This window comes from Streptomyces scopuliridis RB72 (assembly GCF_000718095.1).
In the GTDB taxonomy this organism is placed as follows: Bacteria; Actinomycetota; Actinomycetes; order Streptomycetales; family Streptomycetaceae; genus Streptomyces; species Streptomyces scopuliridis.
On record NZ_JOEI01000012.1, the window covers coordinates 57672 to 115342 of the forward strand.

43 protein-coding genes, 2 tRNA genes and 1 pseudogene (1 of these 46 only partly in view) are annotated in these 57671 nt (G+C 70.1%); 18 read left to right on the plus strand and 28 right to left on the minus strand.

Annotated features, from left to right (window positions below; all coding sequences use genetic code 11):
* The 11 genes from IF11_RS0116530 to IF11_RS0116580 all read right to left on the minus strand — a co-directional run.
* Positions 1 to 1582, minus strand: the 5' portion of a protein-coding gene (locus tag IF11_RS0116530; protein ID WP_030352369.1) for a TIGR03960 family B12-binding radical SAM protein. 344 nt of this gene lie to the left of the window's left edge; the window shows 1582 of its 1926 coding nt (coding positions 1-1582); the start codon lies at positions 1580 to 1582; its stop codon lies beyond the left edge, outside the window.
* 53 nt (positions 1583 to 1635) lie between these two features.
* Positions 1636 to 3195 (minus strand): CYTH and CHAD domain-containing protein, encoded by a 1560-nt coding sequence (locus IF11_RS0116535; RefSeq protein WP_030352370.1) that lies wholly within the window; start codon positions 3193 to 3195, stop codon positions 1636 to 1638.
* Positions 3196 to 3260: 65 nt separating this feature from the next.
* Positions 3261 to 4460, minus strand: a complete 1200-nt coding sequence (rodA, locus tag IF11_RS0116540; protein ID WP_030352371.1) for a rod shape-determining protein RodA — start codon at positions 4458 to 4460, stop codon at positions 3261 to 3263.
* Between the two features lie 3 nt (positions 4461 to 4463).
* Entirely contained in the window at positions 4464 to 6632 is a 2169-nt protein-coding gene (mrdA, locus tag IF11_RS0116545; RefSeq protein WP_030352372.1) for a penicillin-binding protein 2, read from the minus strand.
* A gap of 88 nt (positions 6633 to 6720) precedes the next feature.
* Positions 6721 to 7389 (minus strand): rod shape-determining protein MreD, encoded by a 669-nt coding sequence (gene mreD, locus IF11_RS0116550; protein ID WP_030352373.1) that lies wholly within the window; start codon positions 7387 to 7389, stop codon positions 6721 to 6723.
* Between the two features lie 11 nt (positions 7390 to 7400).
* Positions 7401 to 8447: a rod shape-determining protein MreC gene (mreC, locus tag IF11_RS0116555; RefSeq protein WP_030352374.1), complete on the minus strand. Its 1047-nt coding sequence runs from the start codon at positions 8445 to 8447 to the stop codon at positions 7401 to 7403.
* Positions 8448 to 8575: 128 nt separating this feature from the next.
* The gene (locus IF11_RS0116560) at positions 8576 to 9595 is read right to left on the minus strand and encodes a rod shape-determining protein (RefSeq protein ID WP_030352375.1); all 1020 of its coding nucleotides are present in this window, start codon (positions 9593 to 9595) and stop codon (positions 8576 to 8578) included.
* 248 nt (positions 9596 to 9843) lie between these two features.
* Complete coding sequence (ndk, locus tag IF11_RS0116565) at positions 9844 to 10257, minus strand: nucleoside-diphosphate kinase (RefSeq protein WP_030352376.1); 414 nt, start codon at positions 10255 to 10257, stop codon at positions 9844 to 9846.
* 65 nt (positions 10258 to 10322) lie between these two features.
* Positions 10323 to 10676, minus strand: a complete 354-nt coding sequence (locus IF11_RS0116570; RefSeq protein WP_030352377.1) for a DUF4233 domain-containing protein — start codon at positions 10674 to 10676, stop codon at positions 10323 to 10325.
* 5 nt (positions 10677 to 10681) lie between these two features.
* Positions 10682 to 12196 (minus strand): bifunctional tetrahydrofolate synthase/dihydrofolate synthase, encoded by a 1515-nt coding sequence (gene folC, locus IF11_RS0116575; RefSeq protein WP_030352378.1) that lies wholly within the window; start codon positions 12194 to 12196, stop codon positions 10682 to 10684.
* Between the two features lie 124 nt (positions 12197 to 12320).
* Positions 12321 to 14942 (minus strand): valine--tRNA ligase, encoded by a 2622-nt coding sequence (locus IF11_RS0116580; RefSeq protein ID WP_030352379.1) that lies wholly within the window; start codon positions 14940 to 14942, stop codon positions 12321 to 12323.
* 136 nt (positions 14943 to 15078) lie between these two features.
* Here IF11_RS0116580 and IF11_RS0116585 point away from each other — a divergent pair, with 136 nt between their 5' ends.
* Positions 15079 to 16041 (plus strand): hypothetical protein, encoded by a 963-nt coding sequence (locus IF11_RS0116585; protein WP_030352380.1) that lies wholly within the window; start codon positions 15079 to 15081, stop codon positions 16039 to 16041.
* 97 nt (positions 16042 to 16138) lie between these two features.
* Here IF11_RS0116585 and IF11_RS0116590 read toward each other — a convergent pair whose 3' ends face one another.
* The 5 genes from IF11_RS0116590 to IF11_RS0116615 form a co-directional block, all read right to left on the minus strand.
* Positions 16139 to 17113, minus strand: coding sequence for an ATP-dependent Clp protease ATP-binding subunit ClpX (locus IF11_RS0116590; protein ID WP_030352381.1), 975 nt, complete (start codon positions 17111 to 17113; stop codon positions 16139 to 16141).
* A 144-nt stretch (positions 17114 to 17257) separates the two neighbouring features.
* Positions 17258 to 17932, minus strand: coding sequence for an ATP-dependent Clp protease proteolytic subunit (locus IF11_RS0116595; protein ID WP_030352382.1), 675 nt, complete (start codon positions 17930 to 17932; stop codon positions 17258 to 17260).
* Between the two features lie 46 nt (positions 17933 to 17978).
* Positions 17979 to 18584, minus strand: coding sequence for an ATP-dependent Clp protease proteolytic subunit (locus tag IF11_RS0116600; protein WP_030352383.1), 606 nt, complete (start codon positions 18582 to 18584; stop codon positions 17979 to 17981).
* A 343-nt stretch (positions 18585 to 18927) separates the two neighbouring features.
* Positions 18928 to 20352, minus strand: coding sequence for a trigger factor (tig, locus tag IF11_RS0116610; protein ID WP_030352384.1), 1425 nt, complete (start codon positions 20350 to 20352; stop codon positions 18928 to 18930).
* A 179-nt stretch (positions 20353 to 20531) separates the two neighbouring features.
* Positions 20532 to 20608 (minus strand) — tRNA-Pro (locus IF11_RS0116615).
* Between the two features lie 151 nt (positions 20609 to 20759).
* On the opposite strand from IF11_RS0116615, the gene IF11_RS0116620 reads away from it, so the two are divergent.
* Positions 20760 to 20830, plus strand: a tRNA-Gly gene (locus IF11_RS0116620).
* A gap of 92 nt (positions 20831 to 20922) precedes the next feature.
* Here the strand turns inward: IF11_RS0116620 and IF11_RS0116625 are convergent.
* Complete coding sequence (locus IF11_RS0116625; RefSeq protein ID WP_030352385.1) at positions 20923 to 21117, minus strand: hypothetical protein; 195 nt, start codon at positions 21115 to 21117, stop codon at positions 20923 to 20925.
* Between the two features lie 456 nt (positions 21118 to 21573).
* Between IF11_RS0116625 and IF11_RS0116630 the strand changes: the two genes are divergently transcribed.
* Both IF11_RS0116630 and IF11_RS0116635 read left to right on the plus strand, forming a co-directional pair.
* On the plus strand, positions 21574 to 22746 hold the full coding sequence (locus IF11_RS0116630) for an acyltransferase family protein (protein ID WP_030352386.1): 1173 nt from the start codon (positions 21574 to 21576) through the stop codon (positions 22744 to 22746).
* Between the two features lie 186 nt (positions 22747 to 22932).
* Positions 22933 to 24156 (plus strand): cation:proton antiporter, encoded by a 1224-nt coding sequence (locus IF11_RS0116635; RefSeq protein WP_037727916.1) that lies wholly within the window; start codon positions 22933 to 22935, stop codon positions 24154 to 24156.
* 128 nt (positions 24157 to 24284) lie between these two features.
* On the opposite strand, the gene IF11_RS0116640 is transcribed toward IF11_RS0116635, so the two are convergent.
* A complete protein-coding gene (locus IF11_RS0116640) occupies positions 24285 to 25430 on the minus strand; it encodes a PP2C family protein-serine/threonine phosphatase (protein WP_030352388.1) in 1146 nt (381 codons plus the stop codon).
* A 105-nt stretch (positions 25431 to 25535) separates the two neighbouring features.
* Here IF11_RS0116640 and IF11_RS0116645 point away from each other — a divergent pair, with 105 nt between their 5' ends.
* Positions 25536 to 26771 (plus strand): GNAT family N-acetyltransferase, encoded by a 1236-nt coding sequence (locus IF11_RS0116645; RefSeq protein ID WP_030352389.1) that lies wholly within the window; start codon positions 25536 to 25538, stop codon positions 26769 to 26771.
* A 17-nt stretch (positions 26772 to 26788) separates the two neighbouring features.
* Here IF11_RS0116645 and IF11_RS0116650 read toward each other — a convergent pair whose 3' ends face one another.
* Both IF11_RS0116650 and IF11_RS0116655 read right to left on the minus strand, forming a co-directional pair.
* The gene (locus IF11_RS0116650; RefSeq protein WP_030352390.1) at positions 26789 to 27598 is read right to left on the minus strand and encodes an Fpg/Nei family DNA glycosylase; all 810 of its coding nucleotides are present in this window, start codon (positions 27596 to 27598) and stop codon (positions 26789 to 26791) included.
* Between the two features lie 106 nt (positions 27599 to 27704).
* The gene (locus tag IF11_RS0116655) at positions 27705 to 28193 is read right to left on the minus strand and encodes a ribose-5-phosphate isomerase (RefSeq protein WP_030352391.1); all 489 of its coding nucleotides are present in this window, start codon (positions 28191 to 28193) and stop codon (positions 27705 to 27707) included.
* Positions 28194 to 28382: 189 nt separating this feature from the next.
* Between IF11_RS0116655 and IF11_RS0116660 the strand changes: the two genes are divergently transcribed.
* Complete coding sequence (locus tag IF11_RS0116660) at positions 28383 to 29831, plus strand: amino acid permease (protein WP_030352392.1); 1449 nt, start codon at positions 28383 to 28385, stop codon at positions 29829 to 29831.
* On the opposite strand, the gene IF11_RS0116665 is transcribed toward IF11_RS0116660, so the two are convergent.
* Positions 29779 to 31314, minus strand: coding sequence for a serine hydrolase domain-containing protein (locus IF11_RS0116665; protein ID WP_106979188.1), 1536 nt, complete (start codon positions 31312 to 31314; stop codon positions 29779 to 29781). The two genes, IF11_RS0116660 and IF11_RS0116665, sit on opposite strands and share 53 nt — an antisense overlap.
* Before the next feature lie 109 nt (positions 31315 to 31423).
* Between IF11_RS0116665 and IF11_RS0116670 the strand changes: the two genes are divergently transcribed.
* Both IF11_RS0116670 and IF11_RS36710 read left to right on the plus strand, forming a co-directional pair.
* The gene (locus IF11_RS0116670; protein WP_078490729.1) at positions 31424 to 32470 is read left to right on the plus strand and encodes a sensor histidine kinase; all 1047 of its coding nucleotides are present in this window, start codon (positions 31424 to 31426) and stop codon (positions 32468 to 32470) included.
* A pseudogene (locus IF11_RS36710) lies at positions 32458 to 32691 on the plus strand (response regulator transcription factor); the annotation flags it as partial. The gene IF11_RS0116670 and the pseudogene IF11_RS36710, both read left to right, overlap by 13 nt.
* Before the next feature lie 25 nt (positions 32692 to 32716).
* On the opposite strand, the gene IF11_RS0116680 reads toward IF11_RS36710, so the two are convergent.
* Complete coding sequence (locus IF11_RS0116680; RefSeq protein WP_030352395.1) at positions 32717 to 33301, minus strand: biotin transporter BioY; 585 nt, start codon at positions 33299 to 33301, stop codon at positions 32717 to 32719.
* 293 nt (positions 33302 to 33594) lie between these two features.
* Between IF11_RS0116680 and IF11_RS0116685 the strand changes: the two genes are divergently transcribed.
* Positions 33595 to 34236 (plus strand): superoxide dismutase, encoded by a 642-nt coding sequence (locus IF11_RS0116685; RefSeq protein ID WP_030352396.1) that lies wholly within the window; start codon positions 33595 to 33597, stop codon positions 34234 to 34236.
* A gap of 154 nt (positions 34237 to 34390) precedes the next feature.
* Here the strand turns inward: IF11_RS0116685 and IF11_RS0116690 are convergent, their stop codons facing one another.
* On the minus strand, positions 34391 to 35014 hold the full coding sequence (locus IF11_RS0116690; protein ID WP_030352397.1) for a mycothiol-dependent nitroreductase Rv2466c family protein: 624 nt from the start codon (positions 35012 to 35014) through the stop codon (positions 34391 to 34393).
* 149 nt (positions 35015 to 35163) lie between these two features.
* On the opposite strand from IF11_RS0116690, the gene pepN (IF11_RS0116695) reads away from it, so the two are divergent.
* The 4 genes from pepN (IF11_RS0116695) (at position 35164) to IF11_RS0116710 (ending at position 43811) form a co-directional block, all read left to right on the plus strand.
* The gene (gene pepN / locus IF11_RS0116695; RefSeq protein WP_030352398.1) at positions 35164 to 37764 is read left to right on the plus strand and encodes an aminopeptidase N; all 2601 of its coding nucleotides are present in this window, start codon (positions 35164 to 35166) and stop codon (positions 37762 to 37764) included.
* A 133-nt stretch (positions 37765 to 37897) separates the two neighbouring features.
* Entirely contained in the window at positions 37898 to 39031 is a 1134-nt protein-coding gene (locus IF11_RS0116700) for a hypothetical protein (RefSeq protein ID WP_030352399.1), read from the plus strand.
* A 272-nt stretch (positions 39032 to 39303) separates the two neighbouring features.
* On the plus strand, positions 39304 to 42615 hold the full coding sequence (locus tag IF11_RS0116705) for a S8 family serine peptidase (RefSeq protein WP_030352400.1): 3312 nt from the start codon (positions 39304 to 39306) through the stop codon (positions 42613 to 42615).
* Positions 42616 to 42782: 167 nt separating this feature from the next.
* The gene (locus IF11_RS0116710) at positions 42783 to 43811 is read left to right on the plus strand and encodes an aspartate-semialdehyde dehydrogenase (protein ID WP_030352401.1); all 1029 of its coding nucleotides are present in this window, start codon (positions 42783 to 42785) and stop codon (positions 43809 to 43811) included.
* A gap of 24 nt (positions 43812 to 43835) precedes the next feature.
* Here the strand turns inward: IF11_RS0116710 and IF11_RS0116715 are convergent, their stop codons facing one another.
* Positions 43836 to 45053, minus strand: a complete 1218-nt coding sequence (locus IF11_RS0116715; RefSeq protein ID WP_051745987.1) for an MFS transporter — start codon at positions 45051 to 45053, stop codon at positions 43836 to 43838.
* A gap of 57 nt (positions 45054 to 45110) precedes the next feature.
* Between IF11_RS0116715 and IF11_RS42715 the strand changes: the two genes are divergently transcribed.
* Positions 45111 to 45233, plus strand: a complete 123-nt coding sequence (locus IF11_RS42715; RefSeq protein ID WP_276311254.1) for a hypothetical protein — start codon at positions 45111 to 45113, stop codon at positions 45231 to 45233.
* A gap of 157 nt (positions 45234 to 45390) precedes the next feature.
* Complete coding sequence (gene pepN, locus IF11_RS0116725; protein ID WP_030352403.1) at positions 45391 to 47967, plus strand: aminopeptidase N; 2577 nt, start codon at positions 45391 to 45393, stop codon at positions 47965 to 47967.
* Positions 47968 to 48154: 187 nt separating this feature from the next.
* Here the strand turns inward: pepN (IF11_RS0116725) and IF11_RS0116730 are convergent, their stop codons facing one another.
* From IF11_RS0116730 to IF11_RS0116740, 3 genes are read right to left on the minus strand one after another with little or no spacing between them, the layout of a single operon-like run.
* Positions 48155 to 48385 carry a hypothetical protein gene (locus IF11_RS0116730; RefSeq protein ID WP_030352404.1) on the minus strand — a complete coding sequence of 77 codons (231 nt, stop codon included), beginning with the start codon at positions 48383 to 48385 and terminating at the stop codon, positions 48155 to 48157.
* Between the two features lie 57 nt (positions 48386 to 48442).
* On the minus strand, positions 48443 to 50587 hold the full coding sequence (gene malQ / locus IF11_RS36715) for a 4-alpha-glucanotransferase (RefSeq protein ID WP_078490730.1): 2145 nt from the start codon (positions 50585 to 50587) through the stop codon (positions 48443 to 48445).
* A gap of 19 nt (positions 50588 to 50606) precedes the next feature.
* The gene (locus IF11_RS0116740) at positions 50607 to 50840 is read right to left on the minus strand and encodes a hypothetical protein (RefSeq protein WP_030352405.1); all 234 of its coding nucleotides are present in this window, start codon (positions 50838 to 50840) and stop codon (positions 50607 to 50609) included.
* Positions 50841 to 51128: 288 nt separating this feature from the next.
* On the opposite strand from IF11_RS0116740, the gene IF11_RS0116745 reads away from it, so the two are divergent.
* Positions 51129 to 54185, plus strand: coding sequence for a glycoside hydrolase family 84 protein (locus tag IF11_RS0116745; protein ID WP_037727919.1), 3057 nt, complete (start codon positions 51129 to 51131; stop codon positions 54183 to 54185).
* A gap of 120 nt (positions 54186 to 54305) precedes the next feature.
* On the opposite strand, the gene IF11_RS0116750 is transcribed toward IF11_RS0116745, so the two are convergent.
* Positions 54306 to 54845: an HNH endonuclease gene (locus IF11_RS0116750; RefSeq protein ID WP_030352407.1), complete on the minus strand. Its 540-nt coding sequence runs from the start codon at positions 54843 to 54845 to the stop codon at positions 54306 to 54308.
* A 283-nt stretch (positions 54846 to 55128) separates the two neighbouring features.
* Between IF11_RS0116750 and IF11_RS0116755 the strand changes: the two genes are divergently transcribed.
* Both IF11_RS0116755 and IF11_RS0116760 read left to right on the plus strand, forming a co-directional pair.
* Positions 55129 to 56193: a mechanosensitive ion channel family protein gene (locus tag IF11_RS0116755; protein ID WP_030352408.1), complete on the plus strand. Its 1065-nt coding sequence runs from the start codon at positions 55129 to 55131 to the stop codon at positions 56191 to 56193.
* A gap of 275 nt (positions 56194 to 56468) precedes the next feature.
* Positions 56469 to 57632, plus strand: coding sequence for an ROK family transcriptional regulator (locus IF11_RS0116760; RefSeq protein ID WP_106979189.1), 1164 nt, complete (start codon positions 56469 to 56471; stop codon positions 57630 to 57632).
* The last annotated feature ends 39 nt before the right edge of the window (positions 57633 to 57671 follow it).

Consider the following 57671-nt stretch of genomic DNA (forward strand, 5'->3'; position numbering starts at 1 on the left):
CGCGGATGACCGCGCCGACGCGCCGGTCGCCGCGCGAGAGCAGGCCCTCGACGATGCCGGGCTTGCCGTCGTGGTAGCGGAAGCCGATGGAGCGGCCGTACTTCTTGTCGCCCCGGATCTTGTCGCGGAGCTTCTCCAGCCGGGCGTCGGTCTCCTCTGCGCCGAGCTGCGGCGCCCACTGGAACGGGGTGTGCGGCTTGGGTACGAACCCGCCGATCGAGACCGTGCAGCGGATGTCGTTCTGGCCCGACACCTTGCGGCCCTCGGCGATGACCTTGACCGCCATGTCGCCGATCTGGAGGACGTCCTCGTCGGTCTCGGTGGGCAGACCGCACATGAAGTACAGCTTCACCTGCCGCCAGCCGTTGCCGTACGCGGTGGAGACCGTACGGATCAGGTCCTCCTCCGAGACCATCTTGTTGATGACCTTGCGCAGCCGCTCGGAGCCGCCCTCGGGGGCGAAGGTCAGACCGGACCTGCGGCCGTTCCTGGTCAGCTCGTTGGCCAGATCGACATTGAACGCGTCGACGCGGGTGGACGGGAGGGACAGGCCGACCTTGTCCTCCTCGTAGCGGTCCGCGAGCCCCTTGGCGATGTCGCCGATCTCGCTGTGGTCGGCGGAGGAGAGCGAGAGCAGACCGACCTCCTCGAAGCCGGTCGCCTTCAGCCCCTTCTCGACCATCTCGCCGATGCCGGTGATGCTGCGCTCGCGCACCGGGCGGGTGATCATGCCCGCCTGGCAGAACCGGCAGCCGCGCGTGCAGCCGCGGAAGATCTCCACGGACATCCGCTCGTGGACGGTCTCGGCGAGCGGGACGAGCGGCTGCTTCGGGTACGGCCACTCGTCGAGGTCCATCACGGTGTGCTTGGACACCCGCCACGGGACGCCGGACTTGTTCGGTACGACGCGCGCGATACGGCCGTCCGGGAGGTACTCGACGTCGTAGAAGCCGGGGACGTACACCCCGCCGGTCTTCGCGAGCCGGAAGAGGACCTCCTCGCGCCCTCCGGGGCGGCCCTCCGCCTTCCAGGCCCGGATGATCTCGGTGATCTCCAGCACGGCCTGCTCGCCGTCGCCGATGACCGCGCAGTCGATGAACTCCGCGATCGGCTCGGGGTTGAAGGCGGCGTGGCCGCCGGCGAGCACGATGGGGTGGTCGACGGTACGGTCCCGGGCCGCGAGCGGGATGCCCGCGAGGTCCAGGGCGGTGAGCATGTTGGTGTAGCCCAGCTCGGTGGAGAAGCTCAGCCCGAAGACGTCGAAGGCACCGACCGGCCGGTGGCTGTCCACGGTGAACTGCGGGACGTTGTGCTCGCGCATCAGCTCTTCGAGATCCGGCCAGACGCTGTACGTACGCTCGGCGAGCACGCCCTCGCGCTCGTTCAGTACCTCGTAGAGGATCATGACGCCCTGGTTGGGCAGCCCGACCTCGTAAGCGTCCGGGTACATCAGCGCCCAGCGGACATCGGTGGAGTCCCACGGCTTGACCGTGGAGTTGAGTTCACCACCGACGTACTGGATCGGCTTCTGCACATGCGGGAGCAGGGCTTCGAGCTGCGGGAAGACCGATTCGGCAGGCATCACGGCGATCTTTCGTGGACTGACAGAGGTGACCATTCAGCCTACCCCGGTGGTCACCCGGTCAGATCCGCCCGCAAGCGGGGGTCGGACGCCTCCTCCCACAGGCCCGGCAGCTCCCGCTCACGGCGCTCGCCCTGGGCCTCCTCCTCGCCGTACAGCAGGCCCCAGGTGAACGCGGACTCGCCCGCCGCGTGGGCCTGGACCGCGAGATCGCGGAGGGCTTCGCGGGCCACCACGCTGTCCTGGTGGTCGCCGAGCGCGGTCTGGAGGGCCTTCATGCGGTTGGCGAAGCGCTTGGCCGCCTTGCCCAGGGCGGGGCGGGCCGCCTCGGCGGCGTAGCGGGCGCGCTTGGCGGCCTTGCGGGCGTTGTGCATCGCGAGGTCGCGTTCCTCGCCCGGCGCGAGCGCCAGCGCCTGGCCGACCCGGCCGGCCAGGCGCTCGTAGTTCTTGAGGATCGCCCTGGGGAGCACCTTCGCGGCGGGCCGCGCCGCGTCCGGCCGCAGCGGGGGCGCGGTGAGCAGGCCGTCGAGCGTGTCCAGCAGGGTCAGATACCGCTCGCTGTCGAGTACGGCGACGGTCCTGCTGCGGGACCCGGCCCGCTGGGCGGCGTCCCAGGCCTGGAGCCGGCCGCGCACCGGCCCCAGGAGCAGCGTCACGGGCAGCGCGTCGATGCGGGAGCTCAGGCGCTCGTCGAGGACTTCGTGGTCGCGGTCGACGCCGAGCTCCGTCGCGACCCACTGGAGCTCCTCGGCGACCGGGTCGGTGACGGACCGGTCGAGGATCCCGCGGTACGTACGGAAGGCGGAGCGCATCCGGCGGGTGGCGACCCGCAGCTGGTGCACGGAGTCCGGCAGATCGCGGCGTACGGCGGGGTCCTGGGCGATGATCGCGTCGGCCTGGTCGCGCAGATAGGCCAGGATGTGGTCCCCGGCGCCGCGCGGCCCGCCCTTCGCCGGTGCGGCGGCCGGACCGGGCCCGCCGGGCGCCGTCTCCGCCAGTGCCCTGGCGAGCTTCGACGCGGCGGACGCCGGGCGCAGACCTGCCTTGCGGAGCTTCTTCTCCACCGCGTCGAGGATCGCGGGATCGGCGTCGTCGCCCAGCTCCACCTCGACCTCGGTCCAGGAGGCGGTCCCCGCGTCCTCGCCGCCGGTGTCCCCGGTGAGGCGCCGCGCGCGTACGGCGTCCACGCTCACCTCGGCGAGCAGCGTGCCCTTCGCGTCGAGCAGATGAAAAACATCGCGCGAGGTCATCAGCCGTACGACGGGGACCAGCCCGGCGCTCCGTACCCGCGAGCGGACCAGCGCGGCGAGTTCGTCCGGAAGGGTGTCGGCCAGCGGCGCCCTGATCTCGTCACGGATGCCGGTGGAGACCGGGAACTTCAGATGCCAGCCCTCGTCGCCGCCGCCCGTGCGGCGCCGCAGCGTGACATGGCCCGCGGTGAGGCGCAGATCCGCGGTGTCGTAGTAGACGGCGTCCAGCTCGACGACGCCCCGGGCGCGGACGGACGCGACCCCCTTCACCCCGGTGAGTTCCGGCAGTCCGGACGGTTCATGGGCGTCGGAGGGCGCGGGAAGTTCGTATTTGCGCTCGATCTCTCGCTTTGTGTCCGCCATGTACCGAATTTAGTCCCAGAGGCTGCCCTTGGGCAGCCCCTGGGAGCTAGGGCCGCTCGTTTGGATCATGCCGTTATCGGCCGCTGCACCCGGATCGACTGGAGCAGTCCGACGGCGATCCACGCGGCGAACATGGCGGTGCCGCCGTACGAGACGAACGGCAGCGGCAGACCCGCCACCGGCATGATCCCGAGCGTCATCCCGATGTTCTCGAAGGACTGGAACGCGAACCAGGCGATGATCCCCGCGGCGACGATCGTGCCGTACAGCTCGGTCGTCTCCCGGGCGATCCGGCAGGCGCGCCACAGGACCACGCCGAGCAGCAGCAGTATCAGCCCCGCGCCGACGAAGCCCAGCTCCTCGCCCGCGACCGTGAAGACGAAGTCGGTCTGCTGCTCGGGCACGAACTGGCCGGTGGTCTGGGAGCCGTGGAAGAGCCCCGTGCCGGTGAGTCCGCCGGAGCCGATGGCGATCCGCGCCTGGTTGGTGTTGTAGCCGACGCCCGCCGGGTCCAGCTCCGGGTTGGCGAAGGCGGCGAAGCGGTTGATCTGGTACTCGTCGAGCACGCCGAGCGCCGCGACCGCGACGGCGCCCGCCGCTCCCGCGCCGATCAGGCCGATGATCCAGCGGTTGGAGGCGCCGGAGGCGAGCAGTACGCCGAGCACGATGACGGCCATGACCATCACCGAGCCGAGGTCCGGCATCAGCATGACGATGGCCATCGGGACGACCGCGAGGCCGAGGGATTTCGCGACCGTCCGATGGTCCGGATGGATCAGGTCCCCGGCGTCCACCCGGGCCGCCAGCATGACCGCCATGCCCAGAATGATCGTGACCTTCACGAACTCGGAGGGCTGGAGGGTGAAGCCGCCGCCGATCACGATCCAGGCGTGGGCGCCGTTGATGGTCGCGCCGAGCGGGGTGAGGACCAGCAGGACCAGGACGACGGAGAGCCCGTACAGCGCCGGGACCGCGCCGCGCAGGGTGCGGTGCCCGAGCCAGATCGTGCCGATCATCAGGGCGAACCCGATACCGGTGTTGAGCAGATGGCGCAGGAGGAAGTAGTACGGATCGCCCTGGTTCAGCTGGGTGCGGTTACGGGTCGCCGACCAGACCAGCAGCGAGCCGATCAGCGACAGGGCCAGCGCCGAGAAGAGCAGCGGCCAGTCGAGTCTGCGCGCCATCGAGTCACGGGCCACGAGCCTGGCCCAGGTCCCGCGCTCCGGACCGTATCCGGAGACCGAGAAGCCACTTGTGCCGGCCATCGCTCAGTCCCTCCGCGTGGACGTGGCGGGCGGGCCCGCCAGCGTCTGCTCGTCCGGGGTTTCCTTCACCGGCTCGTACGGCCTGATCTTCGGCGCGTCGATCGAACCGTCCGACTGGATCTCGGGCAGTTCCTTGCGCGGCTCGGGCATCAGCGCCTTGCTGAGGTCCTGGTCGCCCTTGGCGTTCAGCCCGTACATCGCCTCGTAGATCTTTCGCACGGCGGGCCCCGAGGCCCCGGAGCCGGTACCACCCTGCGAGATCGTCATGACGATCGTGTAGTCCTCGGTGTACGAGGCGAACCACGAGGTCGTCTGCTTGCCGTAGACCTCGGCCGTACCCGTCTTGGCGTGCATCGGGATCTTGTCCTGCGGCCAGCCGCCGAAGCGCCAGGCGGCGGAGCCGGTGGTCGTGACCGCCGCGAGGGCCTCGTTGATCTGCTCCAGTGTCCTGCCCTGCGTCGGCAGCTTGCCGTGCGACTTGGGCGCGATCTCCTCGACCCGCTTGCCGTCGGCGCTGACGATCGCCTTGCCGACCACGGGGTTGTAGAGGGTGCCGCCGTTGGCGATGGCCGAGTAGATGGTGGCCATCTGGATCGGGGTGACGAGCGTGTCGCCCTGGCCGATCGAGTAGTTGACGGAGTCACCGGCGCGCATCCGGTTGCCTTCGAGACAGCCCTCGTAGGCGATCTTCTCGACGTAGGTGCCGCCCTTCTTGCCCTGCTGGCACCAGCTGACCTTGTTGGCCTCCCAGAAGCTCTGCTTCCACTGCCGGTCCGGGATACGTCCGGTGACCTCGTTGGGGAGGTCGATGCCGGTCTCCTTGCCGAGGCCGAACTGATGGGCGGTCTTGTAGAACCAGTCGTTGGGGTGCTTCGGCTTCATGCCGCCGTCTTTCTGCCACTCCTTGTGCGCGATGCCGTAGAAGACGGTGTCGCAGGAGACTTCGAGGGCCTTGCCGAGGGTGATGCTGCCGTAGCCCCTGGACTCGAAGTTCTGGAAGACCTGGCCGCCGACGCTGTACGAACTGGGGCAGGGGTAGTTGCCGTTGAACTTGTATCCGGCGTTGACCGCGGCGGTCGACGAGACGACCTTGAAGATCGAGCCGGGCGCGGCCTGGCCCTGGATGGCTCGGTTCAGCAGCGGGAAGTTGGACTTCTTGCCGGTGAGCCTGGCGTATTCCTTGGCGGAGATGCCGCCGACCCAGGCGTTGGGGTCGTACGTCGGCAGGGAGGCCATCGCGACGACCCGGCCGGTCTTCGCCTCCATGACCACCGCGGCGCCGGAGTCCGCCTTGTAGTGCTCGCTGGTGTTGCGGTCCATCTCCTTGCGGGCGGCCTTCATCGCCTCGTTCAGCTCGTACTCCGTGACGGCCTGCACGCGCGCGTCTATCGACGTGACGACATTGGCGCCGGGCTCGGCCTCGTCGTTGCGGGCCTGGCCGATGACGCGGCCGAGGTTGTCGACCTCGTACCGGGTGACTCCGGCCTTGCCGCGCAGCTGCTTGTCGTAGGTGCGCTCCAGTCCGGAGCGGCCGACCTGGTCGGAGCGGAGGTACGGCGAGTCGCTGTTCTGGGCCTTGGTGATCTCCTCGTCCGTGACGGGCGAGAGATAGCCGAGTACCTGAGCGGTGTTGGCGAGTCCCGGCGCGGTGTAGCGGCGTACGGCGGTGGGCTCGGCGGTGACGCCGGGGAAGTCCTCGGCGCGCTCACGGATCTGGAGGGCCTGCTGGGTGGTGGCCTCGTCCGTGACCGGGATCGGCTGATAGGGCGAACCGTTCCAGCAGGGCTTGGGGGTCTTCGAGTCGCAGAGCCTGACCTTGTCCATGACGTCCTTGGGCTTCATGTCGAGGACGTCGGCGAGCCGGGTCAGGACGGCCACGCCCTTGTCCTTCATCTTCATCAGCTCGGTACGGCTGGTGGAGACGACGAGCCGGGTCTCGTTGTCGGCGAGCGGGATCCCGCGGGAGTCGAGGATCGAGCCGCGGACAGCCGGCTGGACGACCTGCTGTACGTGGTTGTTCTTGGCCTCGTCCGTGTACTCCTGGCCGTTGCGGACCTGGAGGTACCAGAGCCGGCCGCCGAGGGTGAGGAGCAGCGAGAAGACGAGGACTTGAATGATGACGAGCCGGATCTGGACCCGCGGTGTCCGCCCGGTCTCCGGAATATTGCTCACTGCGATCCCCCACGGACGGTACGGCCGGACGGTGCGTGGCCGGCCGGACGCGCGGGCCTCCGCGCGACGGCCGGCGGGTGATGCGGAGTCACAGTCGCTTGACCCCCTTGATACGTCCGGCCCGCGCCGCGCGGTTACGGGCGGCCCTGAGCCGCATTCCGCCACGCTGGCCGCCGATCCGCAGGCCGGTGCCGGTGGTGGTCCAGCCGGAGGCGACATCGGCGCCGCCGCTGCTCTGGGTCTCGGCGAGCGGATCGTTCTCGGCGCGTCTGGCCAGGAACATGATCAGCGGGACGGTGAACGGCGCCAGCAGCAGATCGTAGACCGCGGCGGTGAACAGCAGTCCGGCCAGACCGACATGGCGGGCGGAGGTGTCACCGACGAGCGCGCCGACCGCCGCGTACAGCAGGGTCGAGCCGAGCGCCGCGCCGACGACCACGGCCATCGGCACGAACGCCGATCTCATCTGGCCCTTCTCGGGACGGGCCAGCCCGGCCAGATAGCCGATCACGCACAGCACCAGCGCGTAGCGGCCGGCGGCGTGGTCGGCGGGCGGCGCCAGATCGGCCAGCAGTCCGGCGCCGAAGCCGATGAGCGCGCCGCCCACATGGCCGTACACGAAGGCCAGGGCGAGGACGACGAGGAGCATCAGATCGGGGACGGCGCCGGGGAGCTGGAGTCTGGCGAGTACGGACACCTGGATGACGAGGGCGACCACGACCAGCGTGGCCGAGAGCAGAATCCGGTTGAAGCGCATGGGGATCAGCCCTACTCCTGGTCGTCTGCTTGGCCGTTGGCGTTGGGATCCGGATTGGCGTTCGGGTCCGGATTGGCGTTGGCGTTCGGACGGGCGTTGGGGTCCGGATTGCCGGTGTCGGCCTCGCCGTTCACCTCGGTGTTGGCGTTGGGCGACGGGGCGACCGTGACAGTGACGGTGGGCGTCGGGGTGGGCCGCGACTTGGGCGGCAGGACCGTGTCGCGCGGGTCCTGCCGGGGAGCCTCCACGACGACGCCGACGAGGTCGAGCTTGGTGAAGCCGACGAAGGGGCGCACGTACACGGTCCGGGTCAGATCACCGCCGGACGGGTCGACCTGGACCACCTCGCCGACCGGGACGCCCGGCACGAACGGCCGGTCCTTGCTGGACCCGAAGGTGACCAGCCGGTCGCCCTTCTTGATCTTGGCCTTGCCGTTGAGGAGCTGGACGGAGAGCGGACGGTCGCCCTGGCCGGTGGCGAAGCCCAGTTCGTCGCTGCTCTCCATCCGGGTGCCGACGGTGAAGTCCGGGTCATTGGCGAGCAGTACGGTCGCGGTGCTCGGGCCGACGGTCGTGACACGACCGACAAGTCCGTCACCATTGAGCACGGTCATATCGCGCGTGATGCCGTCGTTGGCACCGATATCGATCGTCACCGTCCAGGAGAATCCCTGGGCCGCTCCTATGGCGATGACCTCGGCGCCCTTGATTCCGTACTGACCGGCGCCGGCCTTCGCGAGCATCTTGTCCAGTTCGCGTACCCGGCTGCGATTGCGGTCGTCACTGCCGAGCCGCTGTTTCAGCTCGGTGTTCTCCTTCTGGAGCACGGCGATGCGATTGTGCCGCGCACCGGAATCCCGTACCGCTCCTATGGCATTGCCCACCGGATTGACCGCGGACGCGACACCGTTCTCCACCGGACCGAAGACTGTCGCCGCGGCGTGCCGCGCGCCCTCGACCGGGGAATCCTGACCACCGCGGATATCCACCGTGATCAGTGCGAACGCGATGGCGATCAGCAGCACCAGGAGCAAACGGCTCTCTCGTGTGTCCCTCACGTGCGGCGGCCGTGCCTTCCTCGTAGGAATGATTCTGCGGGTATATCAACGATCCGCCGCGCGAGAGGTCGAGGCCCCTGCCGGAGGTCCCCCCGGGCCGGAGCGCCAGGGGGACGGGGACTCTTCCGTCACCGGCGGGGCTGTGCGTCCAGCACCTGCTGGAGCGCCTCGAACTCCTCGACACACTTGCCGGATCCGAGCGCCACGGAATCCAGCGGATCCTCGGCGATATGGATCGGCATGCCGGTCTCACGACGCAGCCGCTCGTCGAGACCGCGCAGCAGGGCGCCGCCGCCGGTGAGCACGATCCCACGGTCCATCACATCGCCGGACAGCTCGGGCGGGCACTTGTCGAGCGTGGTCTTGACCGCGTCGACGATCGCGTTGACCGGCTCCTCGATGGCCTTGCGTACCTCGGCGGCGGAGATGACCACGGTCTTCGGCAGCCCGGAGACCAGGTCACGCCCGCGGATCTCGGTGTGCTCGTCCTTGTCGAGGTCGTATGCGGAACCGATGGTGATCTTGATGCTCTCGGCGGTCCGCTCGCCGAGCAGGAGCGAGTACTCCTTCTTGATGTGCTGGATGATCGCGTTGTCCAGCTCGTCGCCGGCGACCCGGATGGACTGTGCTGTGACGATTCCGCCGAGCGAGATCACGGCGACCTCGGTCGTACCGCCGCCGATGTCCACGACCATGTTGCCGGTGGCCTCGTGGACGGGGAGTCCGGAGCCGATGGCCGCGGCCATGGGCTCCTCGATGATGTGCACCTGGCGCGCGCCGGCCTGGGTGGACGCCTCGATCACGGCGCGGCGCTCAACGCCCGTGATACCGGAGGGCACACAGACGACGACCCGCGGACGCGCCAGATAGCGTCGTTTGTGGATCTTCAGGATGAAGTAGCGCAGCATGCGCTCGGTGATTTCGAAGTCGGCGATAACGCCGTCCTTCAGCGGCCGGACGGCAACGATGTTGCCCGGCGTCCGGCCGATCATCTTCTTTGCCTCGGCGCCGACCGCGAGAATACCGCCGGTGTTGGTGTTGATGGCGACGACGGACGGCTCGTTGAGTACGATCCCCCGGCCTCTGACGTACACCAGCGTGTTGGCGGTCCCGAGGTCGACAGCCATGTCACGGCCGATGAACGACATGTTGTTCCCCATGAGGATGCGTCTGGCCTTCCCAAGCGTTGATGGCTTTTCAGGATGGCGAGGTGGGTGCTGTGGCTTGGAGGTTTCCATCGTAGTGCCGTCGCAAGGACGACGGCGCGGTGGCCCACCTCAGTAAGGGTGACGAAGTGTCGGTCCGATGCGTTCCCGAAAGTGGCTTAGATATGCCCAAAGGCGACCGAATTCCTTCGGTCGCCCCAGGCCATCAGCTCCGTTTGGCTGACACGCGGTCAGGAAAGTCCCGGGAAGAAGATTTTAAGTTCCCGAATGGCGGACTCCTCGGAGTCCGAAGCGTGGATCAGGTTCTCCCGGACGATGGTCCCGAAGTCCCCCCGGATGGACCCCGGCGCTGCGGCGATCGGGTCAGTCGGACCGGCGAGCGCGCGAACGCCCTCGATGACCCGCTCGCCGTCGACGACCAGCGCGACGACCGGACCGGAGGCCATGAACTCGACCAGCGGCTCGTAGAAGGGCTTCCCCTTGTGCTCGCCGTAGTGCTGCTCCAGCGTGTCCTGGTCGAGCGTGCGCAGCTCCATGGCGCTGATGGTCCAGCCGGCCTTGCGCTCGATACGGCCGACGATCTCGCCGACCAGGCCGCGGCGTACGGCATCGGGCTTGAGCAGGACAAGCGTGCGCTGGCTCACTGTGCGGGCTCCTTCTACTACGGGATGCGGGCCCTCAGAGGCTACAGGGCATACCACACCGTCGATCACGCAGCGTCAGCCTCTGCCGATGACTGTTCGGCCCAGCGCGCCTTCGCCTCGTCGATCTGCCGTCCGAAGTGGACCGAGGCGCCCCACAGGGCCGCGAAGATCAGGCCGAGGACGAACATCGCGGGCACCACGAAACCGCTGGCGACCAGCGCGATCTGAAGCGCCCAGCCCAGCTGGACACCGCCCGGACGGGTGATCAGCCCGCAGAGCAGAACGGACAGCAGCATCGCGATACCGCAGACCGTCCAGATCGTCCCGACCGACAGATCGTCCGACTTCATGGCGACGAGACCGGCGAAGCCGATCACGAAGAACTCACCGATCAGTGTGGACGCACAGAGCGTACGCATGGGATTCAGCGCCTCCTCAGCAGCAGCCGGGCCTCGCCGACCGTGATCACCGAGCCGGTGACCAGGACCCCGGCGCCCGCGAACTCGGACTCCTCCTCGGCGAGCGTGATCGCCGCCTCCAGCGCGTCATCGAGGCGCAGCTCGACCTGGACGCGGTCATCCCCGAAGACCTCGACGGCGACGGCCGCCAGCTCGTCCGCGCCCATCGCGCGGAAGCTGGAGTTCTGCGTGACGACGATCTCCGTACAGATCGGCTCCAGGGCCTCCAGCACCCCGCGGACGTCCTTGCCGTCGCTGGAACCCACCACCCCGATCAGCCGGCTGAAGCCGAACGACTCGGTGAGGGCATCGGCCGCGGCACGGGCCCCGGCCGGGTTGTGCGCCGCGTCCAGCACCACCGTCGGCGAGCGCCGTACGACCTCAAGGCGGCCGGGCGAGGAGACCGAGGCGAACGCCTTGCGGACCGTGTCCATGTCGAGCCGGCGGGCGTGCTGCGCGCCGATCCCGAAGAACGCCTCCACGGCGGCGAGCGCCACCGACGCGTTCTGCGCCTGATGCGCGCCGTACAGCGGGAGGAAGATCTGCTCGTACTCACCGCCGAGACCGCGCAGCGTCAGCAGCTGGCCGCCGACCGCGATCTCGCGGGCGACCACACCGAACTCCATGCCCCCGCGCGCGACCGTCGCGTCCACGTCGACGGCCTTCTTCAGCATCACCTGCGCGGCGTCCACCGGCTGCTGCGCCAGGATGACCGTCGAACCCGGCTTGATGATCCCTGACTTCTCCACGGCGATCTCGCCAGGAGTCGAGCCGAGCCGGTCCGTGTGGTCCAGATCGATCGGCATGACGACGGCGACGGTGGCGTCGATGACATTCGTCGCGTCCCAGGTGCCGCCCATGCCGACCTCGACCACGGCGGCGTCCACCGGCGCGTCCGCGAAGGCGGCGTACGCCATGCCGGTCAGCACCTCGAAGAAGGAGAGCCGGTACTCCTGCGAGCCGTCGACCATCTCCACGTACGGCTTGATGTCCTGGTACGTCTCGATGAACCGCTCGGCGGAGATCGGGGCGCCGTCCAGGCTGATCCGCTCGGTGATGGACTGGACATGCGGGCTCGTATACCGGCCGGTCCGCAGATCGAACGCGCCGAGCAGCGCCTCGATCATGCGGGCCGTGGAGGTCTTGCCGTTGGTGCCGGTGATGTGGATCGACGGATAGGCGCGCTGGGGATCGCCCAGCACATCCATCAGACCCTGGATCCTGACGACCGACGGGTCGAGTTTCGTCTCGCCCCAGCGGCCCGCCAGCTCCTGCTCGACGGCGCGCAGCGCCTTGTCCACCTCCGGGTCCTCGGGGCGTGCCGGGACGCCGTCGTCCTGCGCGGGCCCGGACTGGGCGCGCAGCGTACGGCTGCCGGCCTCGATCACCGCGAGGTCGGGGTCTCGGTCGGTCGCGGCGTCGACGATCTCATCGAATTCGTCGTACTCGCCGGGCTGGTCGGAAGGACGGTGCTCGCTCACGCGACCAGTCTACGGAGCGCCACCGACACCGGTCGCCCCGCGCCCCCGGCTCGGTCCTGTCCAGGTACGACAGCGGGGCCCCGGCCGGGTGGCAGGGGCCCCGCTGTCGTGTGCTCGTAGAGGGTCAGCCCTGGGGCAGGCCCGCCAGCTGCGCGGTCAGCCGCTCGATGTCCGCCTCGGACTTGGCGAGCCGGCCACGGATCTTCTCGACCACATTGTCGGGGGCCTTGGCGAGGAACGCCTCGTTGCCGAGCTTCGCCGTCGCCTGCGCCTTCTCCTTCTCCGCCGCGCCGAGGTCCTTCGTCAGGCGCTTGCGCTCCGCCTCGACGTCGATCGTGCCCGACAGGTCGAGCGCGACCGTCGCCCCCTCGACCGGCAGCGTCGCGGTGGCGTGGAAGCCCTCACCCTCCGGCTGGAGGCGCAGCAGCTGCCGGATGGCCGCCTCGTGCGCGGCCAGCGGCGTACCTGTGAGGTCCAGCCGCGCCGGGACCTTCTGGCCGGGCTGGAGCCCCTGGTCGGAACGGAACCGGCGGACCTCGGTGATCACCTGCTGGAGATGCTCGATCTCCCGCTCGGCCGCCGCGTCACGGAACCCGCTGTCGGCCGGCCAGTCGGCGACGACGACCGACTCCTTGCCGGTGAGCGTGGTCCAGAGCGTCTCGGTGACGAAGGGGACGACCGGGTGCAGCAGGCGCAGGGTGACATCGAGGACCTCGCCGAGGACCCGTCCGGAGACCTTCGCCGCCTCGCCGCCCTCGATGAACGTGGTCTTGGAGAGCTCCACGTACCAGTCGAAGACCTCGTCCCAGGCGAAGTGGAAGAGCGAGTCCGACAACTTCGCGAACTGGTAGTCCTCGTAGTACGCGTCGACCTCCGCGACCACGGCGTTCAGCCGCGACAGGATCCACCGGTCGGTGGCGGACAGCTCGGCCGCGTCGGGCAGCGGGCCCTCGACGGTCGCGCCGTTCATCATCGCGAAGCGCGTGGCGTTCCAGATCTTGTTGGCGAAGTTCCGGGAGCCCTGGACCCAGTCCTCGCCGATCGGCACGTCGATGCCCGGGTTGGCACCGCGGGCCAGGGTGAACCGGACCGCGTCGGAGCCGTACTTGTCCATCCAGTCCAGCGGGTTGACCGCGTTGCCGAAGGACTTCGACATCTTCTTGCCGAGCTGGTCACGGACCATGCCGTGCAGCACGATCGTGCTGAACGGCGGCGTGCCGTCCATCGCGTACAGACCGAACATCATCATCCGGGCGACCCAGAAGAAGAGGATGTCGTAGCCGGTGATCAGGATCGAGTTCGGATAGAACTTCTCGACGCTGGGGGTCTGTTCGGGCCAGCCCAGCGTGGAGAACGGCCACAGTCCCGACGAGAACCAGGTGTCCAGGACATCCGTGTCCTGCGTCCAGCCCTCGCCGGCCGGCGCCTCGTCGTCGGGACCGACGCACACCATCTCGCCGTTGGGGCCGTACCAGACGGGGATGCGGTGGCCCCACCACAGCTGCCGCGAGATGCACCAGTCACGGAGGTTGTCGACCCACGCGAAGTAGCGCGGCTCCATCTCCTTCGGGTGGATCGCGACCTTCTCGTCACGGACCGCGTCCCCGGCGGCCTTCGCCAGCGGCTCGACCTTGACCCACCACTGCATGGACAGCCGCGGCTCGATGGTCGTCTTGCAGCGTGAGCAGTGCCCGACGGAGTGGGTGTACGGGCGCTTCTCGGCGACGATCCGGCTGTCGGCCCGCAGCGCGGCGACGATGGCGCTGCGCGCCTCCATCCGGTCGAGCCCCTCGAACGGGCCCGGGACGGTGATCACGGCGCGCTCGTCCATGACCGTGATGTTCGGCAGGTCGTGGCGGCGGCCGATCTCGAAGTCGTTCGGGTCGTGCGCCGGGGTCACCTTGACGGCGCCCGTGCCGAACTCGGGGTCGACGTGCTCGTCCGCGACGACCGGGATCGTACGGTCGGTGAGCGGCAGCTTGATCCGCTTGCCGACGAGGTGCGCGTACCGCGCGTCGTCGGGGTGGACGGCGACGGCCGTGTCACCGAGCATCGTCTCGGCGCGGGTGGTCGCGACGACGACGGAGTCCTCGCCCTCGCCGTACTTCAGCGAGACCAGCTCGCCGTCGTCGTCCTGGTACTCCACCTCGATGTCGGAGATCGCGGTGAGACAGCGCGGACACCAGTTGATGATGCGCTCGGCGCGGTAGATCAGCTCGTCGTCGTAGAGCTTCTTGAAGATCGTCTGGACGGCCTTGGACAGCCCCTCGTCCATGGTGAACCGCTCACGCGACCAGGCGACCCCGTCCCCGAGCCGGCGCATCTGCCCGGAGATCTGCCCGCCGGACTCGCCCTTCCACTTCCAGACACGCTCGACGAACGCCTCGCGCCCCAGGTCCTGCCGGGACTTGCCCTCCTTGGCGAGCTCGCGCTCGACGACGTTCTGGGTGGCGATGCCCGCGTGGTCCATGCCGGGCTGCCACAGCGTCTCGTAACCCTGCATGCGCTTGCGGCGGGTGACGGCGTCGATGAGCGTGTGCTCGAAGGCATGCCCGAGGTGGAGGCTGCCGGTGACGTTCGGCGGCGGGATGACGACGGTGAACGGCGGCTTCCCGCTCTTCTCGTCGGCCTCGAAGTAACCGCGGTCTACCCAGCGCTCGTACAGCTTCCCCTCTACCTCGGCCGGAACGTACTGGGTCGGCAGTTCGGGGTTGCTGGCTGGCTGCTGCTGAGTGTTCTCGGTCACGGGGCACAGTTTAGAGGTGTCACGGCCCCGTACTGAAACGGGATAGTTCGGTAACGGTGCGGCCCCGGGTGACCGCGGTCACTGGCTCTTCCGCCAGGATGTTCGGAACGCATAAACATCTAACAGGGGACAGCACATGAGTTACAACCAGCCGGGCCCGTACGGCGGGCAGCCTCAGCAGCCCGGACCGTACGGCCAGCCAGGTCCTTACGGCCAGCAGCCGCCGCAGGGGCCGCCGCAGCCCGGCTACGGTTACCCACAGCAGCCCCCGCAGGGCGTCCCCCCGCAGCCGCCGCAGGGGTACGGCTACCCGCAGCAGCCGGGCCCGTACGGCCAGCAGCCCCAGCAGCCCCCGTACGGCCAGCAGCCCCCTTACGGCGGCGGCCAGTACCCGCCCCCTCCGGGCCCGGCCCCCAAGAAGAACACGGGCCTGATAGTCGGCGCGTCCGTGCTGGCGCTGGCGGTGATCGCGGGCGGCGCCTACTTCCTGGTGGGCGGCGGCAGCGGCTCGGTCGCGGACGACGGCAAGAAGTACAAGCTGACGACGCCGGAGTCGGTGCTCGACGGCGCGTACGAGAAGTCCGGGGAGTCGGACGGCAACACCATGACCAAGAGCGACGCCGAGGAGGCCAAGAAGTGGGGAGTCAACGACCCTACGGCCGTCGGCTCCGCCTACAACGCCGGGAAGGGCGCCACGCAGAAGTCCCTCCAGTTCAACGGTGTCTACGGTCAGATCGACGACCCGGAGAAGGTCATCGACGCGATGTTCGCCGAGTCGAAGAAGAACTCCACCTCGTCCGACGGCAGCGACGAGAGCATCGAACTCGTCGGCGAGCCGAAGGAGTTCACGCCGGACGGCTTCGACAACGGCGTCATGAAGTGCCAGGAAATGAAGTTCAAGATGACCGAGGCCGCCGGCAGCAGCGCGGGTCCCGGCTCCTTCACGATGCCGATGTGCATCTGGGGCGACCACAGCACCGTGGTCTACGTCGTGTCGAGCGACGCCGCGGCGATCCTCACCGGCAAGAGCATGACGCTGGACGAGGCCGCCGCGCAGGCCGCGAAGCTGCGCAACGAGGTTCGCGTCGAGATCAAGTAGTCGAGATCAAGTAATGGACGTCACGCGTACGGCAGAGGGGCGCCCGGCCGGTTGGACCGGCCGGGCGCCCCTCTGTCTGTTTCGCGTACGCGGACCGCTACGCGGACTTCTCGTGGCGGCCGTCGCTCTTCACGATGCGCGGCTCGCGCGGGACCAGCGTCGGGTTCACGTTGTCGCGGACGACCTCCGCCGTGATGACGACCCGGGCGACGTCCTTGCGGGACGGCACCTCGTACATCACCGACTGGAGCACCTCTTCGAGGATGGCGCGCAGACCGCGCGCGCCCGTGCCGCGCAGGATCGCCTGGTCGGCGATGGCCTCCAGGGACGGGCGGTCGAAGTCCAGCTCCACACCGTCGAGTTCGAAGAGCCGCTGGTACTGCTTCACCAGCGCGTTGCGCGGCTCGACGAGGATCTGGAGAAGGGCCTCGCGGTCCAGGTTGTGGACGGAGGTGAGGACCGGCAGCCGGCCGATGAACTCCGGGATCATCCCGAACTTCACCAGGTCCTCCGGCATGACCTCCTGGAACTGGTCGCTCGCCTCGATCTCGCGCTTCGAACGGATCGTCGCGCCGAAGCCGATGCCCTTCGCTCCCGCGCGCGACTCGATGATCTTCTCCAGGCCGGCGAAGGCGCCGCCCACGATGAAGAGCACGTTCGTCGTGTCGATCTGGATGAACTCCTGGTGCGGGTGTTTCCGGCCGCCCTGCGGCGGTACGGAGGCGGTGGTGCCTTCCAGGATCTTCAGCAGGGCCTGCTGGACGCCCTCGCCGGAGACATCGCGGGTGATCGACGGGTTCTCGCTCTTGCGGGCGACCTTGTCGATCTCGTCGGGCTCCTGCCCGACGACGTACCCCTCAAGGAACTCGTAGATCTCGCGCGGCTTGGGCAGTTCCTCCCACCGCACCTCGGAGGTCTCCGCGAGCTCCTCCTCGATGATCTCGTTGCAGAGGTCGATGCACTCGTCGCAGATGTACACACCGGGACCTGCGATGAGCTTCTTCACCTGCTTCTGGCTCTTCCCGCAGAACGAGCACTTGAGCAGATCGCCGCCATCACCGATGCGTGCCACGAGGTGCTTCCCCTTCGCCTGGGAGCAGCCTGGTTCAGCGGCTCCTGTGCCTCATATCCGACGGTACCTTGCCCGGGCCCCCGTTCGGGCCCCCCTTGGCGCGGTTCACGTGGTCGTGGGACCGCGCCAAGGGCGCCGGGTGTGTCAGGCGGCCGCAGCGGCCGTGGTCTTGCGGGTCGACACGATCTGGTCGACCAGGCCGTACGCGAGCGCGTCCTCGGCGGTCAGGATCTTGTCACGCTCGATGTCGTCGCGGACCTTCTCGATCGGCGTCGTCGAGTGCTTCGCCAGCATCTCTTCGAGCTGGGCGCGCATCCGCAGGATCTCGTTGGCCGCGATCTCCAGGTCGGAGAGCTGCTCCCGGCCGGTCTGGCTCGACGGCTGGTGGATGAGCACGCGTGCGTTCGGCAGCGCCAGTCGCTTGCCGGCGGTGCCGGCGGCGAGCAGGACGGCGGCGGCGGAGGCGGCCTGGCCCATGCACACGGTCTGGATGTCCGGCTTCACGAACTGCATCGTGTCGTAGATGGCGGTGAGCGCCGTCATCGAGCCGCCGGGGCTGTTGATGTAGATCGAGATGTCGCGGTCCGGGTCCATCGACTCCAGGCAGAGCAGCTGCGCCATGACGTCGTTGGCGGAGGCGTCGTCGATCTGCACCCCGAGGAAGATCACGCGCTCCTCGAAGAGCTTCGCGTACGGGTCGTACTCACGCACGCCCTGCGAGGTGCGCTCCACGAAGCGCGGGACGACGTAACGGTTGTCCACCTGCGGGCCGGTGTAGAGGCCGCTCGCGGAGTAGTTGTTCATGTGGGTGTTCACCATCCTGTGGCGTTCGGTGGGCTGGGCCGGCTGGTCGGGGCTGGTGATCTCAGGCCCCGGTACCGCCGCCGCCCGGAACACCCGAAGCAGCGGAGATGATCTCGTCGATGATGCCGTAGGCCTTGGCCTCCTCGGCGGTGAACCAGCGGTCGCGGTCACCGTCGCGGATGATCGCCTCTTCCGTCTGGCCGGTGTGGCGCGCGGTGATCTCGGCCATGCGCTTCTTCGTACGGAGCAGCTGCTCGGCCTGGATCTTGATGTCGGAGGCGGTGCCGCCGAGGCCCGCGGAGCCCTGGTGCATGAGGATGTCGGTGTGCGGCAGCGCGAAGCGCTTGCCGGCGGTGCCGCCCGTCAGCAGGAACTGGCCCATCGAAGCGGCGAGGCCCATACCGATGGTGACCACGTCGTTCGGGATGTACTGCATGGTGTCGTAGACGGCCATACCGGCGGTCACCGAGCCACCGGGGCTGTTGATGTAGAGGTAGATGTCCTTCTCGGGTTCGGCCGCGAGGAGGAGGAGCTGCGCCGTGATCTTGTTGGCGATGTCGTCGTCGACCTGCTGGCCGAGGAAGATGATCCGCTCTCCGAGCAGCCGGCTGTAGACCTGGTCGCCGAGGCCACCACCGAGGGACGGCTCACCGGCGGCGTAAGGCATCAGATTCGTCACGTATACACCTGCTCGTCTCTGACGGCTGCGGCCGTCTCAGCGTCTTCGTACCGGGGACGGGAGACTCCCCTGCCCTCGTATTCATGGACCCTAACGCGCTGGTCGGCGCGGGCCATCCCGCTTCCGTGGCTGTTCGCTGGGAGCGCAAGGCAGTTGGGGCTCCGTACGGCCCTGAGCGGGCCTGTTGGCCCTCTCCCGGCCCCCGGTGCCACCCCTGGCGCCGTCGGCGCGCTGCGCGGCTCCGGGGGGCCTTACGGCTCCGGGGCGGACAGGACGGGCCCCGGTCGCGTGGTGCGTCCGGGGCCCGTCCTGGCGTTCAGAGCGAGACGGCTCAGGCCTCGTTCTTGTCGGCCTTCTCCTCGGCCTTGTCCTCAGCCTTGGTGTCGGCCTCGACGGCCTCGGTGGAGTCGGCGGCCTCGACGGTCTCGGCGGCCTCGTCGTCGTCCTCGTCGTCCAGGTCGACGATCTCACCGTTCGTGTCGGTCACCTTGGCGGCCTCGACGACCACCGCGAGCGCCTTGCCGCGGGCGACCTCGCCGACCAGCATCGGCACCTGGCCACCCTCGACGACCGCCTGGGCGAACTGGTCGGGGGACATGCCGGAGGACTGCGCGCGCCGCATGAGGTGCTCGGTGAGCTCCTCCTGGTTGACGTTCAGCTTCTCCTTGTTCACCAGCTCATCCAGGATGAACTGGGTCTTGATGCCCTTCTCCGCCTGCTCCTTGGTCTCGGCGTCGAACTCTTCCTCGGTCTTGCCCTGGATCTCCAGGTACTTCGCGAGGTCGAGGCCCATCTGACCGAGCTGGTGGTGCTCCAGGTTGTGCTTGCGGGTGTTGATCTCCTCCGCGAGCAGCTTCTCGGGGATCGGCACCTCGGCCAGCTTCAGCAGCTCGTCGAGGACGCGCTCCTGGGCCTGGGTGGCCTGGTCGTACTGCTTGCTGCTCTCCAGGCGCTTGCGGCTGTCCGCCTTCAGCTCGTCGAGCGTGTCGAACTCGCTCGCCATCTGCGCGAACTCGTCGTCCAGCTCGGGCAGCTCACGGGCGGCGACCTGGGTGACCTTGACGGTGACCTCGGCGGCCTTGCCCTCGGCGGCGCCGCCCTTCAGCTCGGAGGTGAAGGTGGCCTCGCCGCCGGCCTCCAGGCCGGTGACGGCCTCGTCGATGCCGTCGAGCAGCTCGCCGGAGCCGATGGTGTACTGCACGCCGGTGGCGACACCGTCGGGCAGCACCTCGCCGTCGGCCTTGGCCTCCAGGTCGATCGTCACGACATCGCCCTCGGCGGCGGCGCGCTCGACCGGGTTGGTGGACGCGAAGCGGTCGCGCAGCTGCTCGACCGACTTGTCGACGTCCTCGTCGCTGACCTCGATGGAGTCGACGGTGACCTCGATACCGGAGTAGTCCGGGATCTCGATGACCGGGCGGATGTCCACCTCGGCGGTGAAGGCCAGCAGCTCGCCGTCCTTGAGCTCGGTGATGTCGACCTCGGGCTGGCCGAGGACATTGAGCTCACCCTCATTGACAGCGTCGGTGTAGAACTTCGGGAGGGCGTCGTTGACGGCCTCCTCCAGCACGGCACCACGCCCGAACCGCTGGTCGATGACGCGGGCCGGGATCTTGCCCTTGCGGAAGCCCTTCACCGTGACCTGCTGGTTGATCTTCTTGTACGCCGCGTCGAGGCTGTCCTTGAGCTCCTCGAAGGGCACCTCGACAGTGAGCCGAACCCGGGTCGGGTTCAGGGTCTCCACGGCGCTCTTCACGGTTCGGTCTCCTTGGTGGCTGATTCTTGGGTTCTGCCGGTCCGCCGCGGTACGGCGCGATCCAGCGGATCGGCCCGGTTCCTCAGAGACTCTTCAGACACACGGGCACTCAGCTTGCATAGTAACCGCAAGCGGGAAGCGCCCCACAATGTGATCTTGTGGATGCGATCTTGAAAAGATGGTCGGGGTGGCCGGATTCGAACCGACGACCTTCCGCTCCCAAAGCGGACGCGCTACCAAGCTGCGCCACACCCCGTCGGTGCGACACGTAGGGTACATGCCCGCGAGGGTGCGGCCGACCGCTTTGACCGGTGCTTTGACCGCCGCTTTACCGGTGTGCGGCGAGCGCCCGGGACCCGCTACGATGTGGTCCGTACCGAGGCCGCATGACCTGCGGCACGACACGTGCGGGCGTAGCTCAATGGTAGAGCCCTAGTCTTCCAAACTAGCTACGCGGGTTCGATTCCCGTCGCCCGCTCTTGGCAGGAACGCCCGGTAGGAACATACGGGTCGGAGCCGGTTTCCGTACGACACGGAGACCGGCTCTCCTTGTTTCCGCCGCCGGCAGCGCTAGAAGCGGATCTGGTTGATCGTGTCGGCCAGGGAGTTGAGGAACCTGTTCACCGACGGAGCGATGTTGGTGGAGGCGAGGAAGAAGCCGAACAGGATCGCGACTATCGCGGGGCCGGCCTTGATCGAGCCGCCGCGAATGAGCACCACGAGGATGACCGCCAACAGAACCACCACAGACAGCGAAATGGCCACACTGATCACACCCTCGGTCGGTCGCCTGGCCCAGCCCCGGGGAGCGCGCACGCCACACCCCCGCTCCGACCATCGTGCCATCAACCTCCGTGCGGATGTTGGCCGGTGACGAATCAATGTGATCGCGATCGCGCCAACCGCGCCCCCCGCGCGCCGGGTTCCGCGCGACCGCGGCGCGCGCGGACCGCCCACGCGCGAAGAGCGCCTGGACGCGAATTCGAATCGATCGTTTCCCTATGCACACAGCTCATTCACAACCCATTCTCCTTATTTCGAATGACCGGCCGACGGACACATTGACCGGGGTCGACGGCGCGCGATCAATCCCGCAGATATGCCCCCTTTAACACTGATTAACCAGGGCATATCGCCCGGTTGTCGGCGGTTTCAGATTCGAATCGGTTACCTGCCGAGGAGGTTTTACGAATTGGTTTGAGCGCCGCTAGGGTGCCTCAAATGTTTCCGGCGCCACATACCTATGAGACGTCCCCGATCCCTCGCTCCTCCCCGGCCGCGGAGGTGGAATCCGCCGCCGGAACCAGACCGTCGGCGGTGGCCGACACGCCGGTGCCGACCGGGCAGCGGCCCGCCGGTCCGGCCATGGATCCGCACGCGACGTCCACCAAGCGGGACGCGTTCTTCGACAACGCCAAGTACCTGGCGATCGTTCTGGTGGCGGTGGCGCACTTCTGGGAACCCGTCATGGACGGCAGCCGGACGACGCGCGCGCTCTATCTGGCCGTCTACGCCTTCCACATGCCGGCCTTCATCCTCATCTCCGGCTACTTCTCCCGGAGTTTCGCCGCCCGCCCGCACCAGATCAGGCGCCTGGTGACCGGGGTCGCCGTGCCGTACGTGGTCTTCGAGGTGGCGTACTCGCTCTTCAAGCGGTACGCGGACGACAGCCCGGACCAGCCCATCAGCCTGCTCGACCCCTGGTATCTCACCTGGTTCCTGGCCGCGTTGTTCATCTGGCGGCTGACCACCCCGCTCTGGCGCACGCTGCGGTACCCGCTGACGGTGGCGCTCGCCGTCGCCTCGCTGGCGTCGCTCACACCGGGCATCGGCGAGGACCTCAACCTCCAGCGCGTGCTCCAGTTCGCGCCGTACTTCGTCCTGGGGCTGCTGCTCAAGCCCGAGCACTTCCAGCTGGTGCGGCGGCGCGAGGTCCGGATGCTCGCCGTGCCGCTGTTCGCGGGCGCGCTGGTCTTCGCGTACTGGGCGGCCCCCCGGATGCCGGCCGGCTGGCTCTACCACAGCGCCAGTGCCCAGCAGTTGGACGCCCCCTGGTGGGCCGGGCCCGTGATGACGTTCGCGCTCTTCGGCTGCTCACTGCTGCTGACGGCCGGATTCCTGGCATGGGTGCCCCGCCGCCGGACGTGGTTCACGGCGCTGGGCGCGGGCACGATCTGCGGCTATCTGCTGCACGGATTCCTGGTCAAGGGCGCGGTGTACGGCGGTCTCTTCGACGCGTACCCCTGGCTGTCCGGTCCCGCCGGGAAGGTCGCGCTGACCGTCGCGGCCGCCGCCGCGGTGACGCTGCTGTGCACGCCTCCGGTCCGGCGGCTGCTGCGCTGCGTCACCGAGCCCGAGATGCGGTGGGCGTTCAAGCGGGAGGCTTCTCGGTAAGCCGCGCGCGCCGGCCCTTCCGGCCCCGGCCCGACCAGCCCCGTCCAGCCCCGGCCCGTCCGGTCCGTTCCCATGTCCACAGTTGCTCAGTAAACCGTTTGGTAAACTAATTACTGACGATTCCTTGACGCATCTTTGACTTGACGGAGGAACGATCCCATCGGACACGCAGAGACCCTCATAGCCATGGGCGGCGCCTTCCTCGCCGCCGCCGTACTCGCCCGTCTGGGCAGCCGTATCGAGCTACCCACTATTCCCCTGTTCATCCTCGCCGGGATCCTGCTCGGCCCGCACACCCCCGGCATCGTGCTGGTCAAGGACCCGCACGAGCTGGAGATGCTCTCCGCCCTCGGGCTGGTCCTGCTGCTCTTCTACCTGGGCCTGGAATTCCATCTGGACGACCTCAAGGCGGGCGGCCGGAAGATGGCCCTCGCCGGCGGCGCGTATCTCGCGCTGAACGTGGGCGCCGGCCTCGGCTTCGGCTTCGCCCTCGGCTGGGGTACGTCGGAGGCGCTGGTGCTCGCCGGTGTGCTCGGTATCTCCTCGTCCGCGATCGTCACCAAGGTCCTCGTCGACATGGGCCGGATCGGCAACCCGGAGACCAAACCGATCCTCGGCATCATCGTGGTCGAGGACATCTTCCTGGCCCTCTATCTCGCCGCGCTCCAGCCCATCCTGTCGGGTGCGGACAGCGCCTCGGCCGCCGTCATGGACGGCGGGAAGGCGTTCGGCTTCCTGCTGCTGCTGGCGCTCGCCGCCCGGTTCGGCACGAAGGTCGTCGGACGGCTCATGAACACCAAGGACGACGAGCTGCTCGTCATCTCCTTCCTCGGCGCGGCGGTCCTCGTGGCCGGTGTCTCCGAGTGGTTCGGGGTCGCGGACGCCATCGGCGCGTTCATGGTCGGTCTGATGCTCGGCGGCACCACCTCGGGCCCCCGCATCCGCAAGCTCGTCCATCCGCTGCGGGACGCGTTCGGCGCGATCTTCTTCTTCGCCTTCGGGCTGTCGATCAACCCGGGAGATCTGCCGACGGTGCTGTGGCCCGTACTCGCCGCGGCGGCCGTGACCCTGGTGATGAACGTCGCCGCGGGGCTGACCGCGGCCAGGATCTTCGGTTTCGGCGCCCAGCCCGCGGCGAACATCTCGACGACCCTGCTGGCCCGGGGCGAGTTCGCGCTGATCCTCGCCACGATGGCGGCGGGCGCGGGCCTCGACAGCCGGCTCGCTCCGTTCATCGCGGGATATGTCCTGGTCCTCGCGGTCCTCGGCCCGCTGGCGGCGGGCAGGTCGCACTGGCTGGCCCGGATCCTGCCGGGTGGCGGGAAGGGCGGCGACGGCGGAGGTCCCGGGGGCAGCGAGCCCTTGTACGCCAAGGATTCGGGCGGCAGGGAGGCACCGGTGACGAGCTGACGCCCATGCTTTTACCACCACCCGCGACGGCCCGTACCACCCACCGCACTCCCCTCCGCCCGAGACGGCGGAGGGGAGTTCTGTGTGCGGGTCAGTGTCTGGCGGTGCGGGTCAGTGTCTGACGGGGGTTATGCCTCGCGGCAGATCAGCAGCAGCGCGCGGTCGTCGTTCACGTCCTTCGCGACCGCCTCGATCAGATGCCAGGCCGCGCCCTCGAAGCCCGGCACGACATAGCGGTCGGCCTCGCCCGTGAGGCGGTCGATGCCCTCGCCCAGATCGCGGCCCGGGGCCTCGACCAGCCCGTCCGTGAAGAGCATCAGCACGTCGCCGGGGCGCAGGGAGCCCTTGGCCGAGTCGAACTGCGCCCCGTCGTACACCCCGAGCAGCGGGCCCTCACCCGACTTCTCCTCCCAGCGGCCACTGCCCGCGTGGAGCTGGAGGGCGGGCAGATGGCCCGCCGACAGCAGTTCGAAGTCGCCCGAGTCCAGATCGAGGACGAGATGGATGGAGGTGGCGAAGCCCTCGTCCCAGTCCTGCCGGAGCAGATAACCGTTGGCCGCCGGGAGGAAGCTGTGCGGCGGGAGCGAGCCGAGGAGTCCGCCGAAGGCGCCCGAGAGCAGCAGGGCGCGGGAGCCCGCGTCCATGCCCTTGCCCGAGACATCGGTCAGGACGACTTCGAGCGTCCGGCCGCCGTTCGTACGGGCGGCCACCACGAAGTCGCCGGAGAAGGACTGGCCACCGGCCGGCCGCAGCGCCATCTCGCGGTGCCAGCCCTTGGGGAGCCGGGGCAGGGCGCTCTGCACCCTGATCCGTTCGCGCAGGTCGAAGAGCATCGTCCCGCCGCGCCGCCAGGGCACCCCGACCCGCGCCCTGAACTGGGCGATCAGCAGTCCGAAGAGCCCGCAGGCGGCGACCACCAGCACTGTGCCCGGGGTGACCCGCGCCGGACCGTCCGGATACGGGCCGAGCACCATCGACTCGACGATCAGCGCGGCGGCGGCCGCCGCGTACAGACTGAGCAGGCTCGCGGGCCGCAGCAGCAGCCCGCCGGCCACGATCGGGAGGACGAGCGCGGACGGCGCGCACCAGACGGGGATGGCGATCGTGGTGAGCGTGATGGCCGGGATGGTGAGCAGCAGACCGACGAGCGCGATCCAGTCGGAGCCGTCACCGCGGAAGTAGTCGACCCCGGATTTGCGCACGCCGTTGCGGACCCGGTGCAGCTTCCTGCGCATCCGGGCCGAGTACGACTCCGCTCCCGCGACACCGGCCATTGTTGTGGACCCTATCGATCCCCCCGCCCGGCGTGCAGGGGACCCCCGTGACATTGTGTTCGAAATCGGGTCGCCTCGTTGTCGTACCCCTGGTACTCATGGCATATGACTATCGAGCTACGGGTACTGGAACCGGCCGAATGGGACACCTGGTACGGGGCGTTGGAGCTCGCGTTCGGCGGTGTCCCGGAGACCGTCGGGGAGACCCGGCTGATGCGGGATCTCACCGAGTTCGACCGCTCGGTCGGGGTCTGGGACGGCGACGAGTGCGTGGGCACGGCGGGGGCGTTCAGCTTCCGGCTCTCGGTGCCCGGCGGTGTCCAGGTCCCCGCGGCCGGCGTGACGATGGTGAGCGTGGCGGCGACGCACCGCCGGCGCGGGGTGCTGACGTCGATGATGCGGCGCCAGCTCGATGACGTCAGGTCGTGGGGCGAACCGCTCGCCGTGTTGACGGCCTCCGAGCCGGTGATCTACGGACGGTACGGATACGGCGTCGCGACCGAGCATCTCTCGGCGGAGATCGACACCTCCCGGGTACGGATCGCGATTCCCGGCGGATCGGACGAGGTACGTCTTCGTCGGGTGAAACCGGATGACCCGGCCGTACGCGACGCGTGCGAGGCGGTGTACGCCGCGGAGGTCGCGGCGCGGCCGGGGATGCTCGCGCGCCGGCCGGGCTGGGAGCGGCATCCGGTCGTCGACGCCGGGAAGGTGAGGGACGGTATGTCGGCACTCCAGTGCGTGCTGGCGGAGCGGGACGGCGAGGTGGTGGGGTTCACGCTCTTCCACAACAAGCCGGAGTGGGACAGGTCGGGCCCCAAGGGCACGATCGAACTGCGGGATCTGTACGCGCTGGATCCGGTGGCGTACGCGTCGCTCTGGGACTTCCTCTTCTCGATCGATCTGACGTCGGCGGTCCGGGCGGGCAACCGGCCGGCGGACGACCCGTTCCAGTATCTGGTCTCCGACGTCCGGCGGTGCCGGCTGCGGCTGCGGGACTCGCTGCATCTGCGGCCGGTGGAGGTCGGGGCCGCGCTGGAGGCCCGTACGTACCGGACGCCGGTGGATGTGGTGTTCGAGGTGACGGACGCGTTCTGCCCCTGGAACGAGGGGCGTTGGCGGCTGTCGGGCGACGCCAAGGGGGCGACCTGCGAGCGCACCGCCGACCAGGCCGATCTGGCGCTGTCCGTGAACGAGTTGGGCGCGGCGTATCTCGGCGGCGTCTCCCTGGCGGCGCTGGCGCGCGCGGGACGGGTACGGGAGATACGTCCCGGAGCGCTGAGCGAGGCGTCGGCCGCGTTCTCGTCGGAGATCGCGCCCTGGCTGCCCCACGGGTTCTGAGCCGGAGGAGCCGGAGCTCAGCGCTGCTGGCAGCCCGGGCACCAGAACAGATTGCGGGCGGCGAGGGTCGCGGTGCGGATCTCGTCGCCGCAGAGCAGGCAGGGCATCCGCGCCCTGCGGTACACGTACACCTCGCCGCCGTGATCGTCGACGCGCGGCGGGCGGCCCATCGCCTCGGGGGTGTGCTCGGGACGGACGGTATCGATCCGGTTGTTCCGTACCCCCTCCCGCATCAGCGCCACCAGGTCCGCCCAGATCACGTCCCACTCGCGGCGGGTGAGGTCCCTGCCCGCGCGGTACGGGTCGATGCCGTGCCGGAAGAGGACTTCGGCGCGGTAGACATTGCCGACGCCCGCGATCACCTTCTGGTCCATGAGCAGGGCGGCGACGGTCGTACGGGACCGGGAGATCCGGGCCCATGCCTTCTCGTCGTCGTCCGTGCGGCGCAGCGGGTCCGGGCCGAGGCGGTCATGTATCGCCTCCTTCTCGGGGGCGGTGATCAGGGCGCAGGTGGTGGGGCCGCGCAGATCCATGTACGCCGTGTCGGAGGCGAGCCGCAGCCTGACCGTGTCCGTGGGCGGCGGGGCGGGCGCGTCACCGAAGCCGACCTTGCCGAACAGGCCGAGGTGGATATGGACCCAGCCCTGGTCGCCGAAGCCGAGGAAGAGATGTTTGCCGTGGGCGTCGACGGCGTCGAGAATCCGGCCGTCGAGGAGCGCCGCGCTGTCGGAGAACTTGCCCTGCGGGCTGCTGACCCGGGCCGGCCGGCCGCCGAAGCGGGCGAGATGGTCCTCGGCGAGCCGGTGGATCGTATGCCCCTCGGGCACGGGGTCTCCTCTGTGACAGGTCCTCGGTGTACGGACAGGCCTTGGGCCGTGGCATGGCTGTGCCGCCGGGGCGGACCCGGCGGCACGTGGTGAGTCCGGACAGGCCCTAGTCCTGCTGCGGGTGGTGGGCCGGGACCGGCGGCAGCTCGTGGGTCGACTCGTAGTCGGTGAGCATCTTGATACGGCGCGCGTGACGCTCCAGGCCCGAGTACGGGGTGGCCAGGAAGATCTCGACGAACTTCGTCGCCTCTTCCTGCGTGTGCATCCGGCCGCCGACGGAGATGACGTTGGCGTCGTTGTGCTCGCGCCCGAGCGCCGCGGTCTGCTCGCTCCAGGCGAGGACGGCACGGACACCCTTGACCTTGTTCGCGGCGATCTGCTCGCCGTTGCCGGAGCCGCCGATCACGACACCGAGACTGTCCGGGTCCGCGGCCGTACGCTCCGCGGCGCGCAGGCAGAACGGCGGATAGTCGTCCTCGGCGTCATAGATGTGGGGTCCGCAGTCGACGGGGTCGTGGCCGTGGGCCGTGAGCCACTCGACGAGGTGGTTCTTGAGTTCGTAGCCGGCATGGTCGGAACCGAGATACACGCGCATGGACCGAAGTGTGGCACGCGGGGTGTGGCTCGCGCTCCGCTGGGTAGCGGTCAGCGGGATCAATACTCCGGTAACCCCGCGTACGCCCCCGGGTAAAGAAACGGAATAGCCACTTCCGCCATCGGGGGGCCGGACGCTTGAATGCCGGAACTCATTACTTGAGTGGACCGTAGACGTAAGGATTGCCGCATGACCTCCCTGCCGTCCCCCACGAAGGAAGGCGGAACGCCCAGCGAGCCTGGGAATCCGCAGTCCTCCGACGGCCTGCAAGCCGGTCTCAAGAACCGTCATCTGTCCATGATCGCGATCGGTGGAGTGATCGGCGCCGGGCTGTTCGTCGGCTCCGCTTCCGGTATCGCCGCCGCGGGTCCCGGCATCCTGCTGTCGTACGCGCTGGTCGGCCTGATGGTCGTACTCGTCATGCGCATGCTCGGTGAGATGGCCGCGGCGCGGCCCAGCTCCGGATCCTTCTCCGCCTACGCGGACCAGGCGCTCGGCCGCTGGGCCGGGTTCTCCATCGGCTGGCTCTACTGGTTCTTCTGGGTGGTGGTGCTGGCGGTCGAGGCGACCGCCGGCGCCCAGATCCTGGAGGGCTGGATACCGGCCGTCCCGCAGTGGGCGTGGGCGCTGATCGTGATGGTCGTACTGACCGCCACGAACCTCGCGTCGGTGGCCTCGTACGGTGAGTTCGAGTTCTGGTTCGCCGGCATCAAGGTCGTGGCGATCGGGGCGTTCGTGGTCATCGGTCTGCTCGCCGTCTTCGGACTGCTGCCGGGGTCCGACAATCCGGGCGCGGGTCTCGCGCATCTCACGGACAGCGGCGGATTCCTGCCCAAGGGGCCCGGCGCGATCCTGACCGGCGTGCTGATGGTCGTCTTCTCCTTCATGGGCAGCGAGATCGTCACGCTCGCCGCCGGGGAGTCCTCGAACCCGCAGCGGGCCGTCGCCAAGGCGACCAACAGCGTGATCTGGCGGATCGCCGTCTTCTATCTGGGCTCCATCTTCGTCGTGCTGACGCTGCTGCCCTGGAACGATCCGTCGATCCTCAAGGAGGGCTCGTACGTCGCGGCGCTGAACTCGATCGGGATCCCGCACGCCGGGCAGGTGATGGACTTCATCGTGCTGACGGCCGTCCTGTCGTGTCTGAACTCCGGTCTCTACACGGCGTCCCGGATGGCCTTCTCGCTCGGCCTGCGCGGGGACGCGCCCAAGGCGTTCGCCCGGACGAACGCGCGCGGTGTCCCCACGGCCGCGATCCTGTCGTCCGTCCTCTTCGGGTTCGTCGCCGTCTTCTTCAACTACCAGTGGCCCGACACGGTCTTCGCGTTCCTGCTCAACTCGTCGGGCGCGGTGGCGCTGTTCGTCTGGCTGGTGATCTGCTTCACGCAGCTGAGGATGCGCGGGATCATCCTGCGCGAGGCGCCGGAGAAGCTGGTCGTACGGATGTGGCTCTTCCCGTATCTGACCTGGGCGACGATCGCGATGATCTCGTTCGTGCTGGTCTACATGCTGACCGACGACACGGCGCGCGAGCAGGTGCTGCTGTCGCTGCTGGTGGCGGCGCTCGTGGTGGCGATCGCGCTGGTCAAGGACGCGCGCGGGCGGCGGGAGAAGACGGCGGCGGAAGTCGACGGCTGAGGCGAAAGGCCGCGAGCCCCCGTGCGGCGATCACCGTGGTCGAGGCGAGGGCGGTCACAACCGTGCAGATGACCAGGGCGGGCCAGGCGTAGGTGACCTGTGCCAGGGTTCCGGAGCGGTTCATCAACAGGCCGAAGAGGGGGGCGAGTTGCGTGAGGAGCAGGAGGGGAAATGTGTACGGCAGCATCCGCGGCGTCACTCGCCACCACGGTTGCCGTGCGGTGCGCCGAGCCCATCGGCGGGCGTGAAGGACGCCACGGACGCCGAGGCCCGTAGCCAGCAGGGTGAGGGCCCCGAGGACCCAATCGGCCGTCATGGAAAACGGCTTGGCCACCTCAGGGTTCTCGCCCCGGGCGAGGTCGACGAGGCCCTGCGAGATCTGGGGGGCGTCGTCCCCGGAGATCATGCCGGTGTTGGTGACGACCGCGATCCCGATCCCGCTGTCGGGCAGCAGGGTCGCGATCGAGTTGTGGGTCAGGAGCTGGCCGGTGTGCTGGATCACCCTGGGCTCATCGTCCTGCGTGCTCTCCGACCAGCCCATCGCGTAGTGGCTGTCCCGCGGTGTCTTGGGCGGAGTGTGCGTGAGGTCGATGGTGCGTGCGGCGGCGATGCGCCGGCCGTCGGCGGACACGCCCTGGTTGTTCTGGGCGATCAGCCACTGCGAGAGGTCGTCGGCCGTAGTGACGACGCCGTGGCCGCCGGCGGTGAACCAGCGGGGGTGGGGACGGGAGAGCACCGTGCCGTACAGGCGGACGTAGCCGCGGGCTCGATCGGGCATGCCGTCGGTGGTGTCGACGGAGGCGGTGTGCGACATGCGCAGCGGCTGGAAGATCTCCGCGGACAGGTAGTCGGCGAAGGGCTGTCCGCTGACCACCTCGACCAGGCGGGCCGCGACGAAATAGTTGGGGTTGTGGTAGTTGTTCTCGGTGCCGGGCGCGGCGGCCAGGCGCGCCTCGCGCATCGCGGCGACCGCCTCCTTGAGCGTGTGCGGTTGGGCGCGGGTCAGATCGGGGTAGGCGGAGTCGGCCATGCCGGAGGTCTGGGTCAGCAGCTGCCGGACGGTGATCTTTTTGGCGCGCTGGTCGGCCATGGTGAACTCGGGCAGGTAGCGGTGCACGGGCCGGTCCAGGTCGACCTTGCCCGCCTCGACGAGCCGCATGACGGCAAGAGCGGTCATGGACTTCGACAGCGACGCCACCGGCATGCGCGTCTGTGCGGTCATGGCCTGCCCGGACGCGGCGTGCCCATAACCGGCGGTGTGCACAACCCGGTCACCTTTGGTCACGGCAACCACTGCGCCCGGCAGATCCGTCTGCTCCATGTAGTCCCGTACGTAACGGTCGATGGCGAGCGGATCCAGGGTGGCGGCGGGTTTCGCGGCGGAGGCGGGCGCGGCGGCGGACAACGCGGCCGCGATGCCGAGCGCGGCCACCAGGGCAGCCAGTCGGTGACGGGCGCCGGTGCGGTCGGTGAACATCTTCATGGAGCCCAGTGCACCGGTTCGGCCCCGGTCGGCGCTTTGGCGTACACGGGAGTCCAAAGGTAGTGCCGGCACTACCGCTTGACGTTCCCTGCCCCGGTACCGTCGGCGCGTGCGACACCGAACCGCGTGGCAGGCCCTGGCCCAGACTCCGCTGAAAGTGCTCGGCTCCAGCTGGCCCTGGCGGGCGTTCGCCTACCTGCTGTCCGGGGTCGTCTTCGGCGCCATCACCACGACCGTCCTGGTGATGATGCTGGTCGCGGGGGTCGTTTCGCTGATCGTGGCCGTGGGGGCGGTGCTCCTGCTCGGCGTCGCGCTGTCCGGCATCGTCGTCACCCGCTTCGAGCGGTGGCGCCTGCGCCTCGTGGACTTGGACCCGGTGCCGGACCCTCACCAGGCCCCCGAGCGAGCCGGGCTGCGCGGATGGCTGTACACGCGGCTGCGGGAGCCGGCGACCTGGCGCGAGCTCGGCTTCACCGCGGTGTCGTTGACCGCCTTGTGGTGGATGGATTTCCTCGTCCTGGGTTTCGCCCTGGTCGTCCCCGTGCTGGTGATGGTGTCGCCGGCCGACGATCCCGGTGCCTGGCCCTTGCTGATCGTCGGCCTGTGTCTGCTGCCCGCGGCGCCGTACACCATCACCGCCTGGGCCGGTGCGAGGGCCGCGATCACGCGTCTCATGCTGGCGCCCCGCGACAGCGAACTGGGACGCCGGCTGACCGACGTACGAGCCTCCAGGGCACGTCTGGTCGACGCCTTCGACGCGGAGCGACGCCGGATCGAGCGGGACCTGCACGACGGAGCGCAGCAGCGGCTCGTCTCCCTCAATGTGATGCTCGGCCTGGCCCGCCTCGATGCCGAGCCCGGCTCCCCCCTGGCCGGGCAGCTCGTCGACGCCCAGGAACAAGTCACCCTCGCTGTTGACGAGTTGCGCGAGCTGAGTCGCGGCGTCCACCCCAAAGCCCTCACCGACCACGGTCTGGCAGCGGCGGTCGAGAACCTCGCCACCCGCTCCGCCCTGCCTGTCACGGCCGACATCCGCCTTCCCCGCCGTGTGCCCGTCTCCGTGGAGACCACCGCATACTTCGTGATCGCCGAAGCCCTGGCCAACACCACCAAACACAGCCACGCGACCCAAGCCCGGGTGCACGCCAGCTCCTGAACCGCCGCCACGACCCCTTACAACGGCTCACTCCACGGGAACGCGAAGTCCTCGCCCTCATGGCCGAGGGCCACGCCAACGCCGAGATCGCCCGCGAGCTGTACGTCACCGAAGCGGCGGTGAACAAACACGTCAGCAGCATCCTGCAGAAACTCGAACTCCGCCTCGACGGCCAGGGGCACCGCCGCGTGCTCGCGGTCCTCACCTACCTCCGCGCGTGACCGGCGCGTCGGCCTTCAGGTGACGTCAGCCGCGGCGGCCGATGAGCTTCCACGCGGCGGGCAGCGCGCCCATCGCCAGGGCGGCCTTGAGCGCGTCCCCGAGCAGGAAGGGCACCAGACCGGCGCTGACGGCGGCACTCAGTGACATCCCGGTGTACAGCGCCAGGTAGGGCACGCCCACCGCGTAGATGATCACCGAGCCGAGCACCATCGTGCCTGCCGTACGCGGTACGGAGCGGTCGCCGCCGCGGCGGGCCAGCGCGCCCACCACCGTGGCGGCGAGCAGCATGCCGAGGACATAGCCGAAGGAGGCGAAGCTCAGACCCGAGCGGCCCTCCGCGAACCACGGCATTCCGGCCATGCCGACCACGGCGTAGAGCGCGAGGGAGAGGAAACCGCGGCGGGCGCCCAGGGCGGTGCCGACGAGCAGCGCGGCGAAGGTCTGGCCGGTGACCGGGACGGGCGAGCCGGGGACGGGGACGGCTATCTGCGCCGCCACTCCGGTGAGCACCGCTCCCCCGACGACCAGGGCGATGTCCCGGGTGCGGGTGGCGGGGAGCAGATCGGCGAGGACCGCTCCGGTACGGGGGGCTGCGGCAGCAGTACTCATGGGGTCTCCGCGGTCGTGGGACGCCGGGCTTCCGACGTCGGGGGGAAGGCTCGGGCTTCAGGCACCGAACAGCCCGACGGTAACCGACGGCCCCGCGCCGTATCACCGTCACTCGCCCACAAAGGGGAGGTCAGCGCATTGTCGGAGGTGGCACAAAGTGCCGCTCCGACGCGGGCCTCGCGGCACGGGGACGGCACGGCGGACCTAGGACCATCGCCTGATCAGCACGCGGTTCTGTTGCTGCTAGCGTGCACTTGCATAAGATGTGCAATAAGAGGCCGGAGGGTTTGACCATGGCGGTATACACGCTTCCTGAACTTCCGTACGACTACGCGGCGCTCGAACCGGTCATCAATCCGCAGATCATCGAGCTGCACCACGACAAGCACCACGCGGCCTACGTCAAGGGCGCCAACGACACGCTCGAACAGCTCGCGGAGGCGCGCGACAAGGAGTCCTGGGGAGCGATCAACGGGCTGGAGAAGAACCTCGCGTTCCATCTCTCCGGCCATATCCTCCACTCGATCTACTGGCACAACATGACCGGTGACGGCGGCGGCGAGCCGCTCGCCGCGGACGGCGTCGGCGATCTGGCGGACGCGATCGCCGAGTCCTTCGGCTCCTTCGCCGGCTTCAAGTCCCAGCTGACCAAGGCCGCCGCGACCACCCAGGGCTCGGGCTGGGGCGTGCTGGCGTACGAGCCGGTCAGCGGCCGGCTGATCGTCGAGCAGGTCTACGACCACCAGGGCAATGTCGGCCAGGGCTCGGTACCGGTCCTGGTCTTCGACGCCTGGGAGCACGCCTTCTACCTCCAGTACAAGAACCAGAAGGTGGACTTCATCGAGGCCATGTGGCGGGTCGTCAACTGGCAGGACGTGGCGAAGCGTTACGCGTCCGCCAAGGAGCGCGCCCACAACCTGCTGCTCGCGCCGTAGACCCGGCGGGCCGTGCCGCCCCGGGCCGTACGCGTCCTGCTCGTGATCGTCTTCTCACCTTTCACGTGCGGGCGGAATGAGGAAGGACCCCCGCGAGGACGTGACTCGCGGGGGTCCTTCTGTGGAATCGAGCAGATAACCGGGCAGATATGGGTCAGTCGAAAATGGGGCCCTGCGTCCTCGTCCTCTTGATCTCGTAGAAGCCCGGGATCGACGCGACCATCAGCGTGCCGTCCCAGAGCTTCGCCGCTTCCTCGCCCTTGGGCGCCGGGGTGACGACCGGGCCGAAGAAGGCGATCTGCTCGCCGTCCGCGCCGGGGACGGCGATGACCGGCGTACCGACCTCCTGGCCGACCTTGTCGATGCCCTCCTTGTGGGAGGCGCGCAGCTCCTTGTCGTACGTGTCGGAGTCGGCGTAGTCGATCAGATCGGCGGGCAGGCCCACGTCCGCCAGGGCGCCGACGATCGCCTCGCGGGAGCTGCCCTCACCCTGGTTGTGGAAGCGGGTACCGAGCGCGGTGTACAGCGGTCCCACGACCTTGTCGCCGTGCTTCTGCTGAGCGGCGATGACCACACGGACCGGGGCCCAGGCCTTCGCGAGGCCCTCGCGGTACTCCTCGGGGATGTCCTTGTCCTCATTGAGGACGGCCAGGCTCATCACGTGCCAGCGGACCTCGATATCGCGGACCTTCTGGACTTCGAGGACCCAGCGGGAGGTCATCCAGGCCCAGGGGCACAGCGGGTCGAACCAGAAGTCGACGGGGGTCTTCTCGGACATGTCTCTCCTCAAGAACGGCTGCGGATGCACCTCACAGCGGCAACGCCCCGGGCCGCCGGGGGCATTCCCGGATGCCGCACGTCAGTGGCGCGTGCGAGGATCGTTGCTGTTTCGGACGAGCCAAGAAGGCGAGCCACAAAGGAGTGACCGTGCCCGGTGAGAACCTGTCCCGCGAAGAGGCCCGCGAGCGGGCCCGCCTGCTGACTGTCGACGGGTATGAGGTGGACCTCGACCTGCGCTCGGCGGTCGGCGAGGTGCCGGGCTCGGGCGAACCGGGAGCGGACACTCCGCCGCGGACCTTCCGCTCCGTGACGACGATCCGGTTCCGCTGCGCCGAGCCCGGGGCCGCCACCTTCGCCGATCTGATCGCCCCGGGCGTGAGCGCCGTGACGCTCAACGGGACGGAGCTCGACCCGGCCGCCGTCTTCGACGGCTCGCGGATCGCGCTGGAGGGTCTGCTGGCGGAGAACGTCCTGGTGGTGGACGCGCAGTGCGCGTACAGCCGTACCGGCGAGGGCATGCACCGCTTCGTCGACCCGGAGGACGGCGAGGTCTATCTCTATACGCAGTACGAGCCGGCCGACGCGCGCCGGGTCTTCGCCAATTTCGAGCAGCCTGACCTCAAGGCCCCGTACCGCTTCCGGGTGACCGCGCCCGAGGGCTGGACCGCGTGGAGCAATGGCGAGGGCACGCTGACCGACGGGGTGTGGCACTTCGCGGAGACGAAGCCGATCTCGACGTACATCACGGCGGTCCTGGCCGGTCCGTACCACTATGTGACCGATTCCTACCGCCGTACGTTCGACGACGGCACGGTCCTGGAGATCCCGCTCGGCGCGATGTGCCGCAAGGGCCTCGCCCGGCACTTCGACGCGGACGATGTCTTCCTGATCACCAAGCAGGGCCTGGACTTCTTCCACGACCACTTCGACTACCCGTATCCGTTCGGGAAGTACGACCAGGCGTTCGTGCCCGAGTACAACCTCGGTGCGATGGAGAACCCCGGTCTGGTGACGTTCCGCGAGGAGTACATCTTCCGCGGGCATGTGACCCAGGCGTCGTACGAGCGCCGGTCGAACACCATCCTGCACGAGATGGCGCACATGTGGTTCGGCGATCTGGTGACCATGCGGTGGTGGGACGACCTGTGGCTGAAGGAGTCGTTCGCGGACTTCATGGGCTCGTTCGCGCAGGTGGGGGCGACCCGCTTCACCAATGGCTGGACGACCTTCGCCAACAACCGCAAGGCGTGGGCGTACCGCGCGGACCAGCAGCCGTCCACCCATCCGATCACGGCCGACATCCGTGATCTGGAGGACGCCAAGCTGAACTTCGACGGCATCACGTACGCCAAGGGCGCGTCGGTGCTGAAGCAACTGGTGGCGTACGTCGGCCAGGACGCGTTCCTGGAGGGCGCCCGGCGCTACTTCAAGCGGAACGCGTACGGGAACACGCGACTGGACGATCTGCTCTCCGTACTGGAGGAGACGTCCGGGCGGGACATGGCGGGCTGGTCCCGCTCATGGCTGGAAACCGCCGGGCTCAACTCGCTCACCCCGCAGGTGATCTTCGACGCCGAGGGGCGGATCACTGAGCTGGCCGTGGTGCAGGACGCCGCGGAGTCGCATCCGGAGCTCCGGCCGCACCGGGTGGCCATCGGGCTGTACCGGCGTACGCCGGAGGGCGAGCTCGTACGGTTCGCCCGTACCGAGACGGATGTGGCCGGGCCGCGTACGGTCGTCACCGAACTGGCGGGCGCGGAACGGCCGGAGCTGATCCTCGTCAATGACGACGATCTGACGTACTGCAAGATCCGCTTCGACGCGGGCTCGCTGGACACCCTGCGCGCGTATCTCGCGGACCTCACCGACCCGCTCGCCCGCGCCCTGTGCTGGTCCGCGCTCTGGAACCTCACGCGCGACGCGCTCATGCCGGCCCGGGACTTCATCGGTCTGGTGCTCACCCACGCGGGCCGCGAGACGGGCATCGGCGTGCTCCAGATGCTGCACGCCTGGGCCGAGTCGGCGCTCACGCACTACGCGGCACCGGCCTGGCGCGAGGAGGGCGGGCGGCTGCTGGCCGAGGGCGCGCTGCGCGAGCTGCGGCTGTCCGAGCCCGGCAGCGAACACCAGCTGACCTGGGCGCGCTTCTTCGCCTCCGTCGCGTCGTCGGACGCGGACTTCCAGCTGCTGCGCGGGCTGCTGGACGGTACGGCGAAGATCGACGGTCTCGATGTCGACCAGGAGCTGCGCTGGGCCTTCCTGGGGCCGCTGGCCGCACACGGGCGGGCGGACGAGTCCGTCATCGACGCCGAACTGGCCCGCGACGACACGGCGTCGGGCAAGCGCCATCAGGTGCGCTGTCTGGCGGCCCGGCCCTCGGCCGCCGTCAAGGCGCAGGCGTGGGCGCAGGTCGTCGAGTCGGACGCGCTGTCGAACGCGCTGGTCGAGGCGACGATCGCCGGTTTCGGCCGGCCGAACCAGCGGGAGTTGCTCGCGCCGTACGCCGCGAAGTACTTCGAGGTCATCGAGCGGGTGTGGGCCGAGCGCTCGATCCAGATCGCCATGGATGTGGTGCGCGGGCTGTTCCCGGGGCTCCAGGGAGACCGCCGGACCCTGGACGCGGCGACGGCGTGGCTGGATACGCACCGTGAGGCGGCTCCCGCGCTGCGCAGGCTGGTGCTGGAGGCGACGGACGATCTGGCGCGTGCGCTGCGCGGTCAGGAGTGCGACACGGCGACCGCCGGCTGACGGCACAGGGACGTCCGGACGGGCCCCTGATCGGCAGTCGAACGCCCTTACTTTAGGACGATCTTGTCCGGTTTTGCCGACAAACGGGTAACAGGGGTTAGAGGGACGCCTGAGTAGGGGGAGACACCGGGACATGAACAACAACACCCCGGTCTCCCCCCACCGCCTCAGCCACCTCGGCCACCTCTCCGATGATGTGCGGAGTCGTGTGCTCTCGCTCGCGCAGCTGCGTGAGCGCGGCGTCCCGGGCGGCCGGGCCACCGCTCAGTGCCGGCCCGGCGGCCCCTGGCAGCAACCGCTGCCGGGCGTCTTCCTGTTGCACGCGGGCCCGCCGACCGCCGAGGAGCGGCTCCAGGCGGTACTGCTGTACGCGGGGCGGCCGAGCGCGGAGAGCTCCCGGGGTGTGCCCGCCCAGCCCGGCCGGCTCGCGGCGTCCGCCACCTCCGCGTCCTCGGCCTCGTCCACTTCAACGTCGCCAACTTCGGTGTCTCCGTACGGCGCGGTGATGATCACGGGGCTGGCGGCGTTGTCGCTGTACGGATTCTCGTCCGCTCCCCCGCTGCTCTCGCTGGACCACGTCGATGTGCTCGTACCGCGCACCCGGCGGCTGCGGTCCACGGGGTACGCCCGGCTGATCCGGGCCCACTCCCTGCCGCGGCCCGAGCGGATCGACGGGATGCCGGTGGCTCCGGTGGGGCGTGCGCTGGCCGACGCGGTCGCGGAGTCGTCCGACGCGGACGCCGTCGTCACGCTGCTGACCGAGGCGGTCCGCGCCGGGCACTGCGAACCGGCCCTGGTGGTACGGGAGCTGAGCCAGTCCGGGCTGCTGGCGCGGCAGCATGTGGTGGACGCGGTGGACTCCCTGCTCGCCGAGGGGCGGACGCTGGCCGAGGGCAGGCTGTATGAACTGGTGCGGGTGTACGGGCTCCAGGAGCCGCTGTGGAACGTGGATCTACGGCTGCCGGGCGGACCGCATCTGGGCGGCGTGGACGCCTACTGGCCGGACCAGGCGGTCGCGGTCGAGCTGGACACCCGGGCACCGAGGCCGGGCGGCCGGGACGCCGAACGGACGGACGACGAGGACGAGCAGTGGGCGGCGGCCGTCCGTAAGCGCGAGCATCTGGAGCGGCTCGGGATCACGGTCGTCCATCTCACGCCCAGGAAGCTGCGGGAGGCGCTGGATCAGCAGGCGACGGTGGTCCGTACGGCCTTGATGGCGGCGAACGACCGGGATCCGGCCGCGCAGGTGGTCATCCTGCCGAGATGAACGCGGCGAAGGCGCGGGCAGGTGCCGGCCGTAGCGGCGGCACCGGCCCGCGCCGACCGGCACCCAGCACCCGGCACCCGCACGTCGGCACCAGCACCAGCACCAGCACAGATTTCGCCCCATTGGTCCCCGGTGGCGCACACGCCGCACTGGCGGGTGTCCGCCATGACTGAAACTCGCCCCTGACAACCCTCCACAAACCCCTGTCACTTACGAAAAGCTGAGCGGTCATCCGGTACCGAATTCCGGACTGTCTCTTTCACGACACAGGGATGCTGATGACCTCCGAATCCGAGAGCTCCATATCCGGGCCGAGACGCGTGGCCAGGGTCGCGGCGGCCGCCGGTCTGGTGGCCGCGCTGATAGCCACCGGTGCGGTGCCCGCCTTCTCCGCGACGGGCGCCGATGACCCGGCCGCACCCGTCAAGTCGTCCCCCGCTTCCGGCACTTCCGACAAGCTCGGGGCGGCCGACGCCGATCTGCTCGCCAAGGCGAAGGCCAAGGGCGAGAAGAACATCACGATGATGGTCGCCACCGCACCGGGGGCGACCGAGCAGGTCGCCGGTCAACTGGACGCCATCGAGGGCGCCGTGGTCGGCAAGACGTACGACAAGCTCGGCTACGTACGGGCCACGCTCCCCACCGGCAAGGCGGACGCCGCGATCAGGGCGGCCCAGAAGCTCTCCTCCGTCCACGGCATCGATCTCAACCAGGAGATCGTGCTGGACGACCCGACGCCCGCGGCGGACACGGCGAAGGCCGCGAAGGGCGCCACCGGTTCGGCCGCCACGAAGTACCCGGCGCCGAGCAGCAAGACCCCGGCGAAGAACCCGTACAACCCGTCCTTCGAGACCGGCGCGGTGGACTTCGTCAAGAAGAACCCGAAGGCCGACGGCCGCGGTGTCACCATCGGCATCCTGGACTCGGGGGTCGACCTGGGCCATCCCGCGCTCCAGAAGACCACCACCGGCGAGCGCAAGATCGTCGACTGGGTGACCGCCACGGACCCGGTGTCCGACAACGACGGCACCTGGCGCCGGATGGACACCGCGGTGTCGGGTCCGTCCTTTACGGCGGACGGCCGTACGTGGAAGGCCCCGGCGGGCTCGTACAAGTACCGCGTGTTCCGCGAGGACGCCACCCTGGGCGGCGACATGGCGGGCGACCTCAACCGTGACGGTGACACCACCGACACCTGGGGCGTGCTCTACGACCCGGCCAAGGGGACCGTACGCGTCGACCTGAACAACGACGGCGACTTCACCAACGACGCCGTCATGAAGCCGTACAAGGACGGCTTCCAGGTCGGCTACTTCGGTACGGACAACCCGGCCACCCCGGTGGTCGAGCGCATCCCGTTCGTGGTCGAGATCCGCAAGGACGTCGTCTACAACGCGGCCGGCGCCAAGTCCGACTTCGTCAACATCGGTGTCATCGAGGGCGCGCACGGCACCCACGTCGCCGGGATCACCGCCGCCAACGGCCTCTTCGGCGGCAAGATGAACGGCGCCGCCCCCGGCGCCAAGCTGGTGTCCTCGCGCGCCTGCTCCTGGAGCGGCGGCTGCACCAGCGTCGCGCTGACCGAGGGCATGATCGACCTCGTCGCCAACCGCGGTGTGGACATCGTCAATATGTCGATCGGCGGTCTGCCGCCGCTCAACGACGGCAACAACGCCCGCGCCCAGCTGTACACGCGGCTCATCGACACGTACGGCGTGCAGCTCGTGATCTCGGCCGGCAACGACGGTCCGGGCACCAACACCATCAGTGACCCGGCCCTGGCCGACAAGGTCATCTCCGTCGCCGCATCGATCTCCAAGGAGACCTGGGCCGCCAACTACGGCTCCGGTGTGACGACGAAGTACGGTCTGCTGCCGTTCTCGGCCCGCGGCCCCCGCGAGGACGGCGGCTTCACGCCGACCCTCACCGCTCCGGGCGCGGCCATCAACACCACCCAGACCTGGACCGCCGGCGGCCCGGTCGCCGAGGCGGGCTACCAGCTGCCGCCCGGCTACTCCATGCTCCAGGGCACCTCGATGGCCTCTCCGCAGGCCACGGGCGCGAGCGCGCTGCTGCTCTCCGCCGCCAAGCAGAAGAAGATCGGTCTCACCCCCGCCACGCTGCGGACGGCGCTCACCAGCAGCGCCACCAAGATCCCCGGCCTCCAGGCACATGAGCAGGGCGCCGGTCTGATCGACGTCGTGCGCGCGTGGAAGTCCATCGAGAAGGGCGCCACCGCCCACGAGTACACGGTCAAGGCCCCGGTCGACACGGCGCTCGACCAGTACCTGAAGACCCCGGGCTTCGGCACCGGTCTGTACGACCGCGAGGGCGGTCTGAAGGCCGGCCAGAGCCGGACGTACGACATCACCGTCACCCGGACCACCGGCGCCAAGGGCGCGCTGGAGCACCGGCTGAAGTGGAAGTACGACGACAAGACCTTCCGGCTGCTCGGCAGCGACCGGATCAAGCTGCCGCTGAACCAGCCGGTGACCGTGACCGTGCAGGCCAGGCCCGGTACCGCCGGGGTGCACAGTGCGATTCTGGAGATCGACGACCGTCGTACGGAGGGCGTGGACAAGCAGGTCCTCACCACCGTGGTCGTCTCGAAGGAGCTGGCCAAGCCGGCGTACGCGTTCTCGGCGTCGGGCTCGGTGCAGCGCAACGCCTCGAAGTCGTACTTCGTGACGGTGCCGGCGGGCGCGAAGACCCTGGAGGTGGCGCTCGGCGGACTCGCCAAGGACAGCCAGACCCGGTTCATCGCCATCAGCCCGTACGGCGTGCAGATGGAGAACAGCTCGACGATCTTCTGCTACCCGAACTACCCGAACCCGGCCAACACCTGCCGCCCGGATGTGCGTTCGTACCCGGACCCGCAGCCCGGTGTCTGGGAGATCGAGGTCGAGTCGCGCCGTACGTCGCCGCTGCTGGACAACCCGTACACGCTGGACGCGACGCTGATGGGCGCGGCCTTCGACCCGGCGGTCACCACGATCCCCGAGGCGAAGATCGGCACCCCGGCCCCGGTGTCCTGGAAGGTCAGCAACGGCTACGCCGCCATCGACGGCACGCTCGGCGGCGGCTCGCTGGGCTCGGCGAAGGTCTCCCGTCCGACGATCGCGGACGGCGAGCAGCAGGAGACGACCGTCACCATCGGTGCGGGCGTCGAGCGGCTCGACATCGCGATCGGCGGCACGACCGACACGGGCGCCGACCTCGACCTCTATGTCGAGAAGGACGGCCGGACCCTCGGCCAGTCCACGACGGCCGGCTCGGTGGAGTCCGTCAGCCTGGTCAACCCGGCGGCCGGTACGTACACGATCACCATCGACGCCTACGCGGTCCCGGCCGGGTCCACGGCGTACGACTACCGCGACGTGTACTACTCGGCCTCGCTCGGCTCGGTCAAGGCGGATGGTCCCGTCAAGCTCGCCAGCGGCGCTTCGGCGCAGGTCGCGGCCGAGGTTCTGGTGAACAGCGCGGCCCCGGCGGGCCGGCAGTTCTTCGGCGAGGTCCAGCTGCTCAACGCGCGCGGCACGGCCGCGGGCACCGGCAGTGTGATCATCGAGAGCGTTACCCCGTAACGGGACGTAACGTAAGAAACTGAGAGCGGCACCAGGGGGCGGGCGTCCATACGGGCGCCCGCCCCTCCTGTCCGCTCCCTGGACAATGGATTGGACAAGCCGCCCCGGGACAGACGCATGATGAAGCGGGACATGTGCCCGGGACAGTCGCGAATGAAGGAGCCCCAGTGAAGGTCGGAATCGTCGGAGCCACCGGTCAGGTCGGCACAGTCATGCGCAGGGTTCTGGCCGAGCGGAGCTTCCCGGTCGCCGAGCTGCGGCTCTTCGCCTCCGCGCGGTCGGCGGGGTCCGTCATCGAGTGGCAGGGCACGTCGATCACGGTCGAGGACGCGTCCACCGCCGACTACTCCGGGCTCGACATCGTGCTCTTCTCCGCCGGTGGCGCCACCTCGAAGGCGCTCGCGGAGAAGGTCGCCGGCCAGGGCGCCGTCGTGATCGACAACTCCTCCGCCTGGCGGCGTGACCCCGAGGTCCCGCTGGTCGTCTCCGAGGTCAACCCGCACGCGATCAAGAACCGTCCCAAGGGCATCATCGCCAATCCGAACTGCACCACCATGGCCGCCATGCCCGTGCTGCGACCGCTGCACGCCGAGGCCGGGCTGACCGCGCTGGTCGCCACGACCTACCAGGCCGTGTCCGGCTCCGGGCTCTCCGGCGTGGCCGAGCTGCACGGCCAGACGCAGAAGGTCGTCGCCGAGGCCGACAAGCTCACCCATGACGGCGAGGCCGTCGACTTCCCCGAGCCCGCCGTCTACCAGCGCCCCATCGCCTTCAATGTGGTGCCGCTCGCGGGCAACCTCGTCGACGACGGCTCCTTCGAGACCGACGAGGAGCAGAAGCTCCGCAACGAGTCCCGCAAGATCCTGGAGATCCCGGAGCTGAAGGTCTCCGGGACCTGTGTCAGGGTGCCCGTCTTCACCGGCCACTCCCTCCAGGTCAACGCCCGCTTCGCCCGCCCGGTGAGCGTGGAGCGCGCCTATGAGCTGCTGAAGGACGCGCCCGGGGTCGAGCTGTCCGAGATCCCGACGCCGCTCCAGGCGGCCGGCAAGGACGCGTCGTACGTGGGCCGGATCCGGAACGACGAGACCGTGGAGAACGGCCTGGCACTGTTCCTCTCCAATGACAATCTGCGCAAGGGCGCGGCGCTCAACGCCGTCCAGATCGCGGAGCTGGTCGCGGCCGAGCTCAAGGGCTGAGAGCCGGTGGGCTGAGCGGTCCGCTCACTCGGCGGGCAGGCGGGGCGGGGTTCCTTTCGTACGAGCCGTACGGGGATCCCGCCCCGCCGCCATGACCGCCCCCAGCGCGAGTGCGGCCAGCGCGCCGCCGAGCCAGAGCGCCCCGGCGACCTCGAAGCGGTCGGCCGCCCGGCCGCCGAGCAGCGCGCCCAGCGCGATCGCCGCGTTGAACACCCCGGCGAAGAGCGCCGAACCGGCCTCCTGGCGCCCGGGTGCGGCGGCCATCAGCCAGTTCTGCGCGCTGACCGAGACGCCGCCGTACGCCAGGCCCCACACCACGAGCAGCGCCACGGCGGCGGGCAGCGAGCCGCCCGCGGGCACGCTCAGCAGGACCGCCGCGGACAGTACCGCCGAGAGGGCGAGCAGCGACCGGCGCGGATCGCGGGCGGCTGCCGCGCCGCCCAGGAAATTGCCCGCGATGCCCGCCACCCCGTACACCAGCAGCACCCCGCTGACCGGCCCGGAACCGAGCCCCGGCACGCGCTCCAGGGCCGGGCGCACATAGGTGTACGCGGCGAAGTGCCCGGTCACCAGCAGCGCGACCACCAGCAGCCCGGTGCGTACCGCCGGGGTGCGGACCAGTCCGAAGACCTCGCGCAGGCGCACGGCCTCCCCGGCGGGCAGCGGCGGCAGCAGTACGGCGAGCAGCGCCGCGACCGCCAGCGCGAGCAGCGTCATCGCCGCGAACGCCCAGCGCCAGCCGACCACTCCGCCCATCAGCGTCCCGGCCGGCACGCCGAGCACGGACGCCACGGCGATCCCGCTGAAGATCACGGCGGTGGCGCGGCCCGCGGACTCCTGCCGTACGAGCCGTACGGCGAGCCCCGCCGCGACCGCCCAGACTCCCCCGATGCACACCCCGACCAGGGCCCGCGCCACCAGCAGCACCCCGAAGGCGGGCGCGAGCGCGGAGAGCAGATTGGCGGCGGCGAGCAGGACGAGCAGTGCGCACAGCACGGTCCTGCGGTCGGCGCGGCGTACGGCGACGGGCAGCAGGGGCGCGGAGAGCGCGGCCACGACGCCGGGCAGGGTGAGTGTGAGCCCCGTCGTACCGTCGGAGGTGCGCAGCCCCTCGCCGAGGGAGGTGAGCAGCCCCACCGGCAGCATCTCCGTCGTGACGACACAGAAGGTGGCGGCGGCAAGCGCGAGGACGGACGGTGGCAACGCGCGCCCGTCCCGGGGCTGTTGGGTGGTCTGTTCCATGGGGACCAGACTTCGCCGGGCGGCGCCGGGGGACAACGCCGAAAGCCTCATCCTTGTATGAGCCGCGCTCATCGATACGGGGGTGGCGCGGTGCCGGGTGTGGAGATCCGCGAGCTGGAGTGCTTTCTCGTGCTGGCCGAGGAGCTGCATTTCGGCCGCGCGGTCGCCGGCAGCGGGTGACCCGGCCCCCGGTCGGCCGGCGGCGCGCGTGGCTCTCCGTACGCGAGCGGGGCTCCGTACGCGCGTGGCTCCGGGTAAGCAGAACTGGTGCTACCGCACGCGTGAGGGCGGCATGGAAGGATGTCGGAAAACGTCACATACCGAGGAGATGACCCGGGTGCCTGGCACAAATCTGACCCGCGAAGAGGCGCAGCGGCGCGCACGCCTCCTCACCGTGGACTCGTACGGGATCGAGCTCGATCTCAGCGGCGCACAGGAGGGCGGCACCTACCGGTCCGTGACCACGGTGCTCTTCCGGAGCGCGGAGGCCGGGGCGGAGACCTTTATCGATCTGGTGGCGCCCGCCGTGCACGAGGTGGTGCTGAACGGCACCTCCCTGGACGTCGCCGCCGCCTTCCGGGACTCGCGGATCGCTCTGACGCATCTGCACGAGGGCCCCAACGAGCTGACGGTTGTCGCGGACTGCGCCTACACCAACACCGGCGAGGGGCTGCACCGCTTCGTCGACCCGGTCGACGAACAGGCGTATCTGTACACGCAGTTCGAGGTGCCGGACGCGCGGCGCGTCTTCGCCTCGTTCGAGCAGCCCGACCTGAAGGCGACCTTCCAGTTCACCGTGAAGGCCCCCGAGGGCTGGACCGTCGTCTCCAACTCACCGACGCCTGAGCCCAAGGACCACGTCTGGGTCTTCGAGCCGACGCCACGCATCTCGTCGTACATCACCGCGCTGATCGTCGGTCCGTACCACTCCGTGCACAGCTCGTACGAGAAGGACGGGCAGTCCGTGCCGCTCGGCATCTACTGCCGGCCCTCGCTCGCGGAGTATCTGGACTCGGACGCGATCTTCGAGGTCACGCGGCAGGGCTTCGACTGGTTCCAGGAGAAGTTCGCCTACGACTACCCCTTCGCCAAGTACGACCAGCTGTTCGTGCCGGAGTTCAACGCGGGCGCGATGGAGAACGCGGGCGCGGTGACCATCCGCGACCAGTACGTCTTCCGTTCGAAGGTGACGGACGCGGCGTACGAGATGCGGGCCGAGACGATCCTGCACGAGCTGGCGCACATGTGGTTCGGCGATCTGGTCACCATGGAGTGGTGGAACGATCTGTGGCTGAACGAGTCGTTCGCCACGTACACCTCGATCGCCTGCCAGGCGTACGCGCCCGGCTCGAAGTGGCCGCACTCGTGGACCACGTTCGCCAACTCCATGAAGACCTGGGCCTACCGGCAGGACCAGCTGCCCTCCACGCACCCGATCATGGCGGACATCCGTGATCTGGACGATGTGCTGGTCAACTTCGACGGCATCACGTACGCCAAGGGCGCGTCCGTGCTGAAGCAGCTGGTCGCGTATGTCGGCCAGGACGAGTTCTTCAGCGGCGTGCAGGCGTACTTCAAGGCGCACGCGTTCGGGAACACCCAGCTGTCCGATCTGCTGGGCGCGCTGGAGGAGACCTCCGGGCGCGATCTGAAGACCTGGTCGACGGCGTGGCTGGAGACGGCCGGCATCAATGTCCTGCGCCCGGAGATCGAGCTGGACGCGTCGGGCCATGTGACCTCGCTCGCCGTACGGCAGGAGGCCCCGGCGCTGCCGGCGGGCGCCAAGGGTGAGCCGGTCCTGCGTCCGCACCGGATCGCGATCGGCTGCTACGACCTGGACGGGAACGGCAAGCTGGTCCGTACGAGCCGGATCGAGCTGGACGTGGAGGGCGCGCGCACGGAGGTGCCGTTCCCGGCGGACACCCCGCGTCCGGCCGTCATCCTGCTCAACGACGACGACCTGTCGTACGCGAAGGTCCGGCTCGACGAGGAGTCGCTGCGGGTCGTCACCGAACACCTCGGCGACTTCGAGGAGTCGCTGCCGCGCGCGCTGTGCTGGGCGTCGGCCTGGGACATGACGCGCGACGGCGAGCTGGCCACGCGCGACTATCTGGAGCTGGTGCTCTCGGGCATCACGAAGGAGTCGGACATCGGGGTGGTGCAGTCGCTGCACCGCCAGGTGAAGCTGGCGCTCGACCTGTACGCGGCGCCCGAGTGGCGCGAGGCGGGGCTGACCCGGTGGACGGACGCCACGCTGGCGCATCTGCGGGCGGCCGAGCCGGGCAGCGACCACCAGCTGGCGTGGGCGCGCGCGTTCGCCGCGACGGCGCGTACGCCGCAGCAGCTCGACCTGCTGCAGGGCCTGCTCGACGGTACGGAGACGATCGAGGGCCTGGCCGTCGACACCGAGCTGCGCTGGGCGTTCGTACAGCGGCTGGCGGCCGTGGGGCTGCACGACGAGGAGGAGATCTCCGCGGAGTACGAGCGCGACCGCACGGCGGCGGGCGAACGTCACGCCGCCGCGGCCCGTTCGGCGCGCCCGCTGGCCGAGGCCAAGGCGGAGGCATGGGCGTCGGTGGTGGAGAGCGACAAGCTGCCGAACGCCCTCCAGGAGGCCGTGATCAGCGGCTTCGTCCAGACCGACCAGCGTGAGCTGCTGGCCCCGTACACGGAGAAGTTCTTCGCGGCGGTCGGGAAGGTCTGGGAGGCGCGCTCGCACGAGATGGCCCAGCAGATCGCGGTCGGTCTGTACCCGTCGCTCCAGGTCTCCCGCTCCACGCTGGACGCGACGGACGCCTGGCTCGCCTCGGCGAGCCCGAACGCGGCGCTCCAGCGGCTGATCTCGGAGTCGAGGTCGGGCGTCGAGCGCGCGCTGAAGGCGCAGGAGGCGGACGCGGCGGCTGCCGTCGCGTAGCTCTGTTTCCGGAGCGGGCGGGTCGGGGCGGGCCTGGTGGGTCCGTTCCCCGGCCCGCCCGTCTTCGTCGGAGGTCAGCCGGTCGGCTCGGCCCGCGTACAGCGACGGGCGGCACGCACAGAAGCGTCGCCCGGCACATGAGGTGCCGGGCGACGCCCAGAGAGTCCCGGTGGGAAGTCCCGGTGGGTCAGGCCTGCTTGCGCGACTTGTCGAGCACCATCACCAAGCCGGCGATGATGCCGAAGATCACCAGCGGCGCGACCACGAACAGGCCGAGGGTCTCGGCGACACTCAGGCCCGGACCCGGGTCGTCGCCGTCGTCCCGGGTCAGCGCGAGCGCCGGGGACGACATGAGCAGCATCATCAGCGTCGTACCGGTCGCCAGGGCGCCGGCGCGCAGAGCGTTCTTCTTGTCCACGGTGCAAACGTAGCGAACCCGTCCGCGGGCCGCGCGCCCGGGGTGCCGTACAGCGCCTCAGGGGGCGCGCAGGACCTCCATCAGGCCGTGCAGCCGGGGCGAGGCTGCCAGTTCCTCCAGGCTCATCGGGCGGCCCTCGGCGTCGGCCACCGGCAGCCGCCAGTTGGGGTACTGGTTCCAGGTGCCCGGCAGGTTCTGCGGTCTGCGGTCGCCGACCGCGTCCGGCAGCCAGACGCCGATCATCCGCGCCGGTGTCAGCGTCAGGAAGCGGTAGAAGGCGCGGATCTCCTCCTCCTCGTCCCCGCCGCCCCCGGGCAGCAGCCCCAGGCGCGCGAGCGAGCCCAGCCACTCCGCGATCTCCGCCTGCTCCTCCGACCGCTCCTGCTCCAGCGGGCGGGTGAGCAGACCGAGCCGGTGGCGCAGCTCCGCATACTCACCGGTGAGCCGGGCCGCCGTGGGCGGCAGATCATGGGTGGTGACGGTGGCCACACAGCCCTCGCGCCAGCTCTCGGGCGGCAGCGGGCGGCCCGTACCCTCCCAGTCGCGCTCGAACCAGAGCACGGACGTGCCGAGCACCCCGCGCCGCTGGAGCGCCTCGCGTACGCCGGGCTCGACCGTGCCCAGGTCCTCCCCTATGACGACGGCGCCCGCGCGGTGCGCCTCCAGGGCGAGGACCGCGAGCATCGCCTCGGCGTCGTAACGGACATACGTTCCCCGGGTGGGGTCCTGGCCCTGAGGCACCCACCAGAGCCGGAACAGCCCCATCACATGATCGATCCGCAGCGCTCCGGCATGCCGCAGCAGGCCCTGGAGCAGCCCGCGGAACGGGGCGTACCCGGACGCGGCCAGTACGTCGGGGCGCCATGGCGGCAGGCCCCAGTCCTGGCCGAGCGCGTTGAAGGCATCCGGCGGCGCGCCGATCGAGATGCCCGCGGCGAAGGCGTCCTGCTGGGCCCAGGCGTCGGCGCCGCCCGGGTGCACCCCGACGGCGAGGTCATGGACGATCCCGACGGCCATCCCGGCGTCAACGGCGGCCTGTGACGCGGCGGCCAGCTGCTCGTCCGTCAGCCAGGCCAGCCGGCAGTGGTAGTCGATCCGGTTGAGCAGCTCCCGGCGGGCCGCGGCCGTCTCGGCGGAGCGCGGGTCCCGCAGCGCCTCCGGCCAGTCGTGCCACTCCGGGCCGTGCACCTCGGCGAGGGCGCACCAGGTGGCGTGATCCTCCAGGGCCCGGCCCTGCGCGGCCAGGAAGTCCCAGTAGGCGGCGCGCCGCCCGGGGCCGAGCGGGACCGTGTCCAGGATGTCCAGGGCCGCGCGCTTGAGCGCCCACACGGCGTCGCGGTCGATCAGCGCGCCCTTGCCCGGGGTCTTGTCGAGGACGGACTCCCGCAGGGCCGCGGCCCGTTCCACCAGCGCGTCGAGGCGCGCGCGGTCGGCTCCCCGCACATACGCGTACTCGGGGACGTCCTCGATCCGCAGATGCACCGGGTCCGGGAAGCGGCGCGAGGAGGGGCGGTACGGGGAGGGGTCGGTCGGATCGCCCGGTACGGCGGCGTGCAGCGGGTTGATCTGGACGAACCCGGCCCCCAGGGTCCGGCCCGACCAGCCGGCCAGCTCGGCGAGGTCCCCCAGATCGCCCATGCCCCAGGAGCGGGCGGAGAGCAGGGAGTAGAGCTGCACCAGGAAGCCGTGGGTACGGGCGGGCGCCCGCGGCACCACCGCGGGCGCGATGATCAGCACCACCCAGGCCGTACGCCCGTCGGGGGCCTCGACCGCCAGCCGGTGCACCCCGAGCGGGAGCCTCGCCCAGGCGGCGGGCTCCTCGGGGGCGGAGTGCGGCAGCTCCACCGACTCGCCTTCCTCCGTCTCCACCCTGAGCACCGAGCCCGGCGGAAGCGCGGTCAGGGCGGGCGGCAGCTCGGGGGGCGGCGGGGCCGGGGCAAGCGGGACGGGGGGCTCTCCCTGGGCGCCCGGCGCGCCGTCCTGTGTGGTCCACAGCACCAGCGTCGCGGGCAGCAGCCGCCTCGCCCCGGCGGACTCGGCGCCGCTGAGCGCGTCGTCCACCGCCTCGGGCGTGGACGCGTCGACACCCAGCGCGGCGAGCACCGCGACCACGGTGTCGTCGGGGACCGGGACACTGACGCCGGGGGAAGGTGAGTACGCGGTGGCGACACCGTGCAGCTCGGCGAGCCTGGCCAGACCCATACGCACTCCGTTCAGACGGTCAGACTCCTGGGGACTCCGTGCCACCCGCCGTGCCCGGAGCGGTCGGCTCGCTGGTCAGCGGGGCGGTGTCGGCGAGCGGGGGCTCGCTGGTGAGGGGCGCCGCGTCGGCGAGGGGCGGCTCGCTGGTCAGGGGTCCCGCGCCGACGCCGCCGAGCGGAGGCTCGCTGGTCAGCGGGGCGGGCTCCGCCTGTTTGGAGAGGGCGGAGAGCAGCAGCTGTGCGGATGCGGCCATGACGGCGCCTCCAAGGAACAGGGAACAGGTCACAGCAGCCCTACCCAGCGGGCGGAGCGGCAGACGTGTACGCCCCGTAAACGTGTGTCGAGTCACGATCCGTTCCCCGTGCGGCAGTTGAAGGTCCTGCCTATCACAAACAGGCATTTGCGACACAACGGCCACGCGCATTGACACCTTCACCACGGGGTGGTGGGCTCGGTGCCGCTCGACGGCTCGCTTGTCGGGACTCCGGCGGGACGTTGGCGGTGCCAGGAAGCGAAACCAGTGAGCATGAGGGGACAAGGCATGCAGCTCGGGCGCAGAAAGCGGACCGCGACCGCCGTCGCGGTCGCCGTGATCGGCGGACTGCTCGGCACCGCGCCGAGCGCGCAGGCCGCTCCTCAGGACCCCGGATCGCCCGCGGCCACCACCCCCGACCGCAAGGGCGGGGCGGCGGTACCCGCGGTCTGGCCGCGGCCCCAGACGATCAGGGCGGCCGGGAGCGCGGTCGCGCTCGGGGACGAGGTGACCGTCGTCGCCGGCGCGGACGCCGACACGTACGCCGTCCAGGCGCTGGCGGACCTGCTGAGGGCGGCCGGGGTGCGTACCGTCCACACCGCCTCGTCCCCGGGGACGCCGGCCGCGGACAGCGGGCCCGTCATACTCGCGGGCGGCAGCGGCGCGCAGAACGCGCTGCGCGCCCTGCGCGCGCCCGAGCGCGCCGACCTTCCCTCCGGCGGCTACCGGATCGCCGTGGGCACCGTCGCGGGCCGCGGGACGATCGCCCTGGACGGCGTCGGCGAGGACGGCCTCTTCCATGCCGCGCAGACCCTGCGCCAGCTGATCGTGCGCCAGGCGGCGGACCGGCCCGCCGTCCCCGGCGTGGTCGTACGCGACTGGCCGGGCACCGCCATACGCGGCACGACGGAAGGGTTCTACGGGCAGCCCTGGGACCACCGGCAGCGGCTGGCGCAGCTCGACTTCATGGGCCGCACCAAGCAGAACAGGTACCTCTACGCGCCGGGCGACGACCCGTACCGCCAGGCGCGCTGGCGCGATCCCTATCCGGCGGCGCAGCGCGCGGAATTCCGTGAGCTGGCCGAACGCGCCCGGCGCAACCATGTGACGCTCGCCTGGGCCGTCTCCCCCGCCCAGTCCATGTGCATGACCTCGGACGCGGACCTCAAGGCGCTCACCCGCAAGATCGACGCGATGTGGGCGCTGGGCGTGCGCGCCTTCCAGCTCCAGTTCCAGGACGTCAGCTACAGCGAGTGGCACTGCGACCAGGACGCGGAGACCTTCGGCTCGGGACCGGGCGCCGCGGCCGAGGCACAGGCCCGGGTGGCGAACGCGGTGGCCGGGCATCTCGCGGGCCGGTACGGAGGCGCCGAGCCGCTCACGGTCATGCCGACCGAGTACTACCAGGACGGCGCCACGGACTACCGCACGGCGCTCGCCGGCGCGCTCGACGCGCGGGTGCAGGTGGCGTGGACGGGCGTCGGGGTCGTCCCGCGCACGATCACGGGCCGCGAACTGATGGGCGCGCGTGCGGCGTTCAAGCACCCGCTGGTCACCATGGACAACTACCCGGTCAACGACTACGAGCAGGACCGGCTCTTCCTCGGCCCGTACACCGGCCGGGAGCCCGCCGTGGCGACCGGTTCCGTCGCGCTGCTCGCCAACGCGATGGAGCAGGCGTCGGCGTCCCGTATCCCGCTGTTCACGGCGGCCGACTACGCCTGGAACCCGCGCGGGTACCAGCCGCAGGAGTCCTGGCGGGCCGCGATAAACGATCTCGCGGGCCAGGACAAGGGGGCGCGCGAGGCACTGGGCGCGCTCGCGGGCAATGACGCCTCGTCGATTCTCAGCCCGTCGGAGTCGGCGTATCTGAAGCCGCTGCTGGACACGTTCTGGCGGTCCCGTACGAGCACGGACACGGCGGCCAGAAGCGCGGCGGCGAGCAGGCTGAGGGCCGCGTTCACGGTGATGCGGGAGGCTCCGCAGCGGCTCTCCGGAGCGGCCGGCGGACAGCTGGACGACGAGGTGCGGCCCTGGCTGGACCAGCTCGCGCGGTACGGCACCGCGGGCGAACTGGCCGTCGACATGCTCCGGGCCCAGGACCGCGGCGACGGCGCGGCGGCGTGGCGGGCGTCGGTGGATCTGGAGCCGCTGCGCGAGGCCGCGGAGGCGAGCCGGGTGACGGTCGGCGACGGCGTGCTGGGGCCGTTCCTGGAGCGGACGGCCAAGGAGTCGTCGGCCTGGACGGGAGCGGATCGCGCGGCGGACGGGGCGGGCGCGGGCGTCGCCCAGGACGCGCGGTCCTACACCGTCGAGCTGGGGCGGGCCAGGCCCCTGGAGGCGGTCAACACGATGACCGAGCCCGGCACGGGCACCGGCGCGAGTGTCGAGGCCCGGGTCCCCGGCCAGGGCTGGCGCGCGCTGGGGCCGCTGTCGACGAGCGGCTGGACCGAGTCGGACGCGAAGGGGCTGAACGGGCTGCGGGTCGACGCGGTACGGATCGTCTGGCCCGGGGCGGACGCGGGTGCTGGTGCGGGCGCCGGGCCCGGGGGGCCCGGTGGGGTCGCGCCGTCCGTACGGCATGTCGTGCCCTGGTTCGCCGACGAACCGCAGGCCAGCCTCGACCTGCCGCGCGGCGCGGCGAACGCCCAGATCGGCGGGGAGCCGGAGACGGTCGAGGCGCGTCTGGCCGCGCAGCGGCCCGGCGAGGTGCGGGGCGCGCTCAAGGCGAAGCCGCCTTCCGGCATTCGGGTGACGGTGCCCAAGGAGACGACGGTGCCGCGCGGCTCCCGTACGAACGTTCCGGTGAAGGTCAGTGTCCCCGAGGGCACCCCGGCCGGTACGTACGAGGTGCCGCTCACCTTCGCCGGCGAGGAGCGCACCCTCACGGTGCGGGCCGCGCCCCTCACCGGCGGCCCGGACCTGGCGCGTACGGGCACGGCCACGTCGTCCGCCGACGAGACGCCAGACTTCCCGGCCGCCGCCGCGATCGACGGCGATCCGGTCAGCCGCTGGTCCTCCCCCGTGGAGGACGGCGCCTGGTGGCAGGTGGAACTGGCACGGCCGGCCAGGGTGGGCCAGGTGGTGCTGCACTGGCAGGAGGCGTACGCGAGCCGCTACCGGATCCAGGTCTCGGCGGACGGGCGCACGTGGCGGACGGCGGCGGCGGTGGGGGACGGCGGGGGCGGGCGGGAGACGGTCGGGATGGACGCGAGGGACGCGAGGTTCGTACGGGTGCAGGGAGAGGGGCGGGGGACGCGGTTCGGGTACTCGCTGTTCTCGGTGGAGGTGTACGGGGTGGCGCCTCCCGGCGGTGCGCCTCCCGGCGGTGCGCCTCCCGGCTAGGGGTCGTGGTCGGCCGGCACGTGTGGTGCGGGTGCGTGGTCGTGGTGCCGGGTGCCGGGGCCTCCGGCGGTCGCCCGGCCCGACGCGCAGGGTGCGGGCCCGGGGTGGGGTGCCGAGCCCCTAAGACACCCGCGGCGCGTCAATGCGCGCCACCGCGTCCTCCGCGCCGTACGGCTGGAGGTACGGCATCCAGCGTGGATCCCGGTGGCCCGTGCCGATGATGCGCCAGGCCAGGCCCGACGGCGGCGCGGGCTGGTGGTTGAGGCGCCAGCCCAGTTCCCGCAGGTGGCGGTCCGCCTTGACGTGGTTGCAGCGGCGGCAGGCCGCCACCACGTTGTCCCACCGGTGCTGTCCGCCGCGGCTGCGCGGGATGACGTGGTCGACGCTGGTTGCGACGCCACCGCAGTACATACAACGACCGCCGTCACGGGCGAACAGCGCACGGCGGGTCAGTGGAACGGGCCCCCGGTAGGGGACCCGCACGAAACGCTTGAGCCGTACGACGCTGGGGGCGGGGATGACTCGGGTTTCGCTGTGCATATAGGCGCCGGATTCCTCTAGGCAGAGTGCCTTGTTCTCCAGGACGAGGACGAGCGCGCGGCGGAGCGGTACGACGCCGAGCGGCTCGTACGACGCGTTGAGGACCAGGACATGCGGCACGGATGCCTCCTTGTACGCCGGCGGCACGTGGCTCGCGCCGGGACGATCTGTTCTCAGTCTCTCCTCATGCCTGGTCGAAACGCCACCACGTCCAGGTAACGGGCTATGAGTGTTTTCGACCACATGAGGGCTCCCGCCCCGCGCACAGGCCCGCTCAGGGGCACTGGAAGGGCCGTGGGTGACATACGTGAGGCACGTCTCTCCGGCCTCCGGGGCGGCGGCCGGGCCGGACTGCCCCGTTAATGTGGTTGGTCCATCCCCGCAATGCCTGGAGGTCTCTGTCGTGTCCTGGTCCGCCCTGCCGGCCGCCGGTCCGCCGTCCGATCCCGTCACTCTCGACGAGGCGGCGGACCGGGCCAACGACGCAGCGAGCTGGGTGGAGGAGAACTGGGCCGTCTGGCTGAGCACCGGGCTGCGGATGGTGCTGATCCTGGTGATCGCGCTCGTGCTGCGTCATGTGATCCGGCGCGCTCTGACCAAGCTGATAGACCGGATGAACCGCAGCGTGCAGGCCGTGGAGGGCAGCGCGCTCGGCGGGCTGCTGGTGAACGCGGAGCGGCGCCGGCAGCGGTCGGAGGCGATCGGGTCGGTGCTCCGTTCCGTCACGTCGTTCCTGATCCTGGGCACGGCGGCGCTGATGATGCTGGGCGCGCTCAATATCAATCTGGCCCCGCTGCTGGCCTCGGCGGGCGTCGCGGGGGTGGCGCTGGGGTTCGGTGCGCGCAATCTGGTGACGGACTTCCTGTCCGGGGTCTTCATGATCCTGGAGGACCAGTACGGCGTCGGGGACACCATCGACGCGGGGGTGGCCTCCGGCGAGGTGATCGAGGTCGGTCTGCGGGTCACCAAGCTGCGGGGCGACAACGGCGAGATCTGGTACGTACGCAACGGTGAGGTGAAGCGGATCGGCAACCTCAGCCAGGGCTGGGCGACGGCGGGTGTCGATGTGATGGTGCGGCCGACGGAGGATCTGGAGACGGTCCGTACGGTCATCGCGGGGGTCGCGGAGAAGATGGCCAAGGACGACCCGTGGAACGAGCGGCTGTGGGGCCCGGTCGAGGTGCTGGGGCTCGACGCCGTTCTGCTGGACTCGATGACGGTGCGGCTCTCGGCGAAGACGATGCCGGGCCAGGCGCTGGGGGTGGAGCGCGAGCTGCGCTGGCGGATCAAGCGCGCGTTCGACGAGGCGGGCATACAGATCGTCGGCGGCCTTCTCCCCGCGCCGGAGGCGACCACGGCGGCGGACCCCGCGGCGGGTGTCTCCGCGCCCTCGGCGCTCGCGAGCCCGACGTCCCCGCAGTCCCTGGCGGCGGCCCCGATCACGCCTCCCCCGAACCTCGCGAAGTAGCGCGGCCCTTTTTCGCACGCCCCCTTTCACGCCCCCTTTCACGCACCACCTTTCACACACCCCCGCAGGTAACGCTTTGGTTGCCGCGGGGGTGTCTTGTGCCGGAGGGTATTGACGCCTTCGAGGCTTCCGGCCTACTTTCCTCGCACCCAATAGGAAACTTTCCTAACAGTGTCGTCGGGAGAGCGAGCAGTGGAAGGGCAGGTGCCGAGTCCGTGACCGATCTGACCGGATCACCCACTCCGTCACCGGGGACACCGCGTGTCCTGCGGGCCATGAACGACCGGGCCGCGCTCGATCTGCTGCTGGCCCACGGCCCGCTCTCGCGGACCCGGATAGGCAAGCTCACCGGGCTCTCCAAGCCGACCGCCTCCCAGCTGCTCGCCCGTCTCGAAGCGGCCGGCCTGGTCGTCGCCACCGGGACCACCGAAGGACGGCCGGGGCCCAACGCCCAGCTGTACGCCGTCAACGCGCGCGCCGCGTACGCCGGGGGGCTCGATGTGAATCCGCGGCGGATCCTGGCCGCCGTCGCCGATATCACCGGTACGACCGTCGGGGAGTTCGAACTGCCCACCCCGGGGCGCCGCTCCGACAGTGTCGTCCGTCAGGTCACCGACGCGCTGGAGGGGGCCGTGAAGGCCGCCGGTCTCGCCGTCGCCGACGTGCGCCGGGTGGTGATCGGTACGCCCGGCGCGTTCGATCCGTCCACCGGCCGGCTGCGGTACGCGTCCCATCTGCCCGGCTGGCACTCCACCACGCTCCTCGACGAGTTGGCCGCGGCCCTGCCGATGCCCGTCGAGTACGAGAACGATGTGAACCTCGCGGCGGTCGCCGAGCAGCGCCTCGGGGTGGCCCGCGGCGACGAGGACTTCGTCCTGCTGTGGAACGAGGACGGCCTCGGCGCCGCCCTGTTCATCGGCGGGCGGCTGCACCGCGGCTTCACCGGCGGCGCCGGCGAGGTCGGCTTCCTGCCGGTCCCCGGAACCCCGCTGGTACGCCAGGTGGTCCGGGCGAACAGCGGCGGCTTCCAGGAGCTGGCGGGCGCCCAGTCCGTGCCGCGGCTCGCGAAATCCCTCGGCATCGACACCCCGGAGACGCCGTACGCCGAGGTCGCGGCCGGGCTGCTGACCCGGGCCGCCGCCGGGCACGAGCAGGACGACCAGCTGGCCGAGCTGCTGCGGCTGTACGCCCAGCGGCTCGCCACCGGTCTCGCTTCGGTGACCGCCGTACTCGACCCCGAACTGATCGTCCTGGCGGGCGGGGTGACCGCCGCCGGCGGTGAGCCGCTGCGCGCGCTCGTCCAGGCGGAGCTGGCCGAGCTGGCCGCGTCGCGCCCCCGGCTCCTCATCGGTGAGGTCCAGCACCGACCCGTACTGCGGGGCGCGCTGGAGAGCGCCCTCGCGACCACGCGCGACGAGGTCTTCGACACCGCCCGCTGATCACCGCCCGCTGAGGATCACCGCCCGCTGATCACCTTC

What these genes read in the sequence shown, in the direction of transcription:
- IF11_RS0116585 (WP_030352380.1), top strand. Translation starts at nt 15,079, where the DNA reads ATGAGTTACAACCAGCCGGGCCCGTACGGCGGGCAGCCTCAGCAGCCC.
- IF11_RS0116745 (WP_037727919.1), top strand. Translation starts at nt 51,129, where the DNA reads ATGCAGCTCGGGCGCAGAAAGCGGACCGCGACCGCCGTCGCGGTCGCC.
- IF11_RS0116535 (WP_030352370.1), bottom strand. Translation starts at nt 3,195, where the DNA reads ATGGCGGACACAAAGCGAGAGATCGAGCGCAAATACGAACTTCCCGCG.
- IF11_RS0116740 (WP_030352405.1), bottom strand. Translation starts at nt 50,840, where the DNA reads ATGGCCGCATCCGCACAGCTGCTGCTCTCCGCCCTCTCCAAACAGGCG.
- IF11_RS0116630 (WP_030352386.1), top strand. Translation starts at nt 21,574, where the DNA reads ATGTTTCCGGCGCCACATACCTATGAGACGTCCCCGATCCCTCGCTCC.
- IF11_RS0116680 (WP_030352395.1), bottom strand. Translation starts at nt 33,301, where the DNA reads ATGAGTACTGCTGCCGCAGCCCCCCGTACCGGAGCGGTCCTCGCCGAT.
- IF11_RS0116715 (WP_051745987.1), bottom strand. Translation starts at nt 45,053, where the DNA reads ATGGAACAGACCACCCAACAGCCCCGGGACGGGCGCGCGTTGCCACCG.
- IF11_RS0116760 (WP_106979189.1), top strand. Translation starts at nt 56,469, where the DNA reads ATGAACGACCGGGCCGCGCTCGATCTGCTGCTGGCCCACGGCCCGCTC.
- malQ (WP_078490730.1), bottom strand. Translation starts at nt 50,587, where the DNA reads ATGGGTCTGGCCAGGCTCGCCGAGCTGCACGGTGTCGCCACCGCGTAC.
- IF11_RS0116660 (WP_030352392.1), top strand. Translation starts at nt 28,383, where the DNA reads ATGACCTCCCTGCCGTCCCCCACGAAGGAAGGCGGAACGCCCAGCGAG.
- rodA (WP_030352371.1), bottom strand. Translation starts at nt 4,460, where the DNA reads ATGGCCGGCACAAGTGGCTTCTCGGTCTCCGGATACGGTCCGGAGCGC.
- IF11_RS0116600 (WP_030352383.1), bottom strand. Translation starts at nt 18,584, where the DNA reads ATGCCTTACGCCGCCGGTGAGCCGTCCCTCGGTGGTGGCCTCGGCGAC.
- IF11_RS0116570 (WP_030352377.1), bottom strand. Translation starts at nt 10,676, where the DNA reads ATGCGTACGCTCTGTGCGTCCACACTGATCGGTGAGTTCTTCGTGATC.
- IF11_RS0116635 (WP_037727916.1), top strand. Translation starts at nt 22,933, where the DNA reads ATGGGCGGCGCCTTCCTCGCCGCCGCCGTACTCGCCCGTCTGGGCAGC.
- IF11_RS0116700 (WP_030352399.1), top strand. Translation starts at nt 37,898, where the DNA reads ATGAACAACAACACCCCGGTCTCCCCCCACCGCCTCAGCCACCTCGGC.
- IF11_RS0116645 (WP_030352389.1), top strand. Translation starts at nt 25,536, where the DNA reads ATGACTATCGAGCTACGGGTACTGGAACCGGCCGAATGGGACACCTGG.
- mreD (WP_030352373.1), bottom strand. Translation starts at nt 7,389, where the DNA reads ATGCGCTTCAACCGGATTCTGCTCTCGGCCACGCTGGTCGTGGTCGCC.
- IF11_RS0116655 (WP_030352391.1), bottom strand. Translation starts at nt 28,193, where the DNA reads ATGCGCGTGTATCTCGGTTCCGACCATGCCGGCTACGAACTCAAGAAC.
- IF11_RS0116640 (WP_030352388.1), bottom strand. Translation starts at nt 25,430, where the DNA reads ATGGCCGGTGTCGCGGGAGCGGAGTCGTACTCGGCCCGGATGCGCAGG.
- IF11_RS0116705 (WP_030352400.1), top strand. Translation starts at nt 39,304, where the DNA reads ATGCTGATGACCTCCGAATCCGAGAGCTCCATATCCGGGCCGAGACGC.
- IF11_RS0116665 (WP_106979188.1), bottom strand. Translation starts at nt 31,314, where the DNA reads ATGAAGATGTTCACCGACCGCACCGGCGCCCGTCACCGACTGGCTGCC.
- IF11_RS0116690 (WP_030352397.1), bottom strand. Translation starts at nt 35,014, where the DNA reads ATGTCCGAGAAGACCCCCGTCGACTTCTGGTTCGACCCGCTGTGCCCC.
- IF11_RS0116685 (WP_030352396.1), top strand. Translation starts at nt 33,595, where the DNA reads ATGGCGGTATACACGCTTCCTGAACTTCCGTACGACTACGCGGCGCTC.
- IF11_RS0116595 (WP_030352382.1), bottom strand. Translation starts at nt 17,932, where the DNA reads ATGGTGAACACCCACATGAACAACTACTCCGCGAGCGGCCTCTACACC.
- IF11_RS0116560 (WP_030352375.1), bottom strand. Translation starts at nt 9,595, where the DNA reads ATGTCGTTCATCGGCCGTGACATGGCTGTCGACCTCGGGACCGCCAAC.
- IF11_RS42715 (WP_276311254.1), top strand. Translation starts at nt 45,111, where the DNA reads ATGAGCCGCGCTCATCGATACGGGGGTGGCGCGGTGCCGGGTGTGGAG.